Consider the following 56,554-nt stretch of genomic DNA (forward strand, 5'->3'; position numbering starts at 1 on the left):
CCGGCCGCCGCCGACTCGACCGCGGCGACACCGCACACCACGGCGGACAGCAGCCGGGGCCCCAGGGGCCGCAGCACGGGCACGGCCAGTACGGCGAACCCGACCTCCCCGACCAGCGCGCACAGCGAGAAGGCGAGGCCCGCCCCGTCCGTACGCCCCCAGCCCTGCACGGTGAAGGCGCCGACGGCCACCGCCGACGCCCCGTACAGCACCGTCCGCCGCGGTCGCCGGCCCTCCAGCAGGGGGACGAGGACGGCGACCACCACGGGCGCGCAGCCCACGAAGACGCCGGGCACCGCCGGTTCCGCGGTCCGTTCCGCGGCCAGGACGGCCAGGTTGAACCCGACCATGCCGACCGCGGCGAGCAGCGCCAGCCTGGCCCACAGGCGGGGCGGGAGCGACCGCAGCTTCGCGGCCGAGCCCCGGCCGGCCAGGGGGACCAGCAGCAGACAGGCCAGCGCGTACCGCAGGAACTGACCGCCCGCGTACGGGTAGTCGCCGAGGACGCTGTTGGCGGTGAAGGAGCCTCCGACGAGGACACAGGCGAGCGCGGCGAGCAGGGCCCCGCGCGTGGTGGCGGCGTTCATGGCACCGACGCTAGAAAGGACGGCGGCCCGCCGAGAGGTCCACTTCCGCCCCGTCGTCGGGGACCAATCCGGCCGGGAGGCTACCCCCGCCTACTCCTCCCGCTTCTTCCAGGGGCCGACGCCCAGTTTCCCCGTCGTCCCGAGGTCGAGTTCGGGGACGACCGTCACCGGGTCCGCGCCGGACTTCGCCCGTACCCGCACGTAGGGCACGTCGACGGGCGCGCCCGCCTCGACCGTGTTGCGCCACACCAGGCCGGCCCAGGCTCCCTCGCCCGGCTTCAGCACGAGCGGCAGGGCCGGGCCGTCCGCCCCGGTGCCGCCGGCGACGGAACCGCCGTCGCGCAGGATCCGCACGCCCTCCACCGGTTCGTGGTCCTCGTCGAGGAGCCGGACGTCGGGATAGCCGTGCAGCGGGTAGGGCCGGGTGCCGCAGTTCTCCAGACGCACGGACACCACCCGCAGGCCCATGGCGGCGTTGGCCTCGTCCGCGTACACGCGGACACCCGAGTCCGGACACGGGCCGCCGGGGGACGGCACCTCGTCGGCCGGGACGCCGCGCACCTTGGAGATCCGCACCCGGCTCACCTCCCGCGGGCCCGCCATCGACTCGCTCAGCGCGACCCTGCCCGCGGCCGTCCGGCCCGGAGCCGCGTCCTCGACGACCCCCCTGGCGCTGTGCAGCACGTGCCCCGTCTCGGAGAGGAGGTCGAACGTGACCGTGTAGGTGAAGGGCTCGGTCTCCGCGTGGGTGACCTCGAACAGGACACAGCCCCCGCTTCCGCCGTCGAACCCGGTGATCCGGACCCCGTCCCGCTCCAGCTCGGTGTCCGTGCCGGAGGGCCGCCCCGTGCAGGAGGCGCCGGAGGCCGTCGGCTCGGCACGCGCGTCGCACGCGGTGACCGACAGGGCGCCGGCGAGGACGAGGACAAGAGGGAGGGAGCTGCTGCGCATGCGAGAAGTTGATCAGTACCGGCCGCGATCGGCTGTGACGGAGGCCATGCTTCCGGTCACCGGTGTGTGACACTTGGCGTCGAGGCCGCGAGAGGGGAGTCGCCGTGGACGAGGGGACCGTGCGCACACACGAGGACCAGGGGGACACGGACGCGGCGGCGACCGCGCGTCACGCCCGCTTCGGACGCCTCCCGGAGCCGGTCCGGGCGGAGGACATGGTCGAGGAGCGCCCGGCCGTCGCGCCGGATCCGGCCCGCAGCGCCTACGACCCGGACGAGTGGCTGGTGCGCTACTGCCTGTGAGGCCGCCTCCGCGCCCTGGTGCGGGGGAACGCGCCCACGGTGCGCGTCAGGCGTGGTGTGCGGAGCAGGGGCGCCGTGCGCCTTCGCCGGTGGGGGAGGCGTGCGCGTACCCCTTGGCGGGCGGGCGGCCCTCCCGTCCTGCTCCGCGCCACCCACGCACCGCCCGTCCGGCGGTCAGCGGCCGGGCCGCCAGTCGTACGCCGTCAGCAGCAGCGCCACGTCGTCCGGGCGGTCCTCGGTCCGGCGGGCCGTTCTGATCAGCCGGTCGGCGAGCTCCTCGACCGAGTCGGTGCGGCTGCGCGCCAGGCAGCGGCGGATCACCTCGATGCCCGTCTCGATGTCACCGCCGGGCGTCTCGACGAGCCCGTCCGTGTACAGCGCGAGGACGCTGCCGGGGGCCAGGGTGAGTTCCGTGACCGGGTAGACGGCCTCCGGCTGCACCCCGAGCAGCACGCCACCGGGCAGGTCCAGGCTCTCGGTGTGCCCGTCGGGGTGGCGCAGCAGGGGTGGCGGATGGCCCGCCCGGACGGCCAGGGCGCGGCCGGTGGCCGGGTCGAGTTCGATGTAGCAGCAGGTGGCGAAGACGTCCGTCTCCAGCTCCGCCAGCAGCCGGTTGGTGTGGGTGATGACCTCCTGCGGCGGCCGGCCGCTGGCGGCGAAGGCGTGCACCGCGCTGCGGAGCTGTCCCATGACGGCGGCGGCCCCGACGCTGTGCCCCTCGACGTCACCTATGACCAGCGCCACCCCCCGCCCGGTCCTGATCACGTCGTACCAGTCGCCCCCGATGGCCATGCCCTGGGTGCCCGGCAGATAGCGGCCGGCGGTGAGCATCCGGTCGATGGCGGGCAGCCGGTGCGGCAGCAGTCCCTCCTGGAGCCCCCGGGCGACGGCGGACTCGGCGTCGTACAGCCGGGCCCGCTCCATCGCCTGCGCGGTCAGCCCGCCCAGCGCGGTCAGCGCGGTGCGCTCCTCGGGGGTGAACCGGTGCGGCGCGTTCCAGCCGAGGATGCAGGAGCCGACCGGATGGCCGGAGGCGATCAGCGGCAGGAACGCCCAGGCGTTCATCGGGTCCAGGAGGAGCTGGGGGTAGGCGTTGACCAGCGCCTCCGGCGACTCGAAGAAGAGCGGCAGCCGGGTGGTCAGGGCGTGCACACCGGGCAGGTTCGCGGTGAGCGGCACCCCTTCGAAACTCTCGAGGAAATGCTCCGGATAACCGGACTCCCACAGCAGGTACATCCGGCTGTCCCGGATCGTGTACAGGGCGATCTCCTGCGCGCCGAACGCGGGCAGGAGCTGCTCGGCGACGGCCAGGCAGACGTCCCGGACGGTGACGGCCTCGGTCAGCACGCTGGCCATCTGCACGACGTGGTAGAGGGCCCCCGCGCGGGCCGTCGCGACCAGTTCCGGCGCCGTCGCGGTCTCCCTGCCGGACGGGGCCAGGGCCCGGCCCGGCTCGGCCCCTGCGGGGGCGCTGGTGCGGAAGACGCGGCCGGTCAGCCCGTGCACCCCGGGATAGAGCACGAACCCCAGCCAGACGCCGTCCGGGGCGTGCACCAGGTACGACACCGGCTCCTGCGACAGCATCGCCGCCCGGTAACGGTCCTCGTAGGCCGGATCGCGCAGCCAGGCGAGCACGTCCCACGGGTAGTGGCCGAGCATGTGTTCCAGGTCGCAGTCCAGCAGTTCCTGGCAGCGACGGTTGGCGTAGACGATCCGGCCGTCCTGGTCCAGGGAGAACACCCCGTCGGGCAGCCGCTCGGCGGCCTCCGCCGCGGTGACCCCGCCGGCCGCGTCGACGAGGGCGCCCACCAGGAGCCGGGCGGCGCCTTCCGCCCGTACGACGTGCCCCCACAGTTCGACCGGCCGGTAGCGGACCCGTCCGTCGTCCCCGGCCTCGTCCAGCACTCTGAAGTGCCGGCCCCTGATCTGCCCGGTGCCCGCCGCCTCCCGCCGGCCCGCCCGCAGTTCGTACAGGTCGTCGGGGCACACCTGGTCCTCGACCTCCGCCATGGTGCCGCCGAACTCCTCCCGGGCGACACCCAGCAGGGACAGCGCGTCGTCGTCCCCGGACCACCGGTCGCTGTCCAGGTCCCACTCGACCATGCCGACCGCCACGGCCCGGGCGGGCGGCGTGGGCAGCCGTACGCTGACCGGCTGGTCGTCGTAGTCGATGCCGTACGCGACGGCGTCCGCGCCCTCCCTGCCGGGCATCCGGCGGGCGAAGCCGGTGAGGCGCTCCTCCATGTCCCGTCCCGCGTCGTGCAGCGCCGCCCGCACCACCTGCTCGTCCAACGGCTCCCCGGCGGCCGACCGCAGGACGGACAGGACGCCCACGGGTTCGCCGTCGACGTGCACCGGGTGGAAGGCGGAGCCGAACGAGTACGGCAGCGCGGCGGTGAACTGCGGGAAGCGCAGCATCATGGCCCGCTCGTCCGGCAGCCACAGGCTCTCGCTCCTGCGGTACGCCTCGGACATGGGCAGCGCGCCGCCCACGGGCACCCGCCACCAGGTCATCAGCAGCGACCGCGGAACGCCGGCCACCACGCACAGCACCAGCGAGCGCCGGTCCCGCGAACGCAGGTACACCAGTCCGCCGTATCCTCCGATGTCCTGGACCGCCGCCACCACGGGCTCCGCGAGCGCGTCCTCGATCCGGGCCGCCGGATGCGCAGTCCGGAACTCCTTCGCGCCCGGCCTCTTCCCGGCGTCGCGGCCGGGCACGTCCGCCGGCCGCTCCCCGCGCGGTGCGGCGGTTGCATCATCCATGTCGCACCCTCCCGGTGCGGACGCACGGGACATCCGTTCGCTCCCCACCAGCATGTGCCATGCCGGACGGTCCGGCGCGGCGGAGCCGCAACCTTTCGGTCATCCCGGTCGTCTCACCCGATACCAGAAGGATGCGAGCCCAGGGGGCCGAAAATGCTTCGAAAGAGAACAATCTGCGCGACTCTCGTGCTCGTGGGCGCCACGCTGACCACGGCGACGGCCCCGGCCGCCGCCGCCCCGACGGCGGCGGCCCGGGCCACGGCGTGCCCGACCGGCTGGGGCAGCCTGCCCGAGACCGGCTCCGGCAGCACGACCACACCGGTACGGGACGTCAGGACCGGACGGCACGCCTGCTACGACCGCATGGTCGTCGACCTGCCCGGCGCCGCCCGCGACGGCATCGGTTACTCGGTCCGGTACGTCGACCGCCTCCACCAGGACGGATCGGGCCGGCACATCCCCGTCTCCGGCGGCGCCGTCCTCGAGGTGCGGGTGGCCGCGCCCGCGTACGCCCCCGAGACCGGCGAGGCCACCTATCCCGCGCGCGCCGGACGCCCCCTGCCGGGCGTGGACCTCGCCGGGTACCGCACGTTCAGGGACGCGCGGTTCGCCGGCAGCTTCGAGGGCGAGACCCAGATCGGTCTCGGTGCGCGGGCGCGGCTGCCGTTCCGGGTGCTGCGGCTCGACGGCCGGCTCGTGATCGACGTCGCCCACAACTGGACCGGCAGCCGCTGAGCGCCTGCCGCCGGGCGGTCACTGCTCCAGGGTGCCCGTCTCGCAGACCCGGCGCGCCACCTCGCGCAGTTTGGTGTTGGTGCGCTGGGACTGGGTGCGCAGGATGTCGAAGGCCTGGTCCTCCGTCACCTGGTGGCGGCCCATCAGGATGCCCATCGCCTCGCCGATCAGATGCCGCGTGGTGATGGCGTCCTGAAGCTGGGCGTCGGTCTTGGCGGTGGAGAAGGCGACCGCCGCGTGGGAGGCCAGCAGCCAGCCGGCCGTCTCGCTGTCCTCGGTGAACATCCCCGGCTTGCGGGAGTACATGTTGAGGGCCCCCAGCTCCTCCTCCCGCGTGTACAGCAGGAAACCCATCATGCTGCCCACCCCGAGCTCCCGGCAGCGCGGCACGAAGGACGTCCAGCGTTCGGGGTCCGCGGTGAAGTCGGGGATGCGGAAGACGCGTTCGGCCCGGTCGGGCCGGGCCGCGTCGAAGCAGGGCCCTTCGCGCAGGTTCCCCTGGAGGCGGTCGCTGTCGATCACGAGCTGCTCGGTCGGTGCCAGCGAACTCACCCGGTCCCCCCGCAGGACGAGGATCCCGGAGGCGTCGCAGCCGTCGACGAGCTCCACCGCTTTGCGCGAGATCTGCTCCAGGGTCGAGTCGAGGGTGTGCTCGGCCAGGAGATCACGCGCCATGGAAGCCATCTGCCGCGCGAAGTTCCGCCAGTCCACCGTCCGCCTCCCTGGTTGCCGCAGTCAGCACACACCGCCTCTACCCCGAGCCGGCGTGCGGCACGCCGGTGAACGGCCCGATCCCGGGCAGACGGCGTACGTGATCTTCGCGGGTCCGCCTGACCCCGGGCGCACTTCGTGCCGGCCGCCAGAGAGAGGAACCACCACGGTGACCATGCCCCAGCGCCGTACGCGTCCGACACCCCGCGGGCGGCGTTTCGACCTGCGTGCGACGGCCGTGTCCTTCGGCCTGCTCGCCACGGTCCTGATCGCCGTCGGCCTCGCGGTGCGCGTGCTGGCCCCGGTCGTGCAGCGGCGCCCGGTGTGGGCCGTCGTCCTGCTGTGCGTGGCCGCCGCGACCCTGCTGGCCCACGGACGCAGACGGCGGCGGCTGTCCGCGGCGAGGATCGCCCGCCGGGCGGGCGAGGCCCTGGAACAGGCCACGACGACGGCGCTCGACGCCCTGGACACGCCGGCGCCGGCGCCGGCACCGGTCCGCGCGCACGACGACGGCGTCCCGGGCCCCGGGGAGACGTACGACTACGACGTCCTGGACCCCGATGAGTTCGAGGCGGCGATAGCCGGCCTGTGCGTGCGGGACGGCTGCGCGCGGGTGGAGGTCGTCGGGGGAGCGGGGGACCTGGGCGCCGACGTGACGGCCCTGACCCCCGACGGCCGCCGCCTCGTCGTCCAGTGCAAGCGCTACGGCGACGACAACAAGGTGGGTTCGCAGGACCTCCAGCGCTTCGGCGGCACCTGCTTCACCGTCCACGGGGCGGACGTCGCCCTCGTCGTCACCACCAGCGACTTCACCGCGCCGGCCGTCGAGTACGCCGAGCAGTGCGGCATCGTGTGCGTGAACCGCGAGGCCCTGCTCGCCTGGAGCGGGGGACGGGCGCCGAAGCCCTGGGCGGCGGGCGCGCACGAGGCGTAGGCCCGGTTGTCAGTGCCGGGTGCCATCCTGCCGGTATGGACGAACTGGAGTTCATGCGCGGCAGGGTCTACGGGGCGGACCACGACGATCCGGGCCCGCGCGAGGGGAGGTCGTACGTGGAGCTGGCCGGGGGCCCGCTGGACGGTCTGCTGCTGGACGTCACCGGCCGCAGCGAGACGGAACTGAGGCACGGCGTCGGCCTGCCCACCGAGATGGGCCGCTACGGCGCGGGCGGCCGCGCGGTGTACGCGCCCCGCGACACCGGCGCCCGGGTGTACGACTGGAGGGGCGACGTTCCCTAGCCGCCCGGCCGGGTACATGCCGGGTGCGTGGGGCGTCGTGGGCGAGGAGGCGGAGCGGGCCATGGGACTGCTGACGGAAGGCGGCTCGGTGCTGCGCGACCGGATCGGTCACGCGATCTTCTCCCGGGTCGCCGGGCCGGACGGCCCGGACAACCGCGCACGCATCCACGGCACGCCCGGCCCGCGCTGGTTCGGCCCCGACCGGCCGGTCAGGAGGGTGCACGGGGACGCGTCGATGTTCATCGGCGGGCTGTCGGCCCTGCTGCTGCAGTCGCTCCACCCGCTGGCCATGGCCGCCGTCGCCGGGCACTCCGGGTTCCGCGGCGACCCCTGGGGGCGCCTCCAGCGGACCAGCACCTTCCTCGCCGTCACCACGTACGGCACCGCCGACAGCGCCCAGCGGGCCGTCGACCGGGTGCGGGCGGTCCACGAGACGGTGCGCGGCACCACCGCCGACGGCGAGGAGTACCGGGCGTCCGACCCCCGCCTGCTGTGCTGGGTGCACGTCGCCGAGGTCGACATGTTCCTGCGCGCCCACCAGCGCTACGGCGCCCGCCCCCTGGACGAGGAGGGCTGCGACGCGTACGTCGCCGACATGGCGCGGATCGCCACCGCGCTCGGCGTGCCCGACCCGCCGGTCGACCGCGCCGGACTCGCCGAGCGGCTGGCCGCCTACCGCGGCGAGCTGCGCGCCACCCCCGAGGCGCGCTCCACCGCCCGCTTCCTGCTGCTCCACCCGCCCGTCCCCCTGCTGGCCAGGCTGCCGTACGGCGCCCTCGCCGCCAACGCGGTCTCCCTGCTCCCCGTCTGGGCCTCCCGCGCCCTCCGCCTCCCCCGCATCCCCCCGGCCGAGAGCATCTGCGTACACCCCCTGGGCACAGCCCTCACCACGACCATCCGCTGGGCCCTGGCCCCCACCCGAGACACGCCGCCCTGACCACGGGCAGCCGCATCCCGCGTCCTCCGCGGGCAGCCACCCTCCGCAATCCGCGGGCAGTCGTGCCTCCCCCAGTGCCTTAAAGGCCCGGGAGGTACCCCCAGGGCGGCACGGGTGGGCGAGGCCGCCCTCGTTCTCCGCGGGCACGAGGCCGCCTCCGTTCTCCGCGGGCAATCGTGCCGCAGGGCGGCACGGGTGGGCGCGACGGCACCCCGCAAGCGCCGGGCAGCGCGATCACCCCCGGCCCACACCGACCCAGGGCACCCCACAAGCACCAGCCACGTCACCGGTTGACCCCGCCCAGAAGGGGCACCCAGTGCTGACCGACATCCCTCACGGACACGGGAGGCCGAAGTGGCGGTCCGTCATCGTCTGATCAGCACGAGCCCGCGGTCCGTCTGGACCGTCCTGGAGGACGGCACCCGGTACGCGGAATGGGTCGTGGGCACATCCTCCTCGAAACCGGTGCACGGACACTGGCCACAGCTCGGCTCGGCGATCGGCTACGAGGTCCGCCTCGGCCCCCTGTGCCTGACCAACGAGACCGTCGTCCGGCGCTGCGTGCCCGGCGAGGCGCTGGAACTCGAGGCCAAGGCCGGCCCCCTCGGCACCGCCCGCATCGCCATCGAACTGCGCCCCTGGGGCGACCACTGCCTGGTCGTCGTGGACGAACACCCCCTGCGGGGCGCGGGCGGCGCGCTGCACAACGTGGCCGTGGAGGCCCTGATCCAGATCCGTCACCGCGCCATGCTCGCCAGGCTGGCGAGGATCTGTGAGACCGACGCGGCCGAGGCCGAGCGGCGCCGCTCCCTCGGCCAGGTGGTGTCACCGGCCCCCGACGAGGGAGGCGCCCGTGCCTGACGCCGTGGTGATCGGGGCCGGCCCCAACGGACTGGTCGCGGCCAACCTGCTCACCGACGCCGGCTGGAGCGTCGAGGTGCTGGAGGAACAGCCGGAGCCCGGCGGAGCCGTACGCCACGACCAGGGAGTGGAGCACGGCTTCGTCAACGACCTCTGCAGCTCCTTCTACCCGCTCGCCGCCGCCTCCCCGGTCCTCGCCGGGCTGCGCCTGGAGGACCACGGGCTGCGCTGGAGCCACGCCCCGCAGGTCCTCGCCCACCCGCTGAGCGACGGCAGGTGCGCGGTGCTCGACCGCCGTATCGACGCCACCGCCGATTCCCTGGAGGCCTTCGCACCGGGCGACGGAGCCGCCTGGTACCGGCTGCACGACGTGTGGGAGACCTTGCGCCCCGCCCTCCTCGACGCCCTGTTCACCCCCTTCCCGCCCGTCCGCCCGGCGGCCCGGCTGGCCGTCCGGCTGCGCGGCACGGGCGGGCTGCGCATGGCGCGCACCCTGGTCCTGCCGGTGCGCCGGCTGGGGGAGGAGGAGTTCCGCGGCGAGGGCGGAGGGCTGCTGCTGGCCGGGAACGCGCTCCACGCCGACCTGGCACCGGAGGCCGCGGGCAGCGGCGGCTTCGGCTGGCTGATGTCGATGCTCGGACAGACCTACGGCTTCCCCGTCCCGGCCGGCGGCGCCGGAGCCCTCACCGAGGCCCTGACGCGCCGCCTCCGGTCGCAGGGCGGGGTGCTGCGCTGCGGCAGGCGCGTCGAACGGATCCTCGTACGCGACGGCCGGGCGGCGGGGGTGCGCACGGCCGACGGCGAGACGTTCGCGGCCGGCCGCGCCGTCCTCGCGGACGTGGCCGTGCCCGCCCTGTACCGCGAACTCCTCGGCCCCGCGGACGTTCCCGCCCAGATGCTGGACGACCTGCGGCGCTTCCAGTGGGACTTCGCCACCTTCAAGGTCGACTGGGCGCTGGACGGCCCGGTGCCCTGGAGCTGCGAGCAGGCCGCGGGCGCCGGCACCGTCCACCTCGCGGACGGCATCGACGAACTCACCCGCTTCGCCGCCCAGCTCGCCACCGGCAGCGTCCCCGACCGTCCCTTCTGCCTGTTCGGCCAGATGACGACCTCCGACCCGTCCCGCTCCCCGCGGGGCACCGAGTCCGCGTGGGCCTACACCCACGTGCCCCACGACATCACCGGCGACGCGGGCGGGGACTCGCTCACCGGGACCTGGGACACCAAGGAGCGGGAGCTCATGGCCGACCGCGTGGAGCACCAGGTGGAACGCTTCGCGCCCGGTTTCCGGTCCACGATCAGGGCCCGGCGCGTCCTCGCACCGCCCACCCTCCAGTCCCTCGACCGGAACCTGCACGGCGGCGCCATCAACGGCGGCACCGCGGCCATGCACCAGCAGCTCTTCTTCCGCCCGGCCCCCGGCACCGGGCGCCCCGAGACGCCCGTCAAGGGCCTGTACCTGGCGTCCGCCGGCGCCCACCCGGGCGGCGGCGTGCACGGCGCGCCGGGCGCCAACGCCGCACGCGCCGCGCTGCGCCGGCCCTTCGCGCCGGGACTGGCCAAGGCGCAGCGGCTGCTGGCCCGCCGCGACCGCACCGGCCGCCGGCAACCCGACGCGGGCGGCAGCGGCGGTGGATGACCGGCGCGCACGACCCCACCGATCACGACCGACGGAGGCGGGACGATGACCCGACACGACGACGGCCCCGACCCCGCCCACCGGCGCCCCGAAGGCGTGAGCGACGAGATGGTGGAGGCGCTCGGCTCGCTGTCGAAGGCACTGGAGACGACCGAGCGGGCCCGGGGCCACCTCTACAGCTTCCACCAGCTCACCGGCACCGCCGACCTCGAACTCGACCGGACGGTCGAACTGCTGCGCGAGGCCGGGCACCCGGACTGGGCGGAGACGGTGCGCACCCAGGTGCTGGGCCGCAACGTGATCCCCGGGCACTGGACGTTCCAGGTCGTCGAGGCCTACGACGCCACGTACTACCGTCCGTTCAAGGAGCTCGAACAGGCCGCCGTCGAGGAACTGGCCGAGGGCCGGGACCACCTCTACGAGGCCGAGATGAAGGAAGCCCGCCGGACCGCCGGCCACCCCGACCACACCGCCCGCCCCGACACCGGCCCGCCGTCCGGCGAAGGGGGCGACCGGTGAGCGGCGGCCCGCTGCGTGGCCGTACCGTCGTGGTCACGGGCGCCGCACGCGGGGTCGGCGCGGCCCTGGCCCGCGACCTGGCCCGGCGCGGTGCCCGGATCGCGCTGCTCGGCCACGAGAGGTCCGGGCTGGAGGCGGTGGCGGAGAGCCTGCCCACGCCGGCGTGGGTGTGCGAGCTCGACATCACCGACGAGGCCGCGCTGGAGCGGGCCGCCGAACGGGTCAGGACGCACCTCGGCACCCCCTCCGCCGTCGTGGCCAACGCCGGGATCGCGGAGGGCGGCCCGTTCGTCACCTCGGACCCGGCCCTGTGGCGCCGCGTGATCGACGTCAACCTCACCGGCAGCGCGGCCACCGCCCGCGCCTTCCTGCCGGACCTGCTGGCGACGAAGGGCTACCACCTCCAGGTCGCCTCGCTGGCCTCGATCGGCGCCGCCCCGATGATGAGCGCCTACTGCGCCTCCAAGGCGGGCGTGGAGGCCTTCGCCCACTCCCTGCGCGCCGAGGTGGCGCACCACGGCGTCGCCGTCGGCATCGGCTACCTGAACTGGACCGACACCGACATGATCCGCGACGCGGACCGCCATCCCGTGCTGCGGGAGCTGCGCGGCCACATGCCGCCGCCGGCCCGGCGCCTGTACCCGGCGGACCAGGTCGCCGCCCGGCTCGGGGCGGCGGTGGAACACCGCAGCACGGCCGTCTACGTGCCCCGCTGGCTGCGCCTGGCGCAGGTGACGCGTGCCGCGCTGCCCCCCGTGGTGCTGCGGGTGGCCCGCCGTGAACTGGCCCGGCTGGAGGCCCAGGACCCCCTGCGGCACACCGGGCTCCTCGGCGCCGGCGGCGAGGCCGACCGGACCGCGGACCGGACCCGCCCGTGACCCGCCCGACCCGCCCGGCCGCCCGGCCGGCCGGGGAAGCACCTCGTGGAACTCAGCCCGGAAAACGCCCCGTGGAACGCAACGACCAGCGTCGCTCCGCGTAGGCCAGGTCGTCGCGCCACAGCCGCCCGGCGGCGGCCCGTACGAGCGGGCGCAGCAGCGGCGCCGCACCGCGCGCCAGGGCGAACCCCGGACGGCCGGACGCCGCCACCACCGCCTCGACGACCGCCGTACGGGGCCGTCCCCAGTCGTCGGGCCCCAGGGGAGTGGCGTGCGACTCGACCACGGACCCCGCCCCCTCGCCCTCGGTGATGCGCATGACGACCGTGCGTGGTTCGGGAGCGGTGAACACCGCCCGCACCGGGACCACCAGCCGCCCCGCCACCTTGAAGGACACGTCCACGGTGAAGCCGTCCCCGGCGGAGCCCTCCGCGCTCCCGCCCGGACCGTCCGGTGCGCCGGCCACGGTGAGGTCGACGAACGAGTAGGGGTGGAACCAGGCCCCGTGCCAGGGGTCCAGACGGTTGGCCACCACGTCCTCGGGCTCACAGACGCCCACGCCGGTGTACACCGCCGTCAGGGCGCGCGCCGGGTCCGGCCGCCGCGGCACCACCGGCGCCTGAAGCGGCGCCTCGCCGCCCACCGCGTCCAGCCGGACCCACAGCAGGACACCGTCGTCGTACGCCGGGAACGGCTCCCAGCCCGCGAAGGGCCCGCCGTCCAGGGCGAGTCCGTGCCAGCGGCACACCAGCGTGCCGCAGCGCACCGGACCGTCCCGCAGCGGAGCGCCCAGATGCGGGCAGATCCCGGGCCCGGCGACCGGACGGCCGGCCGCGTCCCGCCACAGCACCACCTCCTGCCCGGCCACGGTCCGCGCCAGCGGACGGTCACCGCCCGCGTCACGGGAGGCGCCGACGACGTACCAGTTGCCGGACGGACGCGCCCGCGCCCGCTTCAGCGCCCCGGCGATGACTGCGGGCCGGGCCTCGCGCCAGGTGGGACGCTGCCGCTCCCACGGCACCGGGCGCCGGCGCAGGGACAGCGGCAGGCGCCGGCGCCCGCTCCCGGATCCGGTGCTCATGCGACCTCCCCGGGAACCGGCGGGCACGGGGTGAGCGGACGGACGTCCGGACGCCGGGCGCCGCCACGGGCTCGCAGCCGGGCGGCGGCCACCCGGGCGAGCCCGTCCGCGGCCACCACGGCACGGCGCCGGCGCGGCACCACCGCCCGCCGGTGCAGCACCGACCAGCCGTCCCGCGCCACCGCCTCCAGGATCCCGCCGTACAGCACGAACGCCGCGCGGATGCACGGCCGGGACGCCGGTTCCAGCATCGCGAGCCCCGGTGCCGCCTCCCGGTACACGCCCCGCGTCAGCGCCTCGAACTCCTTCAGCGCGGCGGTGACGCGCCGGTCGCGGCGGCCGGTGTCCCGGCACCACCGCAGCAGCGCCCGGTGCGCGCCGTGCGCGGCGAGCAGGTCCGCGGGCAGGTACACCCGCCCCCGGTCGAGGTCCTCGCCCACGTCCCGCAGGAAGTTGGTCAGCTGGAAGGCGACCCCGAGGGCCGCGGCGTGCGGCGCGGCCGCCTCGCGCGAGGCGACCGTGCCGAGGACGGGCAGCATCTGCAGCCCGATGACCGCCGCCGAGCCGTGCGTGTACCGGCGCAGGGCCGCGTAGTCGGCGTAGTCGGTGACCACCAGGTCGGAGCGCATGGCGGTCATGAAGTCGGCGAAGTGCCCGTGGTCGATGCCGTACCGGCGCGCCGTGTCGGCGACCGCCCGCACCACCGGTTCGGTGCTGTTCCCGTCCCGCAGTCCCTTGTCCAGTTCCCGCTGGAGCGCGGAGAGTTCGGCGTCCCGGCGCTCGGGGCCCGCCCCCGTGCCGAGCGCGTCGACGATGTCGTCGGCCCAGCGGGCGAAGCCGTACAGGGCGTGCACGGCGGGGCGCCGTTCGACGGGCAGCAGCCGGGTGGCGAGGAAGTACGTCCTGCCGTGCCGGGCGTTGAGCGCGCGGCAGTGGCGGTAGGCCTCGCGCAGCGCCGGATCGGTGACGCCGGCCGCGTCGAGTTCACGGTCGGTCATACGGAGGCCTCCTGCGTGGGGGTGAGGGGGAGCCGCGGCCGGCGTGGGCCGCCGGTGATCCGTGCCGCGGCCAGCTTCCCGGACAGCAGCACGGTCGGCACGCCGACACCGGGGGTGGTGCCGCAGCCGGCCAGCACGGCGTTCTCGGTGCCGCGGACCAGGTTGCGGGGCCGGAACGGGCCCGTCTGGGCGAAGGTGTGGGCCGTGGCGAACGGCGTACCGGCCGCGTGCCCCTGCGCGTGCCAGTCGGCGGGCGTCACCACGCACTCCGCCTCGACGGCGGCCCCGAGCCCGGCCAGCCCTCGCCGCTCCAGCTCCCGCAGCAGCGCGTCCCGGTAACCCGGCGCCAGGTCCGTCCAGGCGGCGGCGCCCGGCCCGATGTCGGTGTTGGGGCACGGGGCGAGGACGTAGTGCAGATGGCGTCCGGGCGGGGCGAGGGACGGGTCGGTCGCGGTGGGCCGGGTGATGAGCAGCGACGGGTCGCTCATCAGCCGGCCGGTGCGGGTGAGCTCGTCGAAGGTGGTGCGCCAGGCGGCGCCGAAGGAGAGGGTGTGGTGTGCCAGTTGCGGCCAGGTCCGGTCGGTGCCGAGGTGCAGCACGACCGCGGAGGGGGAGTGCCGCAGCCGTACCGGACGCCGTGGCGCGCGGCCGAGGAGCCCGTAGGCGACGGGCAGGTCGGGGGTGAGGACGACCGCGTCGCAGGGGATGCGGCCCTGGTCGGTGACGACGGCGGTGATCCGTCCGCCGGAGCGTTCCAGCCGGGTCACCCGGTGGCCGAACCGCAGGTCGGCGCCCGCGTCGGCGGCGGCGTCCGCCATGGCCCGGGGCAGCGCGTGCATCCCGCCGCGCGGGAAGTACACGCCGGCGACGGTGTCCATGTAGGCGATGACCGCGTACGCGGCCAGCGCCCGGGCCGGCGGGACGCCCGCGTACAGGGCCTGGAAGGAGAAGACCCGGCGCAGCCGCTCGTCCCGCAGGAACCGCCCGATCCGCGCGTCCAGCCGCCCGAACCCGCCGAGCGCCGCCAGCCGTACGAGGTCGGTGCCCAGCAGGCCGAGCGGCGAGTCGAAGTTGGCGTCGATGAAGCGGTGCGTCTGGACGCGGTGCAGCCGTTCCAGCCAGTCGCGCAGCCGCAGATAGCCCGCGGCCTCACGGGCACCGGCGAACCGCTCGACCTCCGCGGCCATCGCCTCGGCCCCGGTGTGCACGTCGAGGCCGCCGCCGTCGGCGAAGCGGGCCCGGTACGCCGGGTGCAGCGGCACCAGCTCCACGCGTCCTCGCAGACTGTCGCCGACGGCGGCGAACGGCTCGTCGGCCAGATCGGGCATGGTCAGCACGGTGGGGCCGGTGTCGATCCGGTACCCGTCGAGCACCATCCGCCCGGCCCGCCCGCCGGGCAGCGCGTCCCGCTCGACGACGGTGACCCGCCGGCCCGCGCCCAGCAGGTGCAGCGCAGCCGACAGTCCGGCCAGCCCGGCCCCCACCACGACGACATGGTCCGTACGTCCCGTCACGGTGCGGATCACCGGCCGGCCTCCCCGCCGCCGGCCGCCCGCGCGGGTCCCGGCCGGGTGCCGCCGGGGTGCGCGTCCCGCGGCGGCCCCTCACCGGCCGCGGAGGCCAGCAGCAGCCGCAGCCGCTCCCCGCCGCGCGGATCGAGGAGGGCACCGTCGACGTGCCGCAGCCCCCGGGCCACCAGCCGGCCGATCATCGCCTCGACCGCGCTCCGCGCCCCGGTGCCCGTCAGCACCTCCCGCACCTCCTCCAGCCGCTCCCCGGTGAGCGCCCCGTGGCCGAGCGAGCGGTCCAGCACGTCCAGGGCCCGGCGGTCGCCGGCCGCCTCGGCCCGCGCGTGGGCGACCGCCACCAGGCAGGTCGGCTTCCCCTCGCCGATGTCCCCGCCCGTCGGCTTGCCGGTGCGCCGCGGATCACCGAAGACGTCGTCGAGATCGTCGCGGAGCTGGAACGCCGTGCCCACACAGCGTCCGGCCGCGCACAGGGCCGCCGCGGTGCCGTCGTCCGCGCCCGCGAGCGCGGCACCGAGGGCGATCGGCCGTTCGACCGAGTACAGGGCGCTCTTGACACGGGCGGTGCGCAGTGCGCGCGGCAGCGACCGCGATCCCGTCGCCTGACCGTGCAGGTCCAGGTACTGGCCGGCCACCATCTCCGTGCGCATGTCGCTCCAGAGCCGGCGCACCGCCCGCCCGCGGTCCCCTTCGAGCGGCGTCTCGGCCAGGAGGTCGTCGGCCCATACGAGCGCCAGGTCGCCGGCGAGGATCGCGGTCCCGTCGCCGAGACGCCCGGCCCGCCCCGCCGGCGCCGCGTCCGCGTACTGGGCGGCGACGTCGACATGGAGCGTGGGCCGCGCACGGCGCAGCGCGGAGCCGTCCATCACGTCGTCGTGGACCAGCGCGCAGGTCTGCAGGAGTTCGAGCGCCGCACCGATCCGCAGGGCCGCCCCGACCGTGGCGGCGTCCCCGCCGCCACAGGCGCGCAGCGCCCACCACAGGAAGCGCGAACGGGTGCGCTTGCCGCCCGTGCGGGTGAAGTGCGCCACCCGTCCGGCCACATCACCGCCGAACAGCGGGTCCACGTCGCGTGCGCGGGTCACCCGGTCGGCCAGCACCCGGTCGAGTACGCGGCCGACCGCGCCGGACACGTCCCGGTCCACGGCGGACGCGTCCTCGGTGCCCGTCGCCGGGTGCCCGACGAGCCGTGGCCCCGCCGTGCCGTGGTCCTCCGCCTGTGTGCGGCCCATCCCGGTTCCTCTCGTCCTGAACGCCGGGCGTTCCCTCGCCCATGCCTTCCGCTCGCGCACCGCACGCGGATGCGGCACGGGCGGGAACGGTCCGGCGCGTGCCGCCGCATGCCTTCCCCCTGTGCCCCCTCGTCTCACCGGCAGCGATCCGTCACACGTCCGAGTGACCCGCATCCGATCGGGCACACAGGCAGGAATGCTGGACACGGGTGCCGAGGAGCGGGAGGAGCGTGCCGTCGTGCTGGACGCCGACGTGGCGATCGTCGGGGCGGGGGCCGCCGGACTGTCCCTGGCCCACCGTCTGTCGCGGACCGTGCCGGGAACCCGGGCGCCGTCGGTCGTCCTGGTGGACGCCCCGCCCGGCCCGATGCGTCCCCCGCGCCGCACCTGGTGCTTCTGGGAAGCGGGCGCGGGCCGTTTCGACGCCGCCGTCACGGCGGCCTGGCGGCACCTGCGGGTGCGTCCCCCTTCCGGACGGGCGGCCGAGGGGGACATCGCGCCGCTGCGCTACAAGATGATCCGGTCCGACGACTTCGAGCACCTGGTCGGCCACGACCTGGCCGGCAGCCCGGTCGTCCGCCGGCTGGAGGCGACCGTCGAGACCGTGGAGGACGTGCCCGGGGGAGCCCTGGTCCGGCTGCGGGACACCGACGCCCGCACCCGCTCCCTGCGGGCCCGCTGGGTGTTCGACTCACGTCCCCCGGGCAGCCTGCCGGCCGCCCGCACCACCCTGCTGCAGCACTTCCACGGCTGGTTCGTCCGCACCGCCCGCCCGGTCTTCGACCCGCGGACCGCCGACCTGATGGACTTCCGCACCCTCCAGCCCGCCGACGGGCTGTCCTTCGGCTACGTCCTGCCCGTCGGCCGCCGCGAGGCGCTGGTGGAGTACACCGAGTTCTCCCGGCGCCCCCTCACCGCCGACGGCTACGAGTCGGCGGTACGGCGGTACACCGAGGACGTACTCCGGCTGGGGGAACTGCGGGTCCTGTCCACCGAGACGGGCGTCATCCCGATGACCGACGCCGTGATCCCCCGCCGGGTCGGTGCCTCCGTCTTCCGCATCGGTGCCGCGGGCGGCGCCACCCGCCCCTCGACCGGCTACACCTTCGCCGGGATCCAACGGCAGACGAGGGCCGTCGCCGCCGCCCTCCGCCAGGGCCGCACCCCTGTGCCGCCCCCCGCCCATTCGGCCCGCTCCCGGGCCATGGACGCCGTCCTGCTGCGCGCCCTGGACAGCGGCCGGGCCGACGGACCCGCGCTGTTCTCCCGCCTCTTCACCCGCGTGCCCATGCGGCGCCTGCTGCGCTTCCTGGACGGCCGCACCCGGCTCCACGAGGACCTCGCCGTCGGCCTGCACGCCCCCATCGGCCCCATGCTCCGCTCGGCGCTGGAACTGCCCGCCCTGCCCCGCCGCCCCTTCGACGGCCCCTGACCCGGGCCGCCCGTCCCTTTCGCACCGGGAGACCGCATGACCCTGCTGCGCGACGAGAACCTCGCCGCCGCCTTCGACCACGCCGCCCGCGGCTACGACGCCCTGGTGGCCGCCAACCCCGGCTACCACGCCCACCTCCGCCGCTCGGCACGCCGCCTGGGACTGCGGGGACAGGGCGAGGGACTGCGCGTCCTGGACCTCGGCTGCGGCACCGGCGCGTCGACCGCCGCGCTCTCCGCGGTGCTGCCGGACGCGCGGATCGTGGCCGTGGACGCCTCCGCCGGCATGCTCGAACGGGCCGCCGCCAAGAACTGGCCGGACGGTGTGACCTTCGTACGGGCACCGGCGGAAGGACTGGCGGAGGCCGGGGTGGAGGGCCCCTTCGACGCGGTGTTCGCGGCCTACCTCCTGCGCAACGTCACCGACCCGGACGCCGTGCTCACCACCGTGCGCGCACTGCTGGCCCCCGGCGGGAGACTGGGCGTGCACGAGTACACGCTCGGCGGACGCCGCGCGGACCGCGTGGTGTGGACCCTGGTGTGCCGCGGCATCGTCCAGCCGGCGGCCACCGTGCTCGGGGACGCCGAGCTCTACCGTCACCTGCGGCGCAGCGTCGTGGAGTTCGACACCGCCGGCCGTTTCGCCGGCCGGCTGCGCGCGGCCGGCTTCGAGGCGGTGCGCGCCCTGCCCCTGCCGGGATGGCAGACGGGCATCACCCACACCTTCGTCGGCCGGCGGCCCCGCACGGAGAGCGAGGACGAGGGATGAACCCCGCCCGCCGCCCGGACGCCACCCGGCACGGCCGGGACCGCCGCGCCCGGGTGCTCGCGGCTCCGCCCGGGACGCGCCGGATCGAGGGCGCCCGCCCGACCACCGCCGTCGTCGGCGGCGGCATCGCCGGCCTGGCCGCGGCGACCGCGCTGGCCGAGCGCGGCGTGGCCGTGACGCTCTACGAACGCGAACCCTTCCTGGGCGGACGCGTCGGCGGCTGGCCGACCGGCCTGGCGGACGGCACCCGGGCGACCATGAGCCGGGGCTTCCACGCCTTCTTCCGCCAGTACTACAACCTGCGCGGTCTGCTGCGCCGTACCGACCCCGGCCTGGAACGGCTCACCGGCCTGCCGGACTACCCGCTGCGGCACGGCGACGGACCGCGGGACGGCTTCCGCCACGTCCCCCGCACCCCGCCGTGGAGCGCGCTCGGCTTCGTCGCCCTCAGCCCCTCCTTCCGCGTGCGCGACCTGCGCCGCATGAGACCGCTCGCGGCCCTCGAGCTGCTCGACGTGCGCGTGCCCGAGGTGTACGAACGCCTGGACGGCGTCAGCGCCCACGACTTCCTCGACGCCGTGCGCTTCCCGAGCAGCGCCCGCCACCTGGCCTTCGAGGTGTTCTCCCGCAGCTTCTTCGCCGACCCCCGGCACCTGTCGGCCGCCGAGATGGTCCTGATGTTCCACATCTACTTCCTCGGCTCCGCCGAAGGGCTGCTGTTCGACGTGCCCGACGCGCCCTTCCCCGCCGCCCTGTGGGACCCCCTGGCGGGCTACCTGCGACGGCACGGCGCCCGGATCCGCACCGCCACGGCCGTCGAGCGCATCGCCCCCACCGGGGACGGCGGCTACGAGGTCGCCACCACCGGGGAGGAGCGCCGTCACGACACCGTCGTCCTCGCCCTCGACGCCGCGGGACTGCGCGCCCTGGTCGCCCGCTCCGGCCGGCTGGGCGACGGCCCGTGGCGGGAACGGATCGCACGCCTGCGCGACGCCCCGCCGTTCCTGGTCACCCGCCTGTGGCTGGACCGGCCCGTCGCACCCGACCGGCCCGCGTTCCTGGGCACGAGCGGATACGCCGGCCTCGACAACATCAGCGTGCTGGACCGCTACGAGGACGAAGCGGCCCGCTGGGCCTCCCGCACCGGGGGCTCCGTCGTCGAACTCCACGCCTACGCCCTGCCCCCGGACGCGTCCCGGGACGTCGAGCGGAAGCGGCTGACCGCGCAACTGCACCGCGTCTACCCGGAGACACGGACGGCCGTGATCGTCGACGCCCGGCACGAGTGGCGGGCCGACTGCCCGCTGTTCCCCGTGGGCGGCCACGCCGACCGGCCGACGGTACGCACCCCGGAGCCCGGTGTGACGATGGCCGGCGACCTGGTCCGCACCGACCTGCCCGTCGCACTGATGGAACGCGCCGCGACGACCGGGTTCCTCGCCGCCAACGCCCTGCTGGAACGCTGGGGAGTACGCGGCCAGACCCTGTGGACGGTGCCCGACCGGGGACGCGGCGCCCTGCTGCGTTCCCTGGCCCGGCTGGGGCGGCCGGCGGGCTGACGGGAAGCGGCGGCGGCCGGGGTCAGCCGCCGGGCCCGGATCGTTCGGCCCCCGCCCCCGCCGCGGTGAGGTGTTCGAGGACGTCGGTCCGGTGGAGGAGAGGCGGTCGAGGACGGGCGGCCGGTTGTCCGGCCGTACGGCGGGGCCGGCCCGGTCAGGTGCGCCACCGCGACGGCGATCAGCTCCGCACCGCGGGCGCCGTCGGGTTCACCCCCGACGCGCACGGTCGGTGTCGCGGTCTCCGGATCCTGCGCGGGGCGGACACCGGCGCGGCGCGCTCATACGGCGGTGCCGTGGACGACCGGGCCGGCGGGCCGGCCGCGGAGACCGGCCGCGCCCGCGCGGACGAAGCGCAGGCCCCGGGGGAAGTCGCGCAGCTGCTCCGCGAGGATGTCCAGACCCGTCACCAGGGAGTGCACCGGGACACGCCGTGCGGCGAGCACCTCGGAGGTCCACTCCAGGAATCCGGTGAACACCTCCGCGTCGTCCACGTACAGGGCGGTGGCCAGGAAGTCGAGGATGTGGACCAGGTCCTCCGCGGTCCGCTCCCGTTGCGCGTCGTCGTACCCGCGCATGGCCGGGAACCGGCTCTCCAGGTCCGTCAGCACCTGTTTGACCAGCTGACTGCGGGACCGGACCACCATCGTGTACTCCTGGTCCGCCAGGTGCGGCAGGTCGTCGACCGCCTGCCGGACCGCCGTGGGGCGCGGCAGACCGGCCTCCAGCGCGGCGGCCGCGCCGCGGGCGTCCGGGGCCCACCCGTCGGCGCCCAGGGCCCGCGCGAACCGGCCGTCCTCGCCGAAGGCCCTGCCCCCGGCGAGCACGGGCACCCCGACGGCCTGGCAGGCGGTGATGGCCGCGTGCGCGGCCGGGAGGTGGGTGGGGACCGACCCGGAGAGCAGGACGGCGTCGGAGTCGGTGTGGTGCTGGTGGGCGACGAGGTGGGGCGTGGGCGTCTGGGCGCCCAGGTAGTCCACCTGCCAGCCCCGCAGCCGCAGGACCTCGGCGACGAGCCGGGCCGGGAAGGCGTGCCACTCGCCGTCGACGCAGGTGACCGTCACCCGCCCGCGGTGCGGGGGGACGGGCCTGCCCGCCGCCGGACGGTGGACGAGGGCGGCGATCACGCGCTCGTTGATGGCCGTGGCGGCGTGCTCCTGGGCGACGGTGATGCGGTCGGCGGCCCATTCGGCGCCGATCCTCTCCTGCACCGCCGCGACGACGTCGAGCAGCAGGGCCTCCTCCTCCCATCCCGCGTCGAGCCCGGCGCGCACCACGTCGACGGCGTCGTACTCGGTGCCCTCGAGCACCGCCCGCCAGAGTTCGTCGCGCAGAACGGCGGTCGACGGGCGGTCCGTGCTCACGTGTCCCTCCCCGGGGCTTCGCCGGCGTCCGTGGGCGGCGCCGTGCGCGGTGCGCTGATGGCGAGGGCGGCCATGTCGTCGTGGCCGCCGCCGCCCAGCCACTGGGCGGCCAGCATCTGCACCCGCTCCACGACCGCTTCCCCCGGCATGCCGGCGCACTCCGCCAGCGCCTGCCGCAGCCGGTGCTCCCCGAACAGTTCGTCGCCCAGCGGTCCGCCGCGGGCCTCGGTGATGCCGTCGGTGTAGAGCAGACACGTCTCCCCGGGCGCGAGCACCTCCTCGGCCGTCCGCACCGTGACGGAGGGAAGCGCTCCGACGAGGGTGCCGTGGGTGGCCGCCTCCTCGACGCGGCCGTCGGCGCGGACGATGAGCGGGGGCATGTGCCCGGCGCTGGTCAGCCGGAGACGCACCCGGTGGCCCTCGCGCCTGACGGAAGCCAGCACCATGGTGGCGAAGCGGGTGTGGTGCGAGGTGAGCAGGGCTCCGTTGAGCAGGGTGAGGACCTGCCGGTGGTCGGAGGCCAGGGGCAGCAGCGCGTGCAGCGTGTTGCGGATCTTCCCGGTCAGGACCGCCGCGTCCAGCCCCTTGCCGGCCACGTCGCCCAGCACGACGAACGTCTCCTGCGAGGCGTCGGCCCCGGGATGGACGTCGTAGAAGTCACCACCGATCCGTTCGTGGTCGCTGGCGGCGCGGTAGCGCCCCGCGTAGTCCACCCCGTGCAGGCTCTCCAGGGCCGGCGGCAGCAGCTCCCGCATGAGCGTGGTGGTGATCGCGCTCTGCTCGCTGTACAGGCGCGCGGCCGACAGCGCGGCGCCCGCGCGTGCGGAGAAGAGCCGGGCGAACGCCTCCTCGTCCGGGGTGAAGGCCCGCTCCGTGCCGGTGCGGAGCAGGATCAGCGCACCGGCGGACACCCCGTGGCCGGGAAGCGGAGTGACGATGACGGAGCCGACGGGCCCGTCGAAACCCTCCGGGACGACCCACCCGGGGAGGGCGCCGGGGTCGATCCAGCGCGCGGGCACCGGCGGGAAACCCTGGAGGGCCTCGGCCAGTCCGGGGACGTCCCGGGCGTCGAACTGGAGCGAGGTGTGCTCCGCGGGCCCGCCGCGCAGGGCGTGGGTCACGGCGTGGCGGCGCCCGGCGGGCGGCAGGACGAGCAGCGCGGCGTCGGCGAGGTGCTCGGCCGCCAGCTGCGTCGCGACCTCCGCGCAGCGCGGCACGTTCAACGACGCGAGCAGGGTGCTGGAGACCATGGCGCGGATCTCCGCCTGCTCGCGGGCGCTCCTCAGGGACGTCTCCGCCCGGCGGCGGCCGGTGCCGTCCACCAGCCACCACACGGCGCCCCCGTCCGCGGCCGGGCTGGGATGCGCCTCGAAGAACCGGTCACCGATCTCCCCGGCGGCCGACGGGCCCGCCGGCGTGACGTCCGTTTTGGCGGTGAGGCTCCGGTGCGCGTCCGCCAGCCAGGCCGGCACCACGTTCCGTGGGCCGTCTCCTTCGTCACGGCCCGCCAGCACCAGCCGGGCGGGCGGGTTCAGGTCCACGACCGTGCCCTTCGCGTCGAGGACCACGACCGGGCAGGGGGCGTCCTGCCACGTCGGACCGGTACGGACGTCCGTGTCACGCGGGTGGGCGGGTGGGCCTGGGGAAGGAATCACAAGCGCAGGCACGCGTCGTGCGCACCCCACCGCCTCTCTGCCGGGGAAACCGGATCCGGCTGCCACAGTCCCCCATCCGTGTCCACGAAATCAACCTGCCCGGACGGCGACGAGCCCGCCGGGCGGCTGCGTACCCCGGGGCAGGGCCCTTACTCCCGCTCTTCGCCCGTACCGCCCGCACCCGTGCCCGGCGCGCTCCCGGGCGGCCCGCGCCGGGCGGCGGCGGCGCTCAGAGCGCCGTCACGGCCTCGCGCACGGCGCGGTGGACGGCGCGCGCCAGCCGCGCCCCCCACAGGGAACGGGGCCCGGCGAAGGCGTGCTCCTCCTCGTCCGGGCCCGGTGTGCGGGCGGCGACGCACACCGCGTCGGTGGGCGTGCCCGAACAGTCGAGGCCCGCCTCCAGGAGGGCCTGCACCTTCGCCTCCGTCGCCGTGCTCACCGCGTTGACCAGGGCGGCGTCGCTCAGCGGCACCGGCAGGGCGACGACGATGTTGATCGTGCCCGGCCCCTGGAGCCCGTCCGCGCCCTCCCCGGGCCGTGCGGCCCAGCCGCGCACGTCGACGCCCGCCGTGACGCAGGCCACCGCGCCGGCGTCCTCCGCGCGCGCGTACGCCGAGACGTCCGCCGCGGTCATCAGCCCCACCCCCGGGCCCCGCGCACCCGCGGCGGCGGCGAGCTCCGCCAGGTGCCGGTCGGGGTCGGTGCGCCGGTAGCCGTGGGAGACCTGGGCGTTGAGGACCCAGGTCCGCTCGCCGATGCCCCCGCCCAGCACCGCGCTGCTGATCATCCGCCGACCGGGCCCCGCGGTCCACAGCAGCGCGTGCAGCCGTTCGCCGTTCTCGACACGGGTCAGGCACCGAGGGGACGGCAGGGCGGGGGTGGAACGGGGCTGGGGGAGAACGGCGGTCACCGTGCGGGGCTCCTTGCTGGGCGGACCGACCGATCCTAGGGCCTGTCGCCCGCCGCGCACGGGGCGGGTCAGCGCCGTGCGCCCTCCGGCAGCCGGAAGCAGGCCGTGACGGTCTTGCCGTGGGGGCAGGGGCGGGCCTCCCAGGTGTCGGCCAGGGCGTCGACCAGCAGCATGCCGCGTCCGCCGGTACGTTCGGTGCTCGGTCCACGGGGCGTCGGCAGGGCCGCGGACCTGTCGTGCACCGAGACGTGCAGACAACGGCCGTCCCAGGACATGACCAGTTGCGCGCTGCCGCGGGCGTGGACGTGCGCGTTGGTGACCAGTTCCGAAACGGTCAGCAGCACGGCGTCCGCCGTCTCGGGGGCGGCCGTGTCCCAGCCCAGCGCGACGAGGTGCTCGCGTGCCCAGTCGCGGGCGGCCTTCACCCCGTGGTCCGTCGGCAGTGAGCGCGCCCAGCCCACCGTACGGACCGACGACTCGTTCATGGAATCCTTCCCGGTCGTCGCCACGCGGCCCGGACGAGTACGTGCCGGACCGCGCGGAAGCGGAAGCGAAACGGCTCGAACGGCTCAGCGGTGGCCGCCGCCGCGGAGCCGGCCCAGCAGACGCTGCGCCTGGGCCCGGCGCCGGGGGTCGGCCGCCGCCCGCCGTACCTGCTCGGCCGTACGCCGCCCCTGAGGGCTCCTGGCGAACTGTTTGATGCGCTCCACCATGCTCGGCATGGGTGCTCCCTTCCGCGGATCCGGTTCGTCCTTGCCGTTCTCCGCCTACCCCCTGCGGGCGGAGTCAGCCCTCGGGCGGCCGGACGGGCTCACGTCTCCTCCAGCGGCTCGTACACCTCCGCTCCCAGGCCGAACGTCCACGCCACCCCCTCCCTGGCCGTCCGGGTCGTCGGCGGCACACGGAGCCAGTACGTGCGGTGGGTGCCGTCCGGTTCGGGCGTGGAGTTGAGGACCTCGACCATGACGACCGGCTCGTCGTCGGCCAGTTCGACGCGCCAGAGCGTGCCCGTGCCGTCCCGGTGCAGGGGTTGCGCGCCCGAGTCGGCGAGATAGCGGTCGTAGCCGTAGTACTCGAGCATCACCCGCCGCAGTTCGGCGTTCTCCTCCTGCCGGATCCGCTCCGGGGTGAGCGTGCGCAGCTCCTCCAGGAAGGCGCGCGTCACCGGCATGCCGCGCCAGGCGCACAGGGCGAAACCGTCGGGGAACTCCAGGGCGGGCCCGTCGCCGTGGTCGAGCCGGCCGGCCTCGTCCCGGTGCAGGGCGACGGGACGCTCGCACACCACCGCCACCTTCTCGAACGGCCACCACCAGCCGGCGCTGCGGCACACCAGGGCCGGCCCGGCGAGCGCGGACCCCTCGGTGCGCAGGGCGGACAGCCACGGCGCGTCGTGCTGCCCGAGCAGCGCGTCCAGCAGGATCAGCCGTATCTCCGTGCGGGCGGCCGGTTCGTCGGCGGCGAGGTCGTCGAGCACCCCGGCGCGGATCCGGTCGACCAGCGCCTGAGTGGCGTCCCACAGCGCGCCGCCGGTCACCGACCAGTGCCGGGACCAGCCCGTCGCACCCAACTTCTCGTACCGGCGGTCGCGTTCGGCCGCCCACGGCGCGGTGCGCACCGCCTCGCGCACGCTCGCCCCGAAGTCCGTCCCCTCCCGGACCAGCGTCACGCCCTCGCGCGGCGACCCGGCCCAGATCACGCGCTCCGGCTCACTCAGCCCGGCGCTCCGGTAGGCCAGCCGGACGCCCTCCTCCGCCGCCGCCCGGTCGGCGGGCCCGGTGGCCGAGGCCCAGGCACGCCAGCGCGCCGTCTCCCCGGCGCTCATCGCCAGTGCGGCCGCCTTGCCGCTCTCCTGCGTGATCGTCATCGTCAACGTCCCCTGTCCCCTGCTGTGGTGTGGTGTTCCGTACGGTCGCCGGCGTCCGTCAGTCCGCCACCAGCCGCACCGAGCCGGGGACGTACTCCCGCTGCCGGATCACCCGGAACCAGCCCTTCGGCAGCGCGATCGCCGCGTGCTCCTCGTGGACGACCCGGCCGCCCTCGGGCAGGTGCAGCAGGAACGGCCCGAACGGGCCCGGTTCACGGATGAGCTCGCCCTTCCCGAGCACCGCGTGCGCGTGTCCGGTGACCTCCCCCAGGGCCAGCACCAGCCGGCCCCTGGCGTCGCGCGGCTCCTTGGGCGCGTCCGGGACGTGGGCCGGCACCGCCCCGTCCGCGACGGGCACGATCAGCACGTCTCCCTGCCGGTACATGGCTCTCCCCTCCGCTCCGGCGCACGGTGCTCCGGAGTCCATGTGCGGACAGTACGAGCCGGCACTGACAACGGACCGTCACCGGACCCGCCGCCGGGCGTTGTCAGTCGCTGTTGGTAGAACTGCTGCACGCACCGCCGGACGGCCCGCACCCCGTGTCCCGTGACGGCCTCGCCCACGCACCGCCTTCCTTCCCGCGTCGCACGACAGGAGCAGCCCGTATGACCATCGGTGGCCACCTCGAGGAGCTGTACGGCCTTCCCGCCCTCACCTTTCCCGGGCCCGGCGAGACACCGCGTGAGCTGCCCGGACCCGAGACCGTGGCCTGGCGGATCACCGCCGACACCTACGACGCCGAGGAGCAGTGGACCGAGGCCTTCGCCCGCTTCTGCTCCGCGGTCGACACCACCCGGGTCCGCGCCCTGATCGTGGGCGCCTGGGAGGACGCGTACGAGAGGAGTTCCGCCGACGTCGTCGAGGCGCTGGTGGCGGCGCGTGACCGGCTGCCCGGCCTGCGGTCGCTGTTCCTCGGGGACATGCACTCCGAGGAGTGCGAGATCTCCTGGATCACCCAGACCGACGTGACACCCCTGCTGTCGGCCTTCCCGGACCTGGAGGAGTTCGGTGTGCGCGGGGGACAGGGGCTGAAGTTCATCGCCCTGCGCCACGACGCGCTGCGCACCCTGACCATGGAGACCGGCGGTCTCTCGGTGGACGTCGTCCGCGGCATCGGGGCCAGTGAACTGCCCGCGCTGGAGAACCTCGACCTGTGGCTCGGCACCTCCTGGTACGGCGCCGACAGCGAGGCCGCCGACCTGGAGCCGATCCTCTCCGGTGCCCGGCTGCCTCGGCTGCGGCACCTGGCCCTGCGCAACAGCGAGATCCAGGACGAGATCGCCGCCGCCGTGGCGTCCGCGCCGGTCGTCGCCCGGCTGGAGGTGCTCGACCTGTCCATGGGAACCCTCGGCGACGACGGCGCCACCGCCCTCCTCGGCGGCCAGCCCCTGACCCACCTCAAGAAGCTGGACCTGCACCACAACTACCTCAGCGAACCCCTGGGGCAGCGCCTGCGCGAGACACTCGGACCCGCCGGCGTCGAGCTGGACCTCGACAAGGACGACGCCGACTGGGACGAGGACGACGACGGCACCGTCCACCGCTACGTCTCGGTGGGGGAGTGAGCACGCCATGGGCTACTACCCCTCGTACCTGACCCGCTTCCACGGACTGCCCGTGCACCACTTCGACGGCGTCACCGACGAGAAGGGCTCCGGCCCGGACCTCCCGGCCCCCGCCTCCGTCGCCTGGCGGCTCACGGCCGACTGGGAGGTGCCCTTCGAGGACCGGTGGAGCTCGTTCCTGGACCAGGTCCGCACCGACGAGGTCGTGGCCCTCGTCATCGGCGCCTGGTGGCAGGAGTGGGACGAGCACGGCGTCGACCCCGTCCTCGACCTGATCACGGCCGGGGCACACCGGCTGCCGAGGCTGCGGGCGGTCTTCCTCGGCGACGTCGAGTCCGAGCAGTCGGAGATCTCCTGGATCAAACAGGGCGACGTCGGCCGGGTGCTGCGCGCCTGGCCCGGTCTGTACGAACTCGGTGTGCGCGGCGCCGAGAACCTGGTGATCGAGCCGCTGCGGCACGAGGAGCTGCGCAGGCTGCGCGTCGAGTCCGGCGGGCTGCCGCCCGAGCCGGTACGCGGCCTGGCGGCCTGCGACCTCCCCGCCCTGCATCACCTGGAGTTGTGGCTGGGCACCAACTGGTACGGCGGCGACTGCACCCCGGCCGACGTCCGGGCACTCCTCGCCATGCTGGACCGCAGCCCCCGCCTCGCCCACCTGGGCCTGTGCAACAGCGACATCCAGGACGAGATCGCCGCCGCCGTGGCCGCCGCGCCCGTCGTCGCGGGTCTGGACTCCCTCGACCTGAGCATGGGCACCCTCAGCGACGAGGGGGGAGCCGCGCTGCTCTCGGGGCAGCCGCTGACCCATCTGCGGGCGCTGGACCTCGGGCACCACTACATGAGCGAGGAGATGACCCGCCGCGTGCGCGAGACGCTGGGACCGCACGTCCAGGACCTCGGCCTCACACCCGCCCACCGCAGCGAGTACCGGCCGGAGGAGCGTTATGTCGCGGTCGGGGAATGAACCGGGGCGGGCCGGCACCCCCGTGCGCCTCGCCGTCGTGGGCAACCCGGAGAACCGCAGGACGGCCCTCTACACCGACGCCGCCCGCGCGGCCGGACTGCCCGCACCGCGCGTCGTGCCCTGGGAGCGGGTCCTGCGCGAGGGCGGGGCCGACTTCGCCGCCGACGAGACCGTCCGGCTCGACTCACCCGGCGAGAACCCCGACGTCGACCGGCTGCTGAGGGACGTCCAGGACCCCACCCGCGTGGAGGGCTCGGCACGCTGGTACGCGCGGTTCACCGAGGCCGTCCGCGGACTGCGCGGCGGCATCCGGCTCGACGACGCCGGCGAACTGGCCGTCATGTTCGACAAACGGCGCTGCCACGCCGTCCTCGACGCGGCGGGCGTCCCCGTGCCCGGGTCACCCACCTCCGGCCCGGACGCCGTAGGGGTGACCGGCTGGGACGACGTACGCGCCGTCATGCGCGAGCACCGCATGCCGAGACTCTTCGTCAAGCTCGCGCACGGCTCCTCGGCCTCCGGGGTGCTCGCCGTCGAGGCGTCGGGCAGCGGCCGCGTCAGAGCCACCACCTCCGTCGAACTCACCGGGGACGGCAGGCTGTTCAACTCCCTGACGGTGCGCCGCTACGAGCGGGAGCGGGACATCGCCGCCGTCGTGGACGCCCTCGCCCCCGACGGCCTCCACCTGGAGCGCTGGCTGCCCAAGGCCTCCCAGCGGGGCCGCGCCGCCGATCTGCGGGTCGTGGTGGTGGCCGGCCGCGCCACCCACGCCGTCGTGCGCACCAGCGCCTCACCGATGACCAACCTCCATCTCGGCGGCACCCGCGGCGACCTCGACGCGGTGCGCGACGCCGTCGAGGCGGCCGGCGGCCGGTGGGCGGACGCCCTCGCCGTGTGCGAGCGCGCGGCGGCCTGCTTCCCGCGCACCCTGTGTGTCGGCGTCGACCTGCTCCCGGCCGTCGGCTGGCGCCGGTTCGCCGTCGGCGAGGTCAACGCCTTCGGCGACCTGCTGCCCCGCCTCACCGGACTGCCGGGCAGCGGGGCGGAGGGCCTCGACACCTACGCGGCCCAGGTCGCGGCGGTCCTGCGCCGCACCACCGGCCCGTCCCACCCGCACCACCGGTACAGAACGGGAACCACCCATGTCAGCGCCTGAACCGACGCCCGCGCCCGGCCCCCACGGGGCCGCCGCACCGGACCGAGACCCGGACATGAACGAGATCGTCGGCAGCCACGACATCCTCCTCGTCACCCTCGACACCCTCCGCTTCGACGTCGCCGCCGAACTCGCCGCCGAGGGACGCATCCCGAACCTGGCCCGCCATCTGCCCGGCGGCCGCTGGGAGCGGCGGCACGCCCCCGGCAGCTTCACCTACGCCTCCCACCAGGCGATCTTCGCCGGATTCCTGCCGACACCCGCCGCGCCCGGCCCGCATCCGCGGCTGTTCGCGGCCCGGTTCGCCGGCAGCGAGACCACGGCCGGACGCACCTTCGTCTACGACACCCCCGATCTGGTGTCCGGCCTCGCGCGGGAGGGCTACCGCACGGTGTGCGTGGGCGGGGTCGGCTTCTTCAACAAGCAAGGGCCGCTCGGCTCGGTGCTGCCCGGACTGTTCCAGGAGTCCCACTGGGAGCCGGAGTTCGGCGTCGCCTCGCCCACGTCGTTCGAGGCCCAGGTGGCCCGCGCGGAACACGTCGTACGCGAACTCCCCGACGAGCGGCGCCTGTTCCTCTTCGTCAACGTCGCCGCACTGCACCAGCCCAACTGGTTCCACCGGCCCGGCGCGACCCGTGAGGACGGCGACACCCGCGCCACCCACGCCGCCGCCCTGGAGTACGTGGACCGGCACATCGGCCGGCTGTTCGCCGCCGCGAGCAGCCGGCGCCGCTGCTTCGCCGTCGTCTGCTCCGACCACGGCACCGCCTACGGCGACGACGGCTACACCGGCCACCGCATCGGCCACGAGTCCGTGTGGACCGTGCCCTACGCCCACTTCTTCCTGGACCGCACCCCCGCCGAGGCCGCCCGATGACCACCACCGCCACCCCCGCCCGGACCGGCGCCGACGCCCCGGCGAGCCCGTACCAGAGCTACGTCTACGCCTACCCGCACAAGACCGCCTACCGCGAACTCGCCGACCGTCCCCGCCTCGACACCCTCTGGGCCGGCGAACCCAAGGACGCCCTCTCCCTCTATCTGCACATCCCGTTCTGCGAGGTCCGCTGCGGCTTCTGCAACCTGTTCACCCGCATCGGCGCCCCCGACGGCCTGACCGGCGCCTACCTGGACGCCCTGGACCGGCAGGCGACCGCCGTACGGGAGGCACTGGGGGAGAGCCAACCCGTGCGGTTCGCCACGGCCGCCTTCGGCGGCGGCACCCCCACCTTCCTCACCGCCGCCGAACTCCAGCGGCTGTGCGACATCGCCGAACACCGCATGGGCGCCGACCTACGCGCCGTCCCGCTGTCCGTGGAGGCCTCACCCGCCACGGCCACCGCCGACCGCCTCGACGTGCTGGCCGCGCGCGGCACCACCCGTCTCAGCCTGGGCGTGCAGAGCTTCGACGACACCGAGGCCCGCGCCGCCGTACGCCCGCAGCGCCGCGCCGACGTCGAGGCGGCCCTCGGCCGTGTCCGCGACGCCCGCATCCCCGTCCTCAACATCGACCTGATCTACGGCATCGACGGCCAGACGGAACACACCTGGCTGCGCTCCCTGGACGCCGCCCTCGCCTGGCACCCCGAGGAGCTGTACCTCTACCCCCTCTACATACGGCCCCTGACCGGCCTCGGCCGACGCGCGGGCGAGGCGGACCCGGCCTGGGACGAGCAGCGGCTGCGCCTGTACCGCCTGGGCCGCGACCACCTCCTCGCCCACGGCTACGCACAGCAGTCCATGCGCATGTTCCGCCGCGCGGACGCCCCGCCGCAGGGCGCGGACGACTACGCCTGCCAGACCGACGGCATGATCGGCCTCGGCTGCGGCGCCCGCTCCTACACCGCGGGACTGCACTACTCCTTCGACTACGCCGTCGGCATGCACGAGATCCGCGGCATCGTCGACGACTACGTCTCCCGCCCGGCCGCCGACTTCGCCCACGCCGAGTACGGCCGCCGCATCGACACCGACGAGGCCCGCCGCCGGCACCTGCTGCAGTCCCTGCTCCAGGCGGAGGGCCTCGACACCGCCGACTACCGCGCCCGGTTCGACGGCCGCGCCCCGGCGGACGACTTCCCGGCCGAGCTGTCCCGCTTCGCCGACCGCGGCTGGCTGGAGGAGGACACCGGTCCCGGCGCCACGCGCCTGCGCCTGACCCCCGAGGGCCTGGCCCACTCCGACGCCATCGGCCCGGAGCTGTTCTCCCCGGCCGTGCGGGCCGCCATGGCCGCCTACGAGCGGAAGTGAGACCGCAGCCGATGGACCTGACCCTCCTCTACCGGGGCCCGCTGGCCTCCTGCGACTACGACTGCCCGTACTGCCCCTTCGCCAAGCGCCGCGACAGCCGCGAGCAACTGCGCGCGGACCGCGCCTGCCTGGAGAGGTTCGCCGACTGGGCCGACGCGCAGACCACCGACCGGCTCTCCCTGCTCTTCACCCCGTGGGGCGAGGGCCTGGTCCGCTCCTGGTACCGCAGCACCCTGACCCGGCTGTCCCACCGGCCGCACATCCGCCGCGTCGCCATCCAGACCAACTTGAGCTGCCGCACCGACTGGCTGGCCGGCGCCGACCTGGACACGCTCGCCCTGTGGTGCACGTACCACCCGGGCCAGACCCCCTACGACCGCTTCCTGGCCAAGTGCCGTGAACTGGACCGCCTCGGCGTCCGGTTCAGCGTCGGCATCGTCGGACTGCCCGAGCACCTCGACGCGGCCCGGCGGCTGCGCGCCGACCTGCCCGAGAAGGTGTACCTGTGGGTCAACGCCGCCGAGGGCCGCGCCTACGACGACGCCGAGGCCGGCGTGTGGACCGCGCTGGACCCGCTCTTCCCCTACAGCCGCCGCCCCCACGCCAGCGCGGGCCTGCCCTGCCGCACGGGGGAGTCCGTGATCTCCGTCGACGGCGAGGGCACGGTCCGCCGCTGCCACTTCGTCCGCGCCGAACTCGGCAACCTCTACGACGGCAGCTACCGGCAGGCGCTGCGCCCCCGTCCCTGCCCCCTCACCACCTGTGACTGCCACATCGGCTACGTCCACCTCGAAACGCTGCCGCTGTACGACGTGTTCGCGGGCGGTGTGCTGGAACGGATACCGGCCCCGGCCGGGTAGCCGCCCGTGCCACGTGACGTGTTTGCCGCGGGAACCAGCGGCAAGTCGGTGTCCATGAGCGAACAGAACAAGAACGCGCAGCAGAAGACCACCTCCGCCCGGTCCGCCGCGACCAAGGCCCGGGAGACCGCGGACAAGGCGACCGCCCCCGCCGCCGGCAAGGCCGCTGACGCGGCGTCGACGGCCGCGTCGGGCGCCGAGCGCGCGGCCCGGGCGGCGAGCGGCGCCGCGCAGACCGCGGCCAAGGGGGTCGAGGCGGGCCGCCGCGCGGTCGTCGCCACCTCGGGCCAGGTCGCCGCCGGCGCCAAGACCGCCTGGACGGCGATGGCCAACCGCAGGCTCGTCGCCGCCGGTGCCGCGGCCGGCCTGACCGCGCTGACCGCCGCCTCCTACGCGGTGGGCCGGCGCGCCGAACGCCACACCCACGGCCCCCTCACCCGGATGACCGGCGGCCGGATCTGACACCGGGACGGCGGGGCGGGACGGCGCGGAGCCGGGCCCCACTCGCGCGGTGCGGCCCCGAAGAGGAAAGATGTCTCCGCAAGCGAAGAATCAACCCCTGCGGAGGAGTGGGCACATGCAGCACGAGCGAGCGGGCGGCCCGGCCGGCCCCGAGGATCTCGTCGACGTCGCTCGGCTGGTCACGGCGTACTACGCACTGCACCCCGACCCCGAGGACCCCGGGCAGCGCGTCGCCTTCGGGACGTCGGGACACCGCGGCTCGTCCCTGACGGCCGCGTTCAACGAGGACCACATCGCCGCGACCAGCCAGGCCATCTGCGAGTACCGCGCGGGCCAGGGCACCGACGGGCCGCTCTTCCTCGGCGCCGACACCCACGCGCTGTCCGAGCCCGCGCGGGTCACCGCCCTGGAGGTGTTCGCGGCCAACGGGGTCACGGTGCTCATCGACAGCGCCGACGGCTACACCCCGACCCCGGCGGTCTCGCACGCGATCCTCACCCACAACCGGGGCCGCGCCACGGGCCTCGCGGACGGCGTCGTCGTCACCCCGTCCCACAACCCGCCCGCCGACGGCGGGTTCAAGTACAACCCGCCCAGCGGCGGCCCCGCGGGTTCGGACGCCACCGGCTGGATCCAGGACCGGGCCAACGACATCATCCGCGGCGGCCTCAAGGACGTCCGCCGCATCCCGTACGCCCGCGCCCTCGCCGCACCCGGAACCGGCCGCTACGACTTCCTCGGCACCTATGTCGCGGACCTGCCGAACGTGCTGGACCTGGACGCGATCCGCGCGGCCGGCGTACGGATCGGCGCCGACCCGCTGGGCGGGGCGTCCGTCGCGTACTGGGGCCGGATCGCCGAAGAGCACCGGCTCGACCTCACCGTGGTCAACCCGCTCACCGACCCGACCTGGCGGTTCATGACGCTGGACTGGGACGGGAAGATCCGGATGGACTGCTCCTCGCCGCACGCGATGGCGTCCCTCATCCGGCAGCGCGACCGCTTCGACATCGCCACCGGCAACGACGCGGACGCCGACCGGCACGGCATCGTCACCCCGGACGCCGGGCTGATGAACCCCAACCACTACCTCGCCACGGCGATCGGCTACCTCTACGCGCACCGCGAGCGGTGGCCGTCCGCGGCCGGCGTCGGCAAGACCCTGGTGTCCTCCGCGATGATCGACCGGGTCGCCGCCGACCTCAAGCGCGAACTCGTCGAGGTGCCCGTCGGTTTCAAGTGGTTCGTGGACGGACTGGCCGGGGGCACCCTCGGCTTCGGCGGTGAGGAGTCGGCCGGGGCCTCCTTCCTGCGCCGGGACGGCTCGGTGTGGACCACCGACAAGGACGGCATCATCCTGGCGCTGCTCGCCTCCGAGATCACGGCCGTCACCGGGAAGACGCCCTCCGCGCACTACGCCGCGCTCACCTCCCGCTTCGGCGAGCCCGCCTACGAGCGGATCGACGCCCCGGCGACCCGCGAGGAGAAGGCCCGCCTGGCGAAGCTGTCTCCCGCCCAGGTCACCGCGGACACCCTGGCCGGGGAGGCGGTCACCGCGGTGCTCACCGAGGCGCCGGGCAACGGCGCGTCCATCGGGGGCATCAAGGTGGCCACGGACAGCGCCTGGTTCGCCGCCCGCCCCTCCGGCACCGAGGACGTGTACAAGATCTACGCCGAGTCGTTCCAGGGACCCGAGCACCTGCGCCGGGTGCAGGAGGAGGCCAAGGCCGTGGTCCTCGCGGCACTGAGCGGCTGAGCCGCACCCCGCACGGGCACGCCCCGGTCACCCGCCACGGTGGCCGGGGCGCGTCAGCCGGTCCGGACGCCGGGGGCGGACGGGGCCGGGGAGGTGAGTTCCGGCGACAGGGACGTCGCCGTGGGCAGCTCCGCCGGCATCTCCTCCGACTGCTGCAGAACGGTGTCGCCGGGTGCCTCGGCCGGTGTGCCCGCACCGGTGGACAGCTGCGACCACGCGCCCAGCGCCAGGGCGATCGCGGCGGCCGTGCCCACCACGCGGCCGACACGGCGCAGCCTGGCGCGTCCGTCCATCTCCCGCCAGGACGGGCCGTCCCACGGATCGTCCGGCTGCCACAGATCACCGACCGCCTCGACGCCGGCGTCCCCCCGCGCCGCACCGCCGTCGGTGTGCGGCCGCGTCCGCTGCAGCGCGGAGGGCTCCCTGGGGGCGGTGGCCCGGATGGCGTGCTCGTCGTCGGTGAGGAACCGCTGCCAGACGTCCTCGGGCAGCGACGGTGTACCGTCCCGCTCCTTGGGCGTTCCGCCGTCGTCCGGCCTCTGCGCGGTCACGTCCGTTCATTCCCTTCGAGGATCCCGCCAGGATCATTGCACAGCGCAAAAACGAATGAACAGCGGCCCGCGGAACCGAACATACGGCTGAGACGGTGCGGTCCGGGTGCGGACTCGATCGGATAAAGGTCCGCCCGGGGGAGCACGGAGCGGCCGACCCTTGCATAGGCTAAAGGTGGGGGAGGGGCGTCTGCGGAGGAATCGGACGGCTCTCGAGTGCCCTCGACACCGCTGGAGCAGGACATGACCGACGAGAAACCGCCATCGAGCCGGTGGGCGCTGTCCGCGCTGTCCTGGATGCCGTTCGTGGTGATGGCGGTGATCGCGGTCGTCGACGTCGTGGCCGGTCCGGGAGTCGGACTGCTCCCCCTGGTGTCGCTGGGGCCGGCCTTCGCGGGCCTGGTCGGCGGCTGGCGCCGCACGGCGGTGATCGGCGTACTGGCGCTGCTGCTCTGCATCGGGCTGGGCCTGTACAACGAGCTGTTCCCGGCGCGCCGCGGCTACACCGCCATGGCGTCGGTCGCCGGGGTCACCGGCGTCGGTATCGCCGCCGCGGTGATGCGCTCGCGCCGGGAGGCGGAACTGGCCAGCGTGCGGTCGATCGCCGAGGTCGCCCAGCGGGTGCTGCTGCGGCCGGTGCCGCTGACCGCGGGGCCCGTGCAGGTGGCCGTCTCCTACACGTCCGCCGTCGCCGAGGCGCGGATCGGCGGTGACCTCTACGAGGTGGTGGCCTCACCGCACGGCGTCCGGGTCATCCTCGGCGACGTGCAGGGCAAGGGCCTGGCCGCCGTGGAGACGGCCGCCGTGGTCCTCGGCGCCTTCCGGGAGGCCGCCTACGACGAGCCGGACCTCGTCAAACTGGGCGAGCGGGTGGAGCGCAGCGTGGCCCGGGAGCTGGAGGGCGAGCGGTTCGTCACCGCGATCCTCGCGGAGATCGGCGCAGGACAGGAGGTCGTCCTCCTCAACTACGGCCATCCGGCCCCGATGCTGCTGCGCCGCGACGGCGGCACCGACTTCCCGGAGCCGCCGTCGTTCGCGCTGCCGCTGGGCCTGTCCGCGCACGGCGCCGAGGGACCGGAGCCCTACCGGGTGGCGTTCGCCCCGGGCGAGCAACTGCTGCTCTACACCGACGGCGTCACCGAGGCCCGAGACCGGGACGGGCGCTTCTACCCGCTGGGCGAGCGCACGCACCTGCTGAAGGAACCCGACGCGCACCACGCCCTGGAGGCCCTGCGCGAGGACCTGGTCCAGCACGCGGGAGGACCGCCCGGCGACGACGCCGCGATGCTCCTCCTGCGCTACCACCGCCACCAGGACGTGGAGTCCGCGCCCACCGGGTGAACGGCCGGCGATCACCGCGAGGTACAAAGGACACATGCATCGGGAGGAGCCCCCCGGCGGGGCCAGGGACGACGTCGAGGCGGTCACCCGTGCGGTGCTGACCGCCTCACGGCTGCTGGTGGCGGTGTCCGCGCGCTCCCTCGCCGCGGTCGAGGACCGGGTGACGCTGCCGCAGTTCCGGATGCTGATGGTGCTCTCCACCCGCGGCGCCACCAAGCTGGTCACGCTCGCCGACCTGCTCCACGTCGCCCCGTCCACCGCGATGCGCATGGTCGACCGGCTGATCGCGGCCGGCCTCGCCGACCGGCAGACCAACCCCGCCAACCGCCGGGAGACCCTGCTGCGGCTCACCGACGAGGGCCGGCACACGGTCGAGGACGTCACCGCGCGGCGCCGCGCCGAGATCGCCGCGATCGTCGAGCGGCTGGGCCCACGACAGCGGGCGGCACTGGTCGGCGCCCTCACCGCGTTCAACGAGGCCGGCGGCGAGCCCCCCGTCACCGAACCGCAGCCGTACCCGCTCGGGTGGGCGGTGGACGACGGACCGTGACCGGCGCCGCCCAAATCTGCATGTTAGATTCGCATTTGAAAGGCGGCGCGGACGGCCGCCGCGTCCACGCACCCGGGACGGTGACACCCCATGACCTCAGAAAGCATCGGCGATTGCGGCGAGGACGTTCCGCTCCCGCGGGTCCTGTGCGACACGGCCGCCCTGGCCGCCCTCGACGGCGCGTCCGCCGGCGCCCTGTGGCGGCTCGCCGAGCCGGGCCGCCAGCTCGACGCCAACGTCGTACGCATCCCGCCCGGACAGGAGGTCGGCACCCACCGCGAGCCCGACCTCGACGTCCTCCTGCTGGTCCTCGCCGGCCACGGCACCCTCACCGCCCCCGACGGCCCCCGCCCCCTCCCCGCGGGCACCCTGACCTGGCTCCCGCACGGCTCCACCCGGAGCCTCACCGCCGGCCCCGAGGGCCTGACGTACCTGACCGTCCACCGCCGCCGCCCCGGCATGCGGATCCAGCGCCGGGACCCGGCACTTGAACAACCGTGATCATCGCGGCCACAAACTGATAACAGCGGACAACTACTGAACGGCTTGTGCGGTCTAGGCCGCTATGAAGATCTCTTTTCTGATCCACAACGCCTATGGGATCGGAGGCACGATCACCACCACGTTCAACCTGGCGGCCGCGCTGGCCGAACGGCACGAGGTGGAGATCGTCTCGGTGCTGAGGCACCGGGAGCACCCCAATCTCACTCCGCACCCCGGAGTACGGCTGCGGGCGTTGGTGGATCTGCGGAGGGAGGAGGACCACCCGCTGCACGGCAGACCCGCCAAGGTGTTCCCCGCCGCCGAGTACCGCCACCACCAGTACAGCGAACTGACGGACCAGCGGATCGCCGAGTGCCTGGCGGACATCGACGCCGACGTCGTCATCGGCACCCGGCCGGGGCTCAACGTGCACCTCGCCCTCCAGGCCCCGGAGCACGTCGTACGCGTCGGCCAGGAGCACCTCACCCTCGACAACCACCCGCCCGCGCTGCGCACCGCGCTGCGCCGCGCCTACCGCGGGCTCGACGTGCTCACCACCGTCACGGAGGCGGACGCCGGCTCCTACCGGCGCAAGATGCGGCTGCCCGGCGTGCGGGTGGAGGCCCTCCCCAACAGCGTCCCCGACCCCACGCTCCCCACCGCCGACGGCACCGCCAAGGTCGTGGTGGCGGCCGGCCGGCTGGTCCCCGTCAAGCGGTTCGACCTGATCATCGAGGCGTTCGCCCGGGTGGCCGCCGAACACCCCGACTGGCAGCTGCGCATCTACGGCAAGGGCGAGGAACAGGACCGGCTGCGCGCCCTGATCGAGAGCCTCGGCCTGTGGAACAACGTCTTCCTCATGGGCGCGGCGATCCCCATGGAGGCCGAGTGGGTCAAGGGCTCGATCGGCGTGGCCGCGTCGAACTTCGAGCCGTTCGGCATGACCCTCGTCGAGGCGATGCGCTGCGGACTGCCCTTCGTCAGCACCGACTGCCCCTACGGGCCCGGCGAGATCATCAAGGACGGCGAGGACGGCCGGCTGGTGCCGGTCGGGGACGGCGCGGCCTTCGCCGCGGCCCTCCTGGACCTGGTACGCGACGACGAGCGCCGCCGCCGCATGGGCGAGGCGGCCGTGGCCAACGCCCACCGGTTCGCCCCCGGCCCGGTCGTCGCCCACGCCGAGCGTCTCTTCCAGGACGCGATCGAGGCCCGGAGCGGCGGACGGCACGGCACCCCGGAGCACGGCGGAATCCAGCACACCCTCGTCAGCCGGGGCCACGCCGCCCGCGACCTCGCCCACGCCGCCGCGTCGAACGCGCTGCGCACCGTACGGAAGGGACGCCGATGAACACGGCCCCGCGCACCCACTGTTCCATCGACGCCGACGGCCGGATCACCTTCCGCCTGAGGCCGCCGGAGGCCACGCACCCCCGGCTGCTGCTGGTGCTGCGCCCCAAGAAGGGCCGGCCCGAGGAGACGACCCGCACCCTCGACCTCGAACCCCACGGCGACGACGGTGAGTTCCGCGCCGTGCTGGAGGCGCTGCCCCGGCTCGCGGAGGGCCGCTGGGACACGTATCTGCTGAGCGGCCCGGACGCCGGACGGGAGCGGCTGCGCCCCGGCCCGCGGGACCTGCGGGCGCTCGTCGACGGCGGCTCGCGCGAGCGGCCGTCACCGGTGGCCGTCCGGGTGCCGTACACCACCAAGGACGGCTTCCTCGCGATACGGACCTGGCTGCGCACCGCCCACGCGGAGGCGGGCCCCGTGGAGATCGCCGACGGGACGATGACGGTCCGCGCCCGTCTGCACGGAACCGAACTCTCCGAAGGGGCTCAGGCGGTGCTGCGGTTGCGCGGCACCAAGGACACCCTGCACGGCGTCCCGGTACGGCCGGCGGAAGGCGGCGGCTTCGCCTTCACCGTCGCCTGCGAGGACCTCGTGGCCTCCGACAGCCGGATCTGGGACGTCTTCCTCCGTCCCGCCGCCGACGCACCGCTCACCAGGGTCGGCCGCCTCCTCGACGACGTGGCGGACCGCAAGGCGGTGTTCGTCTACCCGAGGATCACCGCGGGCGGGTCCGCGGTCCGCCCCTACTACACCGTCGACAACGACCTCGCCGTCGAGGTGACCGCCCTCGGCTGAACGGCCGGATCCCCTCACCGCCCGAGTCCTTCCGCGGGCCCCGCCCTTGGCGGCACTCGGCGACCGGACCGTCCGGACACGTCGGTGAGAACGGCGACGCTCCCGATCGCTTCGCGGGAGGGAGCGCGCCGGGAGTCCGCCCGCTGCGCGGATGGCGACCGCGCGAATCGCAGGACGTTGCCGTCCGGGTCGACGACCCGCATCGTCGGCCCACCGGGCGCGTCCGGGCCGGTTCACGGTCGCACCGGCGCGTTCGGACGGGTGAGCAGTTCCTCGTGCGGCGCGGAAACGTCACGCACCGGGAACCGGGCCACGCCGTGCGGGCTGCCGGCGCCGTGACGCTCACGTGCACGGGGCGGGCACGTCCTCCACCCGCCCGGGCACCTTCACCCGCTCCCACCGCCGGTTCGGCCTCTGCGCCACCGGCCGGCCCGTCACCCGCCTGCCCTTGGCGTTCGGCTTCGGCGAGCCGTCCGGACGACACTCCGGCACACGGCCGGTCCCGATGACGCGGAAGCCCTAGCGCACATGCTTCCCGCGCCGGCCCGGCTCACCGAATCCGGAGCCGAACCGGGCGACTTCGGCCTTGGCGAAGCCCTGCGGCGCCTGCTGCGGTCATCATGGGATTCCTGCCCGCCGCGCTGCCGCTCACCCTCGCCTTCACCCTGTTCCAGCGCTTCTGGCGCGGCGGTCCGACCGCCGACGCCGCGAAGTGTCCCGCCCGCACAAGGAGTTGCCCGCCGCCATGACCGAGCCCACGCCCGGCCCCCGCCCCCGCGCCGCACTGGCCATGTCCCCGGACGTCGCCTCGGCGGTCCTCGACGCCGAGTCGCTCGCGGCCCTCGCCGCGCTGTGCGACCTCGCACCGCTCCCGGTCCTGGACGACCTGACCACGCCCCGCGCCCGCACCGTGCTCGCCGACGTCGAGCTGCTGATCACCGGCTGGGGCTGCCCGCCCCTGGACGCGGACGTGCTGCGGACGGCGCCCCGGCTGCGGGCCGTCGTGCACACCGCGGGCAGCGTACGCGGCCATGTCACCGACGCCTGCTGGGAACGCGGCATCGAGGTGTCCTCCGCCGCCGCGGCCAACGCCGTCCCGGTCGCCGAGTACACCCTCGCCATGATCCTGCTCACCGGCAAACAGGTCCTGGAGAGCGCGCGCGACTACCGCGCCTCGCGCACCCGGCCGGACTGGCTGCGCACCTCCCGCTCGGTCGGCAACCACCACCGCACCGTCGGCATCCTGTCCGCCTCCCTCATCGGCCGCCGGGTCATCGACCTGCTGCGCCCGCACGACGTCGACGTGCTGCTGTACGACCCGTTCGTCGACGAGGCGGGGGCGAGGGAACTCGGCGTCGAACGCGTCGGCCTGGCGGAGCTGTTCCGGCGCGGCGACACCGTGAGCGTGCACACCCCGCTGCTGCCCGAGACCCGCGGACTGGTCAGCGGTGAACTGATCGACTCCATGCGCCCCGGCGCCGTACTGATCAACACCGCGCGCGGCGCGGTCGTCGACCAGGACGCGCTCGCCGACGCCGCGCTGGCCGGCCGCATCCGCGCCGTGCTCGACGTGACCGACCCCGAAGTCCTGCCGCCCGAGCACCCGTTGTGGGAGTGCGACAACGTTCTCCTCACCCCCCACCTCGCCGGCTCCCAGGGCAACGAGTGGCGCCGGCTGGCCGCTCTCGCCCTCTCCGAGACCGCGCGCTGGGCCTCCGGAGAGGGCTTCCTCCATCCCGTACGACGCGAAAGGCTGGCCTTCCTGGCATGAGCATCCCCTTCGAACTGCCCGCCGACGACCACGATGTCAGCCCCCGCACCGGATACACCCGCGCCCACTGGGAGGCCGTGGCCGACGGACTCCTCGCGGCGGCCTGGCGCTGGAGCACCCCCGGCTGCGCACTGCTCGACCTGCCGGGACGCCCCTCCCGCTCGGGAGTGCGCTCCGACGGACTCGAAGGCTACGCCAGGACGTTCCTCGCCGCCGCCTTCCGCGTCGCGGGCTCCGGCGGGGACGACCCGCACGGACTGCTGGAGCGGTACGCGAACGGACTCGCCGCCGGCACCCGCACCCCCGGCCGCGACGACACCGAGTCCTGGCCGCTGATCCTCGACCACGACGTACAGGGCCAGCCCATGGTCGAGTCGGCGTCCGTCGCGCTCGGCCTGCGGCTCACCGCGCCCTGGCTGTGGAAGCACCTCGACCCCGGTGTGCAGGAGCGCGCGGAGGAGTGGCTGCGGGGCGCGCTGCGGCACACCCCGGCACCCAACAACTGGTACCTCTTCCCGTACACGGTCGCCGGGTTCCTGGAGTCCGTCGGGCGCGGCGACGCCGAGACGGCTGCCGCGCGGCAGCGGGCGCTGGAACTGCTGGAGGGCTGGTACCGGGGCGACGGCTGGTACGCCGACGGGGACGGACGCGCCTTCGACCACTACAACGGCTGGGCCCTGCACCTCTATCCGGTCCTCGACGCCCATCTCGCGGGCGATGGTGAGGCGTCGGCCCTTCACGGCGAACGGCTGCGCGCCCATCTGGAGGGCTACGCCCTGATGTTCGGCGCGGACGGGGCGCCGCTGCACTTCGGCCGGTCACTGACGTACCGCTTCGCCGCCTCGGCGGCCGTCGCGCTGGGCGCCGTCACCGGGCACACCCCGCTGACCCCGGGCGCCTCCCGCCGCATCGCGAGCGGCAGTCTGCGCCACTTCCTGGACCGGGGCGCGCTGACCGCCGACGGCCTGCTCGGCAGCGGCTGGTACGGCCCGCACGAGGCCAGTCTGCAGAGCTACTCCGGACCGGCGTCACCGTACTGGGCGTCCAAGGCCTTCGTCGCGCTGCTGGCCCCCGCCGGCCACGCGTTCTGGACGGCCCGCGAGGAGCCGGCACCGGTGGAGGAGTCCGACCGCGTGCTGGCGCTGCCGGCGCCGGGGCTGCTCGTCCAGGCGACCCGCGCCGACGGGATCGTACGGCTGCACAACCACGGCAGTGACCATGTGCGCCCGCACGAGGGCGAGACGGCGGACGGGGACGACCCGCACTACGGGCGTCAGGCCTACTCCACCCGCACCGGCCCCACCGCACCCGGGAACGTCGCCGACAACCACCTGTCGGTGGAGACCGGCGGCCGGTCCAGTGTGCGCCGCCGCGTCCACCCCCTGGGCGCGGGGCACGGTGACGGCTGGGGCTGGGCGGCATCGTGGCACCGCCCCGTGTTCGCCGGCGGTCCGCCGATGGTCCCGGGTCTGCGGGTGGAGAGCGTGACGGTGGCACACGGCCGTCACGAGCTGCGCGTGCACCGCGTCGTGGGGGCGCCGGAGGGATCCCGCCTCACCCACACCGGCTGGGCCACCGGCCCCGAGGAGCCGCTGACCTCCGCCCTGTACGGCCTGCACGGCTGGGACGACCCGTCCCCCGGTCTGGTCCGCGCCCCCCAGGGCACGGCCTGGACCCGCTGGGCCCGTGTCCCGCGCCTCACCGGCGGGTGCGCGGGCACCTCCGTGCACATCGCCCTGGCCTCCCTCACGGCGGACGCGGACGCCGCGCCCCTGGCGGAGGCCGTCGAGGAGGTCCGGGTGGACGACGGGACGGTCGAGGTCGTCTGGGCCGGCGGCGCGGCCCGTACCCGGATCACCTTCGAGACGGTGGAGGTGCGTCACACGGAGCGGTGAGCGGCCGGGACGACGTCAGGACCGCGTGTCGTCGTCGGCCTTCGGGGCCTGCTCGGTGCTGTCGGGCGTGGTGTAGAAGACCGACGAACCCTGCTTGGTGCGCTGGGCCTGGTTGCGGGCGACCAGGCCCTCCAGGGTGCTGCGCACGACCGTGGTCTTGACGGCGCGCTCGGGGTGGGCCTGTTCGAGCGCGCCGGCGATCTCCGCCGCCGAGCGGGGCTCGCTCTGTTCACCCAGGTGCCGGCGGACGAGCTCGACCAGCTTGGGCCCGTCCGCCTTCGCGGCGGGCGGCTTGCGCGTGGACTTCCCCGACGCGGCGGACTTCCCGGACGTGGTGCGCGCGGCGGCCGTCTTCCTCGTCCGCTTCGGCTTCTCCGCGCCCGGCTTGGCGCCCGGCTCGGCCTCCGACTTGGCCTCCGACTTGGTGCCGCCCCTCCTGCGCGGCGCCGGCACGGTCGCACCGTCCGGCACCGTGTCGGCCTCCGGCGCGTCCGCCGGCTGCGACGTGCCCACGGCCTCCGGCGTGCCCGCGGGCTCGGCGGGTGACCGGACGAGGCCCAGTGCCTGCTGCATGTTCACCAGAACGGTGTGGTCGTGCTGAAGCACGGTCAACTGCTCCTGCAGCGCGGCGATCTCCGCCGTGACCCGCTCCTGCTCCTTGACGTTGCGCTCCAGATCACTCGCGACCTGAGCGGAGTACTGCGACGTGAGGTCGGTGGCCGCGGTCGAGTTCTCGGACATGGCGGTGCCCCTTTCTGCCCGTTGGTTCCCTCGGTGGCCAGCCATGGTACGGCCGAGCGCGGTTGACCGTTTCTTCTGTGCGGTCATCGGTTGACGTTCTCACGCGGCACGAGGGACGGCGCGACCCCGAAGAACGTTGTGTGCACGCCATTGACAAGAGGGGCGTGAGCCGGAAACTTCAATCCGGAACGCGCAAGAAATCAACTACCCAACGCAAAAGCTGTACTTGACCATGGCAATCCATGGCAGGAGCACCGACTGCCTGGTTGGCCACCCGCCCCAGCACCCGCCGTGGAACGAGGACTTCATGAGACGGAAGCGCTTCGGCCTACGGACGATCACCGGCCTGCTCCTGGCCGGCCTGGTCGCCGTCGGCCTCCAACCCGGTACGGCCACCGCCGCGTCGAAAGCGGTCCGTGGCCCCAACATGGCGCTCGGCAAGAGCGTCACGGCCGGCGGCTCCCACGCCGGCTACCCCGCCGCCAACGTCACCGACGGCAGCCAGCTGAGCTACTGGGAGGGCCCGGCAGGGGCCTTCCCGCAGTGGATCCGCGTCGACCTGGGCGGCACCGTCGAGGCCGGGCAGGTCGTCCTCGAGCTGCCCACCGCCTGGGAGGCCCGTACCCAGACCCTCTCCGTCGAGGGCAGCACCGACGGCTCCTCCTTCACCGCGCTGTCCGGGTCCGCCGCCCACCGCTTCGACCCCGACGGCGGCAACACGGTCACCGTGGACTTCCCCGCCCGCGACGTGCGCCACATCCGCGTCCAAGTGAGCGCCAACACCGGCTGGAACGCCGCCCAGTTGTCGGAGATCGAGGTCTACGGCGACGACGACGGCGGCGATCCGGAGGAACCACCGGTCGACGGCACCAACCTGTCGCTCGGGAAGCCGATCGAGGCCTCCTCCACAATTCACTCGTTCGTGGCGACCAACGCCAACGACGGGCAGGTGGGAACCTACTGGGAGTCCAGCGGCCACCCCGCCGCCCTCACGGTCGAACTGGGTGCCGCCGCGGACCTCAGCGGTGTCGTCGTCAGGCTCGACCCCGACGCCGCCTGGGCGAAGCGGACCCAGAGCATCGAAGTCCTGGGCAGGGAACAGGCGTCGGACGGCTTCACCTCGATCAAAGCCCGCGCCGACTACACCTTCGACCCCGGTGCGGGCGCCAACACCGTCACCATCCCGGTCACCGGCCGCTACGCCGACGTGCGGCTGAGGTTCACGCACAACTCCAGCGGATACGGCGCCCAGGTGGCCGAGTTGCAGGTCATGGGCGCCGCCGCCCCCAACCCCGACCTGGTCGTCTCCGACCTCACCTGGACGCCCGCGTCCCCGACCGAGACGGACGCCGTCACCGTCCGCGCGACCGTGCGCAACGCCGGGACGGCCGCGTCCGCCGCCGCCACGGTCGCCGTCAGCCTGGAGGGCACCGTTGCGGGCAGCGCACCCGTCGGAGCGCTCGCCGCGGGCGCCTCGACGACCGTCTCCGTGGACGTGGGCGAGCGCGCCCGGGGCAGTTACACCGTGTCCGCCGTGGTCGACCCCACGGACACCGTCCCCGAGCAGGACGACACCAACAACAGCCGCACCGCGACCGACAAGCTGACCGTCGCGCAGAGTCCGGGCCCCGACCTGGAGGTGACCGGCATCAAGACCGACCCGGCGAGCCCCGCCACGGGCGCGTCGGTGTCCTTCACCGTCTCCGTGCGCAACCGGGGCACCTCACCGGCCGCCGCCGGCTCCGTGACCCGTCTCGCCGTCGGCGGCAGGACCCTCGACGGAGCCACCGGGACGATCGCCGCGGGCGCCACCGCCGAGGTCGACATCAGCGGCACCTGGACCGCCACCGGCGGCGCCAGTGTCCTCACCGCCACCGCGGACGCCACGGACACCGTCGACGAGACCGACGAGAACAACAACATCCTCACCCGCTCCGTCGTCGTCGGCCGCGGCGCCGCCGTGCCGTACACCGAGTACGAGGCGGAGGACGGCACCTACCGGGGCACGCTCCTCACCGCCGACGCCAAGCGGACCTTCGGCCACACCAACTTCGCCACCGAGTCCTCCGGACGCGAGTCGGTCCGCCTCGACACCACCGGCCAGTACGTGCAGTTCACCTCCGACAACCCGGCCAACTCGATCGTCGTACGCAACTCGATCCCGGACGCGCCGGGCGGGGGCGGCACCGAGGCCACCCTCAGCCTCTACGCCGACGGCGAGTTCGTGCAAAAGCTCGGCCTCAGCTCCAAGCACAGCTGGCTGTACGGCAACACTGACGCCCCCGAGGGGCTCACCAACACCCCGGGGAGCGACGCCCGCCGCCTGTTCGACGAGTCCCACGCGCTGCTCGGCGCCACCTACCCGGCGGGCACCGTCTTCCGGCTCCAGCGCGACGCCGACGACACCGCCGCCTTCCACATCGTCGACCTGGTCGACCTGGAACAGGTGGCACCGCCCTCCGCCAAGCCGGCCGGATGCGTCTCCATCACCGAGTACGGGGCCGTCCCCAACGACGGCATCGACGACACCGACGCCCTCCAGCGCGCCGTGACCGCCGACCAGAGCGGGCGGATCGACTGCGTGTGGATCCCGCCGGGCCAGTGGCGCCAGGAGCAGAAGATCCTCACCGACGACCCGCTGAACCGCGGCCAGCACAACCAGGTCGGCATCCGCGACGTCACCGTCCGCGGCGCCGGCATGTGGCACTCCCAGCTCTACACGCTGACGCCACCGCACCAGGCGGGCGGCATCAACCACCCCCACGAGGGCAACTTCGGCTTCGACATCGACGACAACACCCAGATCTCGGACATCGCCATCTTCGGCTCGGGCACCATCCGCGGCGGCGACGGCGGAGCCGAGGGCGGGGTCGGCCTCAACGGCCGGTTCGGCAAGGACACGAAGATCAGCAACGTGTGGATCGAGCACGCCAACGTCGGTGTCTGGGTGGGCCGCGACTACAGCAACATCCCCGAGCTGTGGGGTCCGGCCGACGGACTGCGATTCAGCGGCATGCGGATCCGCAACACCTACGCGGACGGCATCAACTTCGCCAACGGAACACGTAATTCAGAGGTGGAGAACTCGTCGTTCCGCAACACCGGCGACGACGCGCTCGCGGTGTGGGCCAGCAAGTACGTCAAGGACCCGTCGGTCGACATCGGCCATGACAACCACTTCCGCAACAACACCGTCCAACTGCCCTGGCGCGCCAACGGCATCGCCGTCTACGGAGGCTACGGCAACACCATCGAGAACAACCTCGTCCACGACACGATGAACTACCCCGGCATCATGCTGGCGACCGACCACGACCCGCTGCCCTTCTCCGGGCAGACCCTCATCGCCAACAACGGCCTGTACCGCACCGGCGGCGCCTTCTGGAACGAGGACCAGGAGTTCGGGGCGATCACCCTGTTCGCCCAGGGTCTGGACATCCCGGGCGTGGTCATCCGTGACACCGACATCCACGACTCCACCTACGACGGCATCCAGTTCAAGTCGGGCGGGGGAGCGGTGCCGGACGCCCGGATCACGGGCGTCACCATCGACAAGTCCAACAACGGCTCCGGCATCCTCGCCATGGGCGGCGCCCGCGGCAGCGCCACGCTGACGGACGTCACCATCACCGGTTCGGCCGAAGGGGACGTACTGATCGAACCCGGCTCGCAGTTCGTGATCAACCGGTAGCGCCACCCCCGCGCGCCGCTCCGTCCGGCGGGCCCGTACTCCACTCGGAGTGCGGGCCCGTCACCCGGACGGCCCCCTCCCCGAGCTCCTCCCGGGCAGCGCAGATGGGGGACTTCGGCGGACTCGCGCGGGGAGCTGACGCGATTCCGGGAAGTCGAAGTCAGGCTGAGGACATGGCTTCATCGATCGACTGCCCGCCCCGTCCGCGTCACCGTGCTCCGTACCGTGTCCTCGTCCGTGCGCGTGGCCGGGCGGTGCCGGCGGCCGTCGCCCTCGCCGTGCTGACGGCCCTGAGCGGATGCGGATCGGACACCGGGACCACGGCGCGGGACACCCCGGCGGCCACCGCACCGGCGGGCGGCGCACCGGGCACGGCCCACACCGCGCCCGGCACCGCCGACGCCACGCCGGGCCCCGCCGGCGCCGCACAGAACCGGCCCGGCGCCGCGGCGCGGACACGATCGCCCGCCCGGATCCCCGGCCTCGGCCCCCGGACCCGGGCGTGGATCCCCGCGAACGCCCGCCAGGTGGTCGTCGTCACCGGCCGCGGCAAGGACGCCAACCGCTCGGAGGTCGTGCTGTACCAGCACACCGGCTCCGGATGGGAGGGCGGACCGGCATGGCCCGCGCACAACGCCCTCAGGGGCTGGACCGACGACCACTGGGCGGGCGACCTCCGCTCACCCATCGGCGTGTTCACCCTCACCGACGCCGGAGGGCTGCTGCCCGATCCCGGCACCGAGCTGCCGTACGACCGGTCGGAGGGGTTCGCGGTCGACGGCACCGGCTTCGAGGGCGAGCCGCTGGAAGGCTCCTTCGACTACGTCATCGCCATCGACTACAACCGCGAGCCGGGCACGTCCCCGCTGGACCTGACCCGCCCGCTCGGCGCCGACCGGGGCGGCGGCATCTGGCTGCACGTCGACCACCAGGGGCCCACCCAGGGCTGCGTCAGCCTCTCGGAGCGTCACATGGAGGAACTCCTGCGCACCCTCGACCCGGACCGGCACCCGGTGATCGTCATGGGCGACGCCGACTCGCTGAGCCGGTGAGCGGCCCGCCCGGCCGCACGGGTCAGTCCCCGTCCCGGGGCCGGCCGTCCTCGTCCCGCGGGGGCCGGGCCGACACCTCCCCCGCGGTCAGATGCTCCAGCACCTCGACCAACTCCTGACAGGCCCGTTCCACGGAGCGCCGCGTATTGCGCTGCTCGGCGATCACCGCCGACAGCAACAGCGCGGTCAGCGCCAGCGCCCCGTTGAACGCGTGCAGATTGACCAGGACCTCCACCTCGGTCAGCCGTTCGAACGGCCCGACGCGATCGGTCGCCGCGATGGTGGCCATGACGGACGCGAACAGGGCGCACACCATGCTGCCCCCGAGCTGGAACCGCAGGGCCGCCCAGATCAGCAGCGGGTAGATGGCGAACAGCAGACTGGCCGGGCTGCGCGTCGCCAGCGGCACGAGGACGCCCGCGGTCACCGCCAGTCCCACCACCTCCTTCCACCTCGACCAGTGCACCGGCGCGCGCACGCGGTACAGCACGCGGTACAGCGTGAGCAGCACCGGGGCGACGAGCAGTACGCCCATCGCGTCGCCCACCCACCACGCCAGCCACACCACCCAGAGGTTCCGCACCGGAAGGTCGCCCGTGGCCACGAGGAGGGCGGCGCCGGTGCTCGCGCTGATCAGCATCGCCGAGAAGGCGCCGAGGAACACCAGAGAGAGACAGTCCCGTAATCGGGTGAGATCGATGCGGAAGCCCACCCTGCGGAGCAGGAGGTACCCGCACACCGGCGCGGCGGTGCTGCCGACGAGGACGCCCAGCGAGGACAGCCGCAGCGAGGTGAGGTGCATGAGGATCAGCAGGGCGCCGAGTGCGATGCCCACCCAGCAGCGCAGCCCGAAGACCAGCAGACAGGCGACGGCCACTCCCGTCGGCGACCAGATGGGTGAGACCACCGCACCGCCGATGTGGAGCTCGCGCAGCAGCCCCAGCCGTCCCCCCGCGTAGTAGCAGGCGGCGACGGCCAGCGTCTCGAGCACGAAGACAGCCGGTGTACGAAGGTCCTGGCGAGCCACCACACAAGTCATCAGACACCGAGGCCGCCGCGTCGGCGAGGCGAGACGCGCGGGCCTGCGGCCCTATGGCCGAGTGGCCGGTCCGTCGTGCCCGATCACCATGACGGCCGCGTCGTCGTCGTGCCCCACCCGCTCCGCCTGCTTGATCACGGCGGCGGCGAGCGCGTCCGTGTCCATGCGCGCGACCGCGGCGATGCCCGCCAGCCGCACCACCTGGTCCAGCCCTTCGTCGAGCCGCATGGACGGTCCCTCCACCACCCCGTCGGTGAGCATCACGAACACCCCGCCCGTGTCCAGCCGGTAGCGGGTGACGGGATAGACCGCCCCGGACAGGATCCCCAGCGGAGGGCCTCCTTCGTCCTCGGTCACCCCGGACCGGCCGTCCGCGGTGGCCCACACGCACGGCAGATGGCCGGCCCGTGCGCTCTCCAGCAGCCGGGTGGCCGGGTCGAGCCGCATGAAGGTGCAGGTGGCGAAGAGATCCGAGCTGAGGGACAGCAGCAGTTCATTGGTCCGGGCGAGGAGCTCGCCCGGTTCGCTGTCGACGGAGGCGAGCGCCCGGAGCCCGACCCGGACCTGCCCCATGAAGGCGGCCGCCTCGATGTTGTGCCCCTGGACGTCGCCGATCGACAGACCGATCCGGCCGTCGGGCATGGTGAAGGCGTCGTACCAGTCACCGCCGACATTGAGCCCCTGGTACGCGGGCGAGTACCGCACGGCCAGCCGCACACCGTCGGCGACGGGCAGCCCCCTCGGCAGCATGCCGCGCTGCAGGGCGATGGCCAGCTCGACCCGGGAACGCTGCACCTCCGCCTGCGCACGCGCCTGTGCCGTCAGCGTTCCGAGCCTGACCAGAAGCTCGTCGCCGTCGTCCGTGGAGCCGGTGCGGGACATGGATCACTCACTCGGACGAGGGCACCCGCACGCGCGGCAGCCACCCTCGGTGGACAAAGCTCTCATTCATATATGCAAAGGATGATAGTCGGAAGCGATTCGGCCGGGCCAGTCCATGTCCGGAGGGGCCGTCACGTCCGCGGTGAACGTGGCGGCCCCTCCGCGCTCGTCACACCCCGTCACCTGTGCGGCCGGGTGCCGGACGGCCTGTGGGCGCGGTGCGGGATCAGCCCAGGGGCAGGGGAGCGGGACCCGCCGGGTCGGCCCCCACGACGCCGAAGTCGTCGGCGTGCTCCGGCGCGAAGCGCTCCCAGCCGCCGGCGACGTCGTCCGAGCGGGCGCGCGGCATCCCCTGGTGGTCGCCGGTCTGGTTGATCCCGGTGCTGACGAAGAGGCCGCCGGCCGCGGACCGGAGCGCCACCGTCTTTCCGCCGTCACGGGTGCGGAGAGCGAACTGTTCCCGTCCGCCCACCTCGTCACCGCGCGCCCGCAGCTTTCCCTGCCGCGCGCCGACGGCGTCCACACGGGTCTCGACGGCGTCACGGCGGGTCTCCCCGGAACCGAAACACCCGCCCTGCCGGGAACGGCCGGCGGCGGCGACGAGCGCGTCGCCGCCGGCGCCCGTGCGGACCGCCGGGCCGCCCTCGGCCTCATGCGCGAGGCGCATCCCGGACTGCGGGCGAATCCCTGCCTCCGGTCGATCGGCCTCCGAGCGCCGGGGCGCCGCGGTCCCGCGAGCACACCCGCTCGCGGGACCGCGGCGTACCGGGAGCCGTGACCGGCGGTGGCTACCAGGGGGGTGTGGCCGCCACCTGGCCTCCCCAGGATTCCCTGCGGTCGCCCTCCGTCCTCTCCCACCACCAGTGCTCGAGCGTTCCGTCGGCCGCCGCCCCGTACACATGCTGTACGTCGCCGACCACGTGTGCCACCGGGTCGGAGCGCACCGTCCCGGGCAGCACCGCGTACCGCACGCTGTAGGACGGGTCCCACCACCAGTGGGCGAGGGTGTCGTTCGCGGTCCGCGCGAAGACGTGCCGCTGGGAGCCGTGGACGAAGGCGACCGGACGGCCGCCCAGGGGCTCCGGCGTGGACCACGTCTCCCGCTCGACGACCTGCGCGGCGGCCTCCCGTGACCAGTGCGCGAGCCTGCCGTCGGCGTCACCGGCGAACACGTGCTGCTGCCCCTCGTGGACGAACGCCGTCGGCGTGCCCCGTACGGTGCCTCCCCAGGACTCGTGCCGCACCCCGGGACCCTTCGTCCACCACCAGTGGTGGAGCGCGCCGTCGGTACCGGCCGCCCACACGTGCTGCTGGGTGCCGTACACCACGGCGACCGGGTCACCGGCCAGGGAGCCGGGGGCCGCCCAGGTCTGCCGGCGCAGTTCGCCGCTGCCCTCGTCCCAGAAGCTGTGCAGCAGCCTGCCGTCGACCGCCCGTACGAACGCATGCTGCTGACCGGGGGTCACCAGGGCCGTGGGTGCCCCGGCCACCGTGCCGGCCGGCAGCCAGGTCTCCTGGACCACCGCTTTGGCGGCCGTGTCCCAGAAGCGGTGCTGGAGGCTGCCGTCGGTGCCCCGCACCAGCGTGTGCTGCTGGGTGCCGTACGGGAACGCCACCGCCTCACCGGCGACGCCGGAGCCCCAGGTGCCGCGCTTGACCGTGCCGTCGGCCTCCTCGAACCAGTGGCCGAGACCGCCGGCCGGGGTGGGGGCGAACAGGTGGAGCTGGTTGGGCGAGCCGGTGGGGAGCGCCCCGGTGTACTGGCCGGCGGTCAGGGTGCCGGCGTCGTCCGGCCGGTCGAGGTCCGCCTCGGTGAAGCCCGCCCACTTGATGAACTGGTGCTGGGCGGTGGTCCCCCCTTCGTACAGGATGCCGTACCGCCCGCCGGTCAGATCGACCATGTCGGAGTAGGCGGAGATGCCGTCCGTCACCAGCGCGCCCTGTGCGGGGGTCTGCCAGGTGAGGCCGCCGTCGAAGGAGGAGCGGATGGTCAGGCCCCTGCGTTCGTCGGTGTCGGCGGGCGCGGCCAGCAGCACCCGGTCGTAACCGTCCCGGTCCTCGGCGCGTACGGCCAGTGTGGAGGCCTGCACACCCGTGCGGGGCAGTTGCAGGGGTTCCAGCGGCGCGAAGTCCGCCTCGAAGGTCAGCCCCTGGTCGCGGGAGACCGCGTACGCGGCCCGCACGGTGTCGGTGCCCTCCTCGTTGCGGGCCACCGCCATCAGGCTTCCGTCCGCACGCTCGAAGACGCTCAGCTCCTGGACGCCGAGCTCGGGTTCGGCGCCGTGGGAGGAGGCGCCGGACTGCCAGGTGCGGCCCCCGTCGTCACTGTGGATCAGGGCGCCGCCCTTCGGGTCCTGCAGGTGCCGGCCCGGCGCGATCCGGTAGCCCATGCCGGCCACCAGGCGTCCGGCGTGCGCGCCCCGCGTCAGCATGATGCCGTGCGAGGGACCGACGCCGAGTTGCCCCTCGCCGAGCGCCCCCCACTCCGGCTTCCACACGGCGGACGTGATGTCCCTCGCCGCTCCCCAGCTCAGGCCGTCGTCCGTGCTCGTCCGTACGTGGACGCGCCGGTAGTTCTCGGCGTACAGCAGGACGATGTCGCCGTTCCCGGTGTTCACGATCGGGGTCGCGTTGTGCGGGAAGGCCAGGCCGCTCGCGTCCTGTCTGCTCGCGGTCACCACGGTCAGCGGACTCCAGGTCGCGCCGTCGTCGGTGGACCGCTTCAGGACGAGGTCGATGCGGCCGCTGTCGCCGCAGTCGTCGTTGCGCGCCTCGGCGAAGGCCAGGAGCTTTCCGCTGCCGGCGCGGACCACGGCGGGGGCGCGGAAGCAGGAGTAACCCGACTCGCCCGAGGCGAAGACCGTTCCGTGCCCGCCCGGCACGGCGCCGACCGGCACCGTTTCGAGGGGCGTCGCGCGCGGGCCCGTGCCCAGGGCGGCTCCTCCCCAGAGCACCGCCAGAACCGCCAGAACCGTCAGTACGGCCGTCAGAAGTGTGCCCACTCCGGCCGGGCGTCTTTTCTCGTTGGCCGGGTGTCTTTTCTCGCCGCCCCCGGCCGCTGTGCCGTCGGACATCCCATGCCTTCCGTGTGATCGACAACGGTCGTCAGTCTGTCGATTCGCCGCCCGGTTGTCAGCCGGGTCGGGGAACCGGAACCGGTTCCGGGCGACTCCGCCACCGCCACGGTGAACGCACCCTTGCGAACGCGAAACCGCTGGTTGAACGGTGGTTCGCCCGGTGTCCGGGAAGGGGGCGCGGCGACGCGCCGGTGGCGCCGGACGAGGACCGGGGCGGTCGCGAGAGGGCCCTTGAAGTCGTGGCAGCGGCGCGTCCCGGCCGGCGGTCAGGAGGGGCACGGACCTCGTCCTCGGGCCTGCGCGGCCGGGACCGGACGACGAAGGAGACCCCGGCCCGGAGCGAGGCGGCGGCGTCGGCGCGGGAGACCGTCCCGGAGCCGGCAGCCGGCCGGAAGTCCTGTCGCCCGGCGGGTCCTTCGTCGCGCCGAAGACCTTCGCACGCGCCGGGACGCCGCCGTCCGCCGGCGCCGCGAGCCCGGCCCGGACCTGCTTCAGGCCCGTCCGGCGGCCCCGGGGCACCCGAGGCACCCGGGGCCGATCGGCGGGAAGCCCGCGTCCCGGCCCACGGCCGAGTGGACGCCGGACGTGTCCGCGGTCGCGTCCGCCGCCCGGCGGCGGACCTGCTCCTCCACCCGCACCGGCGACGAGGGCGAGGCCGGCGCCACACCCCCGGGCCGGTCGCACCGTACGGAAAACGGCCCGCGAGGCACGGGTCTAGGCTGTGCCCATGGAGCAGCGGGAGATCATGCAGCGGGGTGTGGGGATCCTGACCGAGGCCCTCGAGATGCGACGGCGGCTCCGCGCGGACCCGGACGCCGACGTGTCGGGGAGCGGGGCCGTCGCCCAGCTCCTGGAGGAGATGCTGCCGCGGATCCAGCTCCCGGCCGACGCGAGCGCGCGCGAGGTGGCGGACATCGTCACCGAGAAGCTGGGCCCGGCCATCGTGCAGATCACCTCCGCGCTCACCTTCGCCTTCGTCCAGCTCGCCGAGGTCCACGACGAGGGCCGCACCGACGTCTCCTCCGCCGACGTCCTGCGCTCCATCTCCCTGCACTACGAGACGGGCGGCAAGGGGTAGCTCCGGGGCGAAGGGGCCGGGGGCCATGGGGTGACGCCGCGGTCCGCGGCCTCTCGTGAGAGGCCCGGAGCGGACGGGTGACGCGCGCGCACTTGACGCCGTACGCGCCAGTAGCGATCCTCACCCCATATCTTTGCGCCGGGCATGACAACTCCACGACGGAGGGACGTGCGTAATGACCACGTACCGCACCCGACGACACCTCGGAGTCGTATCGCTGCTCCTCCTCGTGCTGGCCGCGGCCCTCGTGCCCACGCCCAGTTCCGCCGCCGGCGGCGACTGGTGGGATCCGGTCGCCCGGCCCGCGCCCGACTCCGGGATCGGTGTCACCGGGGAGCCGTTCAAGGGCACGAACGCCGCCGGCGAGGTACGCGGGTTCGTCGACGCGCACAACCACATCATGTCCAACGAGGCGTTCGGCGGCCGGCTCATCTGCGGCAAGGCCTTCTCCGGGAAGGGGATCGCCGACGCGCTCAAGGACTGCCCCGAACACTACCCCGACGGCTCGCTCGCCGTCTTCGACTTCATCACCAACGGCGGTGACGGCAGGCACGACCCGGTCGGCTGGCCCACGTTCGAGGACTGGCCCGCGCACGACTCCCTGACCCACCAGCAGAACTACTACGCCTGGATCGAACGCGCCTGGCGCGGCGGACAGCGCGTCATGGTCAACGACCTCGTCACCAACGGCGTGATCTGCTCCGTGTACTTCTTCAAGGACCGCAGCTGCGACGAGATG

The 56,554-nt window shown here is 74.5% G+C and carries 53 protein-coding genes (2 of these 53 running past the window's edge); 32 read left to right on the forward strand and 21 right to left on the reverse strand.

Going from position 1 to position 56,554, the window contains the following annotated elements:
• Positions 1-587, reverse strand: partial view of a DMT family transporter gene (locus ACZ62B_RS26850; RefSeq protein WP_468723548.1) — the 5' portion only. Its footprint begins 382 nt before the window's first position; only the first 587 of its 969 coding nucleotides appear in the window; its start codon is at positions 585-587; its stop codon lies off the left edge, out of view.
• Positions 588-677: 90 nt separating this feature from the next.
• Positions 678-1,538: a DUF4232 domain-containing protein gene (locus ACZ62B_RS26855; protein WP_344560122.1), complete on the reverse strand. Its 861-nt coding sequence runs from the start codon at positions 1,536-1,538 to the stop codon at positions 678-680.
• A gap of 119 nt (positions 1,539-1,657) precedes the next feature.
• On the opposite strand from ACZ62B_RS26855, the gene ACZ62B_RS26860 reads away from it, so the two are divergent.
• Positions 1,658-1,840, forward strand: a complete 183-nt coding sequence (locus ACZ62B_RS26860; RefSeq protein WP_344560431.1) for a hypothetical protein — start codon at positions 1,658-1,660, stop codon at positions 1,838-1,840.
• 174 nt (positions 1,841-2,014) lie between these two features.
• On the opposite strand, the gene ACZ62B_RS26865 is transcribed toward ACZ62B_RS26860, so the two are convergent.
• Positions 2,015-4,606, reverse strand: coding sequence for a SpoIIE family protein phosphatase (locus ACZ62B_RS26865; RefSeq protein ID WP_344560123.1), 2,592 nt, complete (start codon positions 4,604-4,606; stop codon positions 2,015-2,017).
• A gap of 153 nt (positions 4,607-4,759) precedes the next feature.
• Between ACZ62B_RS26865 and ACZ62B_RS26870 the strand changes: the two genes are divergently transcribed.
• Positions 4,760-5,341 (forward strand): AMIN-like domain-containing (lipo)protein, encoded by a 582-nt coding sequence (locus ACZ62B_RS26870; protein WP_469692328.1) that lies wholly within the window; start codon positions 4,760-4,762, stop codon positions 5,339-5,341.
• An 18-nt stretch (positions 5,342-5,359) separates the two neighbouring features.
• Here the strand turns inward: ACZ62B_RS26870 and ACZ62B_RS26875 are convergent, their stop codons facing one another.
• Positions 5,360-6,025, reverse strand: a complete 666-nt coding sequence (locus ACZ62B_RS26875; RefSeq protein ID WP_344560432.1) for a GAF and ANTAR domain-containing protein — start codon at positions 6,023-6,025, stop codon at positions 5,360-5,362.
• Positions 6,026-6,221: 196 nt separating this feature from the next.
• Here ACZ62B_RS26875 and ACZ62B_RS26880 point away from each other — a divergent pair, with 196 nt between their 5' ends.
• The 7 genes from ACZ62B_RS26880 to ACZ62B_RS26910 all read left to right on the forward strand — a co-directional run bounded on the left by ACZ62B_RS26880 (position 6,222) and on the right by ACZ62B_RS26910 (position 12,122).
• On the forward strand, positions 6,222-6,986 hold the full coding sequence (locus ACZ62B_RS26880; RefSeq protein WP_344560125.1) for a restriction endonuclease: 765 nt from the start codon (positions 6,222-6,224) through the stop codon (positions 6,984-6,986).
• A gap of 35 nt (positions 6,987-7,021) precedes the next feature.
• Positions 7,022-7,288: a hypothetical protein gene (locus ACZ62B_RS26885; protein WP_344560126.1), complete on the forward strand. Its 267-nt coding sequence runs from the start codon at positions 7,022-7,024 to the stop codon at positions 7,286-7,288.
• Positions 7,289-7,349: 61 nt separating this feature from the next.
• Entirely contained in the window at positions 7,350-8,225 is an 876-nt protein-coding gene (locus ACZ62B_RS26890; RefSeq protein WP_344560433.1) for an oxygenase MpaB family protein, read from the forward strand.
• A 354-nt stretch (positions 8,226-8,579) separates the two neighbouring features.
• Positions 8,580-9,086 carry an SRPBCC family protein gene (locus tag ACZ62B_RS26895; protein WP_468723559.1) on the forward strand — a complete coding sequence of 169 codons (507 nt, stop codon included), beginning with the start codon at positions 8,580-8,582 and terminating at the stop codon, positions 9,084-9,086.
• On the forward strand, positions 9,079-10,725 hold the full coding sequence (locus ACZ62B_RS26900; RefSeq protein ID WP_468723561.1) for a phytoene desaturase family protein: 1,647 nt from the start codon (positions 9,079-9,081) through the stop codon (positions 10,723-10,725). Before ACZ62B_RS26895 ends, ACZ62B_RS26900 begins: the two co-directional genes overlap by 8 nt.
• A 45-nt stretch (positions 10,726-10,770) precedes the next feature.
• On the forward strand, positions 10,771-11,244 hold the full coding sequence (locus ACZ62B_RS26905) for a hypothetical protein (protein WP_344560129.1): 474 nt from the start codon (positions 10,771-10,773) through the stop codon (positions 11,242-11,244).
• A complete protein-coding gene (locus tag ACZ62B_RS26910; RefSeq protein ID WP_468888859.1) occupies positions 11,241-12,122 on the forward strand; it encodes an SDR family oxidoreductase in 882 nt (293 codons plus the stop codon). Before ACZ62B_RS26905 ends, ACZ62B_RS26910 begins: the two co-directional genes overlap by 4 nt.
• A 52-nt stretch (positions 12,123-12,174) precedes the next feature.
• On the opposite strand, the gene ACZ62B_RS26915 is transcribed toward ACZ62B_RS26910, so the two are convergent.
• From ACZ62B_RS26915 to ACZ62B_RS26930, 4 genes are read right to left on the reverse strand one after another with little or no spacing between them, the layout of a single operon-like run.
• Entirely contained in the window at positions 12,175-13,203 is a 1,029-nt protein-coding gene (locus ACZ62B_RS26915; RefSeq protein WP_469692330.1) for a DUF5914 domain-containing protein, read from the reverse strand.
• Positions 13,200-14,201: a phytoene/squalene synthase family protein gene (locus tag ACZ62B_RS26920; RefSeq protein WP_468723569.1), complete on the reverse strand. Its 1,002-nt coding sequence runs from the start codon at positions 14,199-14,201 to the stop codon at positions 13,200-13,202. The genes ACZ62B_RS26915 and ACZ62B_RS26920 overlap by 4 nt, the downstream gene beginning before the upstream one ends.
• Positions 14,198-15,727, reverse strand: a complete 1,530-nt coding sequence (gene crtI, locus ACZ62B_RS26925) for a phytoene desaturase family protein (RefSeq protein ID WP_344560133.1) — start codon at positions 15,725-15,727, stop codon at positions 14,198-14,200. The genes ACZ62B_RS26920 and crtI overlap by 4 nt, the downstream gene beginning before the upstream one ends.
• Positions 15,724-16,959: a polyprenyl synthetase family protein gene (locus ACZ62B_RS26930; protein ID WP_468884501.1), complete on the reverse strand. Its 1,236-nt coding sequence runs from the start codon at positions 16,957-16,959 to the stop codon at positions 15,724-15,726. The genes crtI and ACZ62B_RS26930 overlap by 4 nt, the downstream gene beginning before the upstream one ends.
• A gap of 196 nt (positions 16,960-17,155) precedes the next feature.
• On the opposite strand from ACZ62B_RS26930, the gene ACZ62B_RS26935 reads away from it, so the two are divergent.
• From ACZ62B_RS26935 to ACZ62B_RS26945, 3 genes are read left to right on the forward strand one after another with little or no spacing between them, the layout of a single operon-like run.
• Positions 17,156-18,391, forward strand: coding sequence for a lycopene cyclase family protein (locus tag ACZ62B_RS26935; RefSeq protein ID WP_468723574.1), 1,236 nt, complete (start codon positions 17,156-17,158; stop codon positions 18,389-18,391).
• Positions 18,392-18,427: 36 nt separating this feature from the next.
• On the forward strand, positions 18,428-19,159 hold the full coding sequence (locus ACZ62B_RS26940) for a class I SAM-dependent methyltransferase (protein ID WP_468723576.1): 732 nt from the start codon (positions 18,428-18,430) through the stop codon (positions 19,157-19,159).
• Entirely contained in the window at positions 19,156-20,718 is a 1,563-nt protein-coding gene (locus ACZ62B_RS26945; RefSeq protein WP_344560137.1) for an FAD-dependent oxidoreductase, read from the forward strand. Before ACZ62B_RS26940 ends, ACZ62B_RS26945 begins: the two co-directional genes overlap by 4 nt.
• Positions 20,719-20,996: 278 nt before the next feature.
• On the opposite strand, the gene ACZ62B_RS26950 is transcribed toward ACZ62B_RS26945, so the two are convergent.
• The 7 genes from ACZ62B_RS26950 to ACZ62B_RS26980 form a co-directional block, all read right to left on the reverse strand.
• Positions 20,997-22,079, reverse strand: a complete 1,083-nt coding sequence (locus ACZ62B_RS26950) for a cobalamin B12-binding domain-containing protein (RefSeq protein ID WP_468723580.1) — start codon at positions 22,077-22,079, stop codon at positions 20,997-20,999.
• Positions 22,076-23,647: a PP2C family protein-serine/threonine phosphatase gene (locus tag ACZ62B_RS26955; protein ID WP_469692333.1), complete on the reverse strand. Its 1,572-nt coding sequence runs from the start codon at positions 23,645-23,647 to the stop codon at positions 22,076-22,078. The genes ACZ62B_RS26950 and ACZ62B_RS26955 overlap by 4 nt, the downstream gene beginning before the upstream one ends.
• Positions 23,648-23,963: 316 nt before the next feature.
• A complete protein-coding gene (locus ACZ62B_RS26960; RefSeq protein WP_344560140.1) occupies positions 23,964-24,644 on the reverse strand; it encodes an adenosylcobinamide amidohydrolase in 681 nt (226 codons plus the stop codon).
• A gap of 68 nt (positions 24,645-24,712) precedes the next feature.
• The gene (locus tag ACZ62B_RS26965; RefSeq protein WP_344560141.1) at positions 24,713-25,129 is read right to left on the reverse strand and encodes an ATP-binding protein; all 417 of its coding nucleotides are present in this window, start codon (positions 25,127-25,129) and stop codon (positions 24,713-24,715) included.
• A gap of 84 nt (positions 25,130-25,213) precedes the next feature.
• Positions 25,214-25,366, reverse strand: coding sequence for a hypothetical protein (locus tag ACZ62B_RS26970; RefSeq protein WP_167748598.1), 153 nt, complete (start codon positions 25,364-25,366; stop codon positions 25,214-25,216).
• A gap of 89 nt (positions 25,367-25,455) precedes the next feature.
• A complete protein-coding gene (locus tag ACZ62B_RS26975; protein WP_468723588.1) occupies positions 25,456-26,508 on the reverse strand; it encodes a DUF6745 domain-containing protein in 1,053 nt (350 codons plus the stop codon).
• 58 nt (positions 26,509-26,566) lie between these two features.
• Positions 26,567-26,893, reverse strand: a complete 327-nt coding sequence (locus ACZ62B_RS26980; RefSeq protein ID WP_344560143.1) for a hypothetical protein — start codon at positions 26,891-26,893, stop codon at positions 26,567-26,569.
• A 221-nt stretch (positions 26,894-27,114) separates the two neighbouring features.
• Here ACZ62B_RS26980 and ACZ62B_RS26985 point away from each other — a divergent pair, with 221 nt between their 5' ends.
• From ACZ62B_RS26985 to pgm, 8 genes are all read left to right on the forward strand, one after another.
• Positions 27,115-28,074, forward strand: a complete 960-nt coding sequence (locus ACZ62B_RS26985; protein ID WP_344560144.1) for an STM4015 family protein — start codon at positions 27,115-27,117, stop codon at positions 28,072-28,074.
• A gap of 7 nt (positions 28,075-28,081) precedes the next feature.
• Positions 28,082-29,038 (forward strand): STM4015 family protein, encoded by a 957-nt coding sequence (locus ACZ62B_RS26990; RefSeq protein ID WP_469692337.1) that lies wholly within the window; start codon positions 28,082-28,084, stop codon positions 29,036-29,038.
• On the forward strand, positions 29,019-30,194 hold the full coding sequence (locus ACZ62B_RS26995; RefSeq protein WP_344560146.1) for an STM4014 family protein: 1,176 nt from the start codon (positions 29,019-29,021) through the stop codon (positions 30,192-30,194). The genes ACZ62B_RS26990 and ACZ62B_RS26995 overlap by 20 nt, the downstream gene beginning before the upstream one ends.
• A gap of 55 nt (positions 30,195-30,249) precedes the next feature.
• The gene (locus tag ACZ62B_RS27000) at positions 30,250-31,071 is read left to right on the forward strand and encodes an STM4013/SEN3800 family hydrolase (protein WP_344560147.1); all 822 of its coding nucleotides are present in this window, start codon (positions 30,250-30,252) and stop codon (positions 31,069-31,071) included.
• Positions 31,068-32,444 carry an STM4012 family radical SAM protein gene (locus tag ACZ62B_RS27005; RefSeq protein WP_468888844.1) on the forward strand — a complete coding sequence of 459 codons (1,377 nt, stop codon included), beginning with the start codon at positions 31,068-31,070 and terminating at the stop codon, positions 32,442-32,444. The genes ACZ62B_RS27000 and ACZ62B_RS27005 overlap by 4 nt, the downstream gene beginning before the upstream one ends.
• An 11-nt stretch (positions 32,445-32,455) precedes the next feature.
• A complete protein-coding gene (locus tag ACZ62B_RS27010; protein ID WP_468723598.1) occupies positions 32,456-33,304 on the forward strand; it encodes an STM4011 family radical SAM protein in 849 nt (282 codons plus the stop codon).
• Between the two features lie 54 nt (positions 33,305-33,358).
• Positions 33,359-33,766 carry a hypothetical protein gene (locus ACZ62B_RS27015; RefSeq protein WP_344560150.1) on the forward strand — a complete coding sequence of 136 codons (408 nt, stop codon included), beginning with the start codon at positions 33,359-33,361 and terminating at the stop codon, positions 33,764-33,766.
• Between the two features lie 115 nt (positions 33,767-33,881).
• Positions 33,882-35,522, forward strand: a complete 1,641-nt coding sequence (pgm, locus tag ACZ62B_RS27020; protein ID WP_344560151.1) for a phosphoglucomutase (alpha-D-glucose-1,6-bisphosphate-dependent) — start codon at positions 33,882-33,884, stop codon at positions 35,520-35,522.
• Between the two features lie 53 nt (positions 35,523-35,575).
• Here the strand turns inward: pgm and ACZ62B_RS27025 are convergent, their stop codons facing one another.
• Positions 35,576-36,073, reverse strand: a complete 498-nt coding sequence (locus ACZ62B_RS27025; protein WP_468723602.1) for a hypothetical protein — start codon at positions 36,071-36,073, stop codon at positions 35,576-35,578.
• A 243-nt stretch (positions 36,074-36,316) separates the two neighbouring features.
• Here ACZ62B_RS27025 and ACZ62B_RS27030 point away from each other — a divergent pair, with 243 nt between their 5' ends.
• The 8 genes from ACZ62B_RS27030 to ACZ62B_RS27065 all read left to right on the forward strand — a co-directional run bounded on the left by ACZ62B_RS27030 (position 36,317) and on the right by ACZ62B_RS27065 (position 44,255).
• On the forward strand, positions 36,317-37,414 hold the full coding sequence (locus ACZ62B_RS27030; protein ID WP_468723604.1) for a PP2C family protein-serine/threonine phosphatase: 1,098 nt from the start codon (positions 36,317-36,319) through the stop codon (positions 37,412-37,414).
• Positions 37,415-37,448: 34 nt separating this feature from the next.
• Positions 37,449-37,964, forward strand: a complete 516-nt coding sequence (locus tag ACZ62B_RS27035) for a MarR family winged helix-turn-helix transcriptional regulator (protein WP_344560154.1) — start codon at positions 37,449-37,451, stop codon at positions 37,962-37,964.
• Positions 37,965-38,054: 90 nt separating this feature from the next.
• The gene (locus ACZ62B_RS27040; protein ID WP_468884475.1) at positions 38,055-38,465 is read left to right on the forward strand and encodes a hypothetical protein; all 411 of its coding nucleotides are present in this window, start codon (positions 38,055-38,057) and stop codon (positions 38,463-38,465) included.
• Positions 38,466-38,529: 64 nt separating this feature from the next.
• Positions 38,530-39,795: a glycosyltransferase family 4 protein gene (locus tag ACZ62B_RS27045; protein WP_469692342.1), complete on the forward strand. Its 1,266-nt coding sequence runs from the start codon at positions 38,530-38,532 to the stop codon at positions 39,793-39,795.
• The gene (locus ACZ62B_RS27050; RefSeq protein ID WP_468723609.1) at positions 39,792-40,589 is read left to right on the forward strand and encodes a transferase; all 798 of its coding nucleotides are present in this window, start codon (positions 39,792-39,794) and stop codon (positions 40,587-40,589) included. Before ACZ62B_RS27045 ends, ACZ62B_RS27050 begins: the two co-directional genes overlap by 4 nt.
• A gap of 620 nt (positions 40,590-41,209) precedes the next feature.
• Positions 41,210-41,338, forward strand: coding sequence for a hypothetical protein (locus tag ACZ62B_RS27055; RefSeq protein ID WP_344560158.1), 129 nt, complete (start codon positions 41,210-41,212; stop codon positions 41,336-41,338).
• Positions 41,335-42,360 (forward strand): hydroxyacid dehydrogenase, encoded by a 1,026-nt coding sequence (locus ACZ62B_RS27060; protein ID WP_468884472.1) that lies wholly within the window; start codon positions 41,335-41,337, stop codon positions 42,358-42,360. Before ACZ62B_RS27055 ends, ACZ62B_RS27060 begins: the two co-directional genes overlap by 4 nt.
• Entirely contained in the window at positions 42,357-44,255 is a 1,899-nt protein-coding gene (locus ACZ62B_RS27065) for a DUF2264 domain-containing protein (protein WP_468723613.1), read from the forward strand. The genes ACZ62B_RS27060 and ACZ62B_RS27065 overlap by 4 nt, the downstream gene beginning before the upstream one ends.
• A gap of 15 nt (positions 44,256-44,270) precedes the next feature.
• Here ACZ62B_RS27065 and ACZ62B_RS27070 read toward each other — a convergent pair whose 3' ends face one another.
• A complete protein-coding gene (locus ACZ62B_RS27070; protein ID WP_469692344.1) occupies positions 44,271-44,996 on the reverse strand; it encodes a hypothetical protein in 726 nt (241 codons plus the stop codon).
• A gap of 307 nt (positions 44,997-45,303) precedes the next feature.
• Between ACZ62B_RS27070 and ACZ62B_RS27075 the strand changes: the two genes are divergently transcribed.
• A complete protein-coding gene (locus ACZ62B_RS27075) occupies positions 45,304-48,687 on the forward strand; it encodes a CARDB domain-containing protein (protein ID WP_468884463.1) in 3,384 nt (1,127 codons plus the stop codon).
• Positions 48,688-48,860: 173 nt separating this feature from the next.
• On the forward strand, positions 48,861-49,739 hold the full coding sequence (locus tag ACZ62B_RS27080; RefSeq protein ID WP_468884460.1) for a L,D-transpeptidase family protein: 879 nt from the start codon (positions 48,861-48,863) through the stop codon (positions 49,737-49,739).
• A 22-nt stretch (positions 49,740-49,761) separates the two neighbouring features.
• Here the strand turns inward: ACZ62B_RS27080 and ACZ62B_RS27085 are convergent, their stop codons facing one another.
• The 4 genes from ACZ62B_RS27085 to ACZ62B_RS27100 all read right to left on the reverse strand — a co-directional run bounded on the left by ACZ62B_RS27085 (position 49,762) and on the right by ACZ62B_RS27100 (position 54,662).
• Positions 49,762-50,778 (reverse strand): MASE1 domain-containing protein, encoded by a 1,017-nt coding sequence (locus ACZ62B_RS27085; RefSeq protein ID WP_468723621.1) that lies wholly within the window; start codon positions 50,776-50,778, stop codon positions 49,762-49,764.
• A gap of 51 nt (positions 50,779-50,829) precedes the next feature.
• Entirely contained in the window at positions 50,830-51,660 is an 831-nt protein-coding gene (locus ACZ62B_RS27090) for a PP2C family protein-serine/threonine phosphatase (RefSeq protein WP_344560165.1), read from the reverse strand.
• 226 nt (positions 51,661-51,886) lie between these two features.
• Positions 51,887-52,327, reverse strand: coding sequence for a fascin domain-containing protein (locus ACZ62B_RS27095; RefSeq protein WP_469692347.1), 441 nt, complete (start codon positions 52,325-52,327; stop codon positions 51,887-51,889).
• Positions 52,328-52,448: 121 nt separating this feature from the next.
• A complete protein-coding gene (locus tag ACZ62B_RS27100; RefSeq protein WP_469692349.1) occupies positions 52,449-54,662 on the reverse strand; it encodes an exo-alpha-sialidase in 2,214 nt (737 codons plus the stop codon).
• Between the two features lie 802 nt (positions 54,663-55,464).
• Between ACZ62B_RS27100 and ACZ62B_RS27105 the strand changes: the two genes are divergently transcribed.
• Together ACZ62B_RS27105 and ACZ62B_RS27110 are read left to right on the forward strand one after the other, a co-directional pair.
• Positions 55,465-55,815 (forward strand): hypothetical protein, encoded by a 351-nt coding sequence (locus ACZ62B_RS27105; protein ID WP_344560168.1) that lies wholly within the window; start codon positions 55,465-55,467, stop codon positions 55,813-55,815.
• 175 nt (positions 55,816-55,990) lie between these two features.
• A protein-coding gene (locus ACZ62B_RS27110) for a galactose-binding domain-containing protein (RefSeq protein ID WP_469692350.1) crosses the window boundary here: on the forward strand, positions 55,991-56,554 show its start. Its footprint extends 1,488 nt past the window's final position; 564 of the gene's 2,052 nt are visible here — the first part of the coding sequence; its start codon is at positions 55,991-55,993; the stop codon falls past the right edge of the window.

Source organism: Streptomyces sp. NPDC053426, assembly GCF_055585405.1.

Coding starts and splice junctions, on each gene's coding strand:
- ACZ62B_RS26855 (WP_344560122.1), bottom strand. CDS start 1,538: ATGCGCAGCAGCTCCCTCCCTCTTGTCCTCGTCCTCGCCGGCGCCCTG.
- ACZ62B_RS26865 (WP_344560123.1), bottom strand. CDS start 4,606: ATGGATGATGCAACCGCCGCACCGCGCGGGGAGCGGCCGGCGGACGTG.
- ACZ62B_RS26870 (WP_469692328.1), top strand. CDS start 4,760: ATGCTTCGAAAGAGAACAATCTGCGCGACTCTCGTGCTCGTGGGCGCC.
- ACZ62B_RS26875 (WP_344560432.1), bottom strand. CDS start 6,025: ATGGCTTCCATGGCGCGTGATCTCCTGGCCGAGCACACCCTCGACTCG.
- ACZ62B_RS26885 (WP_344560126.1), top strand. CDS start 7,022: ATGGACGAACTGGAGTTCATGCGCGGCAGGGTCTACGGGGCGGACCAC.
- ACZ62B_RS26890 (WP_344560433.1), top strand. CDS start 7,350: ATGGGACTGCTGACGGAAGGCGGCTCGGTGCTGCGCGACCGGATCGGT.
- ACZ62B_RS26905 (WP_344560129.1), top strand. CDS start 10,771: ATGACCCGACACGACGACGGCCCCGACCCCGCCCACCGGCGCCCCGAA.
- ACZ62B_RS26915 (WP_469692330.1), bottom strand. CDS start 13,203: ATGAGCACCGGATCCGGGAGCGGGCGCCGGCGCCTGCCGCTGTCCCTG.
- ACZ62B_RS26920 (WP_468723569.1), bottom strand. CDS start 14,201: ATGACCGACCGTGAACTCGACGCGGCCGGCGTCACCGATCCGGCGCTG.
- ACZ62B_RS26930 (WP_468884501.1), bottom strand. CDS start 16,959: ATGGGCCGCACACAGGCGGAGGACCACGGCACGGCGGGGCCACGGCTC.
- ACZ62B_RS26935 (WP_468723574.1), top strand. CDS start 17,156: ATGCTGGACACGGGTGCCGAGGAGCGGGAGGAGCGTGCCGTCGTGCTG.
- ACZ62B_RS26940 (WP_468723576.1), top strand. CDS start 18,428: ATGACCCTGCTGCGCGACGAGAACCTCGCCGCCGCCTTCGACCACGCC.
- ACZ62B_RS26945 (WP_344560137.1), top strand. CDS start 19,156: ATGAACCCCGCCCGCCGCCCGGACGCCACCCGGCACGGCCGGGACCGC.
- ACZ62B_RS26965 (WP_344560141.1), bottom strand. CDS start 25,129: ATGAACGAGTCGTCGGTCCGTACGGTGGGCTGGGCGCGCTCACTGCCG.
- ACZ62B_RS26970 (WP_167748598.1), bottom strand. CDS start 25,366: ATGCCGAGCATGGTGGAGCGCATCAAACAGTTCGCCAGGAGCCCTCAG.
- ACZ62B_RS26975 (WP_468723588.1), bottom strand. CDS start 26,508: ATGACGATCACGCAGGAGAGCGGCAAGGCGGCCGCACTGGCGATGAGC.
- ACZ62B_RS26980 (WP_344560143.1), bottom strand. CDS start 26,893: ATGTACCGGCAGGGAGACGTGCTGATCGTGCCCGTCGCGGACGGGGCG.
- ACZ62B_RS26985 (WP_344560144.1), top strand. CDS start 27,115: ATGACCATCGGTGGCCACCTCGAGGAGCTGTACGGCCTTCCCGCCCTC.
- ACZ62B_RS26990 (WP_469692337.1), top strand. CDS start 28,082: ATGGGCTACTACCCCTCGTACCTGACCCGCTTCCACGGACTGCCCGTG.
- ACZ62B_RS26995 (WP_344560146.1), top strand. CDS start 29,019: ATGTCGCGGTCGGGGAATGAACCGGGGCGGGCCGGCACCCCCGTGCGC.
- ACZ62B_RS27000 (WP_344560147.1), top strand. CDS start 30,250: ATGAACGAGATCGTCGGCAGCCACGACATCCTCCTCGTCACCCTCGAC.
- ACZ62B_RS27005 (WP_468888844.1), top strand. CDS start 31,068: ATGACCACCACCGCCACCCCCGCCCGGACCGGCGCCGACGCCCCGGCG.
- ACZ62B_RS27010 (WP_468723598.1), top strand. CDS start 32,456: ATGGACCTGACCCTCCTCTACCGGGGCCCGCTGGCCTCCTGCGACTAC.
- ACZ62B_RS27015 (WP_344560150.1), top strand. CDS start 33,359: ATGAGCGAACAGAACAAGAACGCGCAGCAGAAGACCACCTCCGCCCGG.
- pgm (WP_344560151.1), top strand. CDS start 33,882: ATGCAGCACGAGCGAGCGGGCGGCCCGGCCGGCCCCGAGGATCTCGTC.
- ACZ62B_RS27030 (WP_468723604.1), top strand. CDS start 36,317: ATGACCGACGAGAAACCGCCATCGAGCCGGTGGGCGCTGTCCGCGCTG.
- ACZ62B_RS27035 (WP_344560154.1), top strand. CDS start 37,449: ATGCATCGGGAGGAGCCCCCCGGCGGGGCCAGGGACGACGTCGAGGCG.
- ACZ62B_RS27040 (WP_468884475.1), top strand. CDS start 38,055: ATGACCTCAGAAAGCATCGGCGATTGCGGCGAGGACGTTCCGCTCCCG.
- ACZ62B_RS27045 (WP_469692342.1), top strand. CDS start 38,530: ATGAAGATCTCTTTTCTGATCCACAACGCCTATGGGATCGGAGGCACG.
- ACZ62B_RS27050 (WP_468723609.1), top strand. CDS start 39,792: ATGAACACGGCCCCGCGCACCCACTGTTCCATCGACGCCGACGGCCGG.
- ACZ62B_RS27055 (WP_344560158.1), top strand. CDS start 41,210: ATGGGATTCCTGCCCGCCGCGCTGCCGCTCACCCTCGCCTTCACCCTG.
- ACZ62B_RS27060 (WP_468884472.1), top strand. CDS start 41,335: ATGACCGAGCCCACGCCCGGCCCCCGCCCCCGCGCCGCACTGGCCATG.
- ACZ62B_RS27065 (WP_468723613.1), top strand. CDS start 42,357: ATGAGCATCCCCTTCGAACTGCCCGCCGACGACCACGATGTCAGCCCC.
- ACZ62B_RS27070 (WP_469692344.1), bottom strand. CDS start 44,996: ATGTCCGAGAACTCGACCGCGGCCACCGACCTCACGTCGCAGTACTCC.
- ACZ62B_RS27075 (WP_468884463.1), top strand. CDS start 45,304: ATGAGACGGAAGCGCTTCGGCCTACGGACGATCACCGGCCTGCTCCTG.
- ACZ62B_RS27080 (WP_468884460.1), top strand. CDS start 48,861: ATGGCTTCATCGATCGACTGCCCGCCCCGTCCGCGTCACCGTGCTCCG.
- ACZ62B_RS27085 (WP_468723621.1), bottom strand. CDS start 50,778: ATGACTTGTGTGGTGGCTCGCCAGGACCTTCGTACACCGGCTGTCTTC.
- ACZ62B_RS27090 (WP_344560165.1), bottom strand. CDS start 51,660: ATGTCCCGCACCGGCTCCACGGACGACGGCGACGAGCTTCTGGTCAGG.
- ACZ62B_RS27095 (WP_469692347.1), bottom strand. CDS start 52,327: ATGCGCCTCGCGCATGAGGCCGAGGGCGGCCCGGCGGTCCGCACGGGC.
- ACZ62B_RS27105 (WP_344560168.1), top strand. CDS start 55,465: ATGGAGCAGCGGGAGATCATGCAGCGGGGTGTGGGGATCCTGACCGAG.